This is a genomic window from Arthrobacter sp. 9MFCol3.1 (genome assembly GCF_000620385.1).
In the GTDB taxonomy this organism is placed as follows: Bacteria; Actinomycetota; Actinomycetes; order Actinomycetales; family Micrococcaceae; genus Arthrobacter.
The window spans coordinates 167,070-224,740 of record NZ_JIBJ01000007.1 but is presented as its reverse complement, the minus strand read 5'-3'; the positions used below and the strand labels follow the sequence as shown (position 1 = coordinate 224,740).

The window sequence follows — 57,671 nt, the reverse complement described above, 5'->3', positions numbered from 1 at the left end:
GCGGCCCCGGCCGCACGCCGAACGCGCGTCCGCCTTGGAGCACGGCGGCCACCCAACTATGCGGCCTGTCCCGACACCTACAGCACCGGACGGGTTATCCACTTAATAACAGCCCACTACCCACAAGTTATCCACAGCTGGGGATAACGTTCGGGGATTCGGAGCCGCAATCCCCGCTGCGGGGCCATGAGCCGGGTGAATTCCCGCAGATGCTCAGACCGTCAAGTTATTAACACTGTGAATAACCCTGTTGAAACACACCGCGGCAGGTCCGCGGCCCGTGGTGTCCGGCCCCCGACACGGGGCTGGCGAGCAGACTTGCGGGCGGGGACGCACCGCACACGCTGGCAGCGCTCGGGCGACCGGCTGCTGGGCCGCATGGAGAGCGCGGGTGTGCGGCGCTGCAGTCCGGTCCGGAACGCGACAGAGCTGGTCCGGTTCGGGAATCTTGGACGGAGGTCAGGCAGTCGCCCTGCGGCGGGTGCTGTGGGGCGTGTGCTGTGGGGCGGCGGCGGGCCGGATCCGGCCTGGTGCCGCCTGGGCAAGGCAACTGGCCCCAGCGCGCAAAGTTGTCCACTTACTCACAGGGCAACCCACAGAAGTTATCCACAGGTGTGGAGATCCGGTCCGCCGCATCGCCTCCATGCCGGAAAATCGCCAGCCCGGGCGGTCAGACCCGGCTCGCCACCGTGAACTACACGCTTGTAAGTTATTAACAATGTGGATAACCACTGTGGAAAACTTTCGGATCCTCGCCTGCGAATTCAGACGTGGCGGCCCGGACAGCGTGTGCACCGGGAGAGGTCCACAGAGGGAAGGACCGGCGGGGGAACGGCCGAGGAACACAGCGGGAGAAACAGCAGGGAACAGTGAAGGGCACCAGGCGGCCATTTGCGGCCTGGATCGTCTGCAGGACCGGACTAGACGCCGGCGCCGGCCATCCGTACGACGGACACGGCGATCACCAGGGCCAGGACCACGGCGAGGCCGATGGCCTGCAGCAGGGTCTGCCGGGGGCCGCGGGGGGTGTAGGCAATGACGGCGGCGCTCAGGGCGCCGGTGACGAGGCCGCCGAGGTGGGCCTGCCAGGCGATCTGCGGGACCATGAAGCCGATGACGCCGTTGATGGCAATCAGGACCAGGAGCTGGCGGACTTCGCCGCCGCGTTGACGCTGGACCACCAGCAGGGCGCCGAACAGGCCGAAGATGGCGCCGGAGGCGCCGACGAGGCCCACCGGCCCGTTCGCCGGATACACCGGGGTCAGCAGAAGGAAGCCGACGGAGCCGCCGACGGCCGAGAGCAGGTAGATGGCCAGGAAGCGGGCGTGGCCCAGCAGCGGCTCAAGAATCTGGCCGAAAATCCACAGCGTGTACATGTTCAGGACTATGTGGAGCAGGAATCCCTGCGAGTGCAGGAACGCCGAGGTGAGCATCCGCCACGGTTCAACGCCAGTCAGGGCGGGGGCGTAAGCCAGTTGCTGGTAGACCCCGTCGTTCGGGACTATCCACTGCAGCGCATAGACAAGGGCACACAGCGCGATGATCACGTACGTGACCACGGGTTTGCCGGCGGTCACGGCGCCGCCGTAGACGGTCCTGACGGCCGGCGTCGTGCGTTTGGTTTCGTTGACACAGTCAACGCACTGGAATCCGACGGCGGCCGCCCGCTGGCAGTCGGGGCACGCAGGGCGCCCGCACCGCTGGCAACGCACATAGGCGGGCCGGTCCGGATGCCTGGGGCATACCGGGACCTCTGCGGACGGCTCTGCCGCCGGAATTCCGTAGCTCATGGTGTGGGGTTAGAGCTTTTCGATGTCAATGCTGTTAATGGTGACATCCTCGACGGGGCGGTCGCCCATGCCGGTGCGGACGCCTTCGATCGCGTCGACGACCTTTTTGGATTCGTCATCGGCGACCTCACCGAAGATGCTGTGCTTGCCCTGCAGCCAGCCGGTGGGGATGGTGGTGATGAAGAACTGCGAACCGTTGGTGCCGCGGCCCATCTGGACACCGGCGTTGGCCATGGCCAGCTTGTACGGCTCGTTGAACGTCAGTTCCGGGTGGATCTCATCGTCGAACTTGTAGCCCGGTCCACCGGTGCCGCGGCCCAGGGGATCGCCGGCCTGGATCATGAAGTCCTTGATGATGCGGTGGAAGATGGTGCCGTTGTAGAGCGGCGTGCCGGTCTTGTCCTCGCCCGTTTCCGGGTGGGTCCAGGCCTTCTCACCGGTGGCCAGTCCGACGAAGTTGTCGACGGTCTTCGGCGCGTGGTTGCCAAAGAGGTTGACGACGATGTCGCCGAGGCTCGTGTGGATAGTGGCTTTTGCGGTTGCGTTGGCAGTCATAGCGCCCATTCTTCCATGACGGCTGCGCACGCATAGGGCCGCACAGTCAGTTCCGCGCTGGGTGAAATCCACTGGAAATCGGTCTGAAGAATAGCCGGTGCGTTCCTAGCCACGTAGGCTAACAGCAGAACCGTCACATTAATCGGGAGGTAGTTGTGAAGAAAACGGATCGTATTGCCCGTGACCTGGAGCAGTCAGTCAGCACCGGAGTAGACAGCGCCAAGGATTGGGCGGCCCCGCGGGTTGAGGCTGCCGTGAATTGGGCTGTTCCGCGGCTGCAGCACGGACTGGACACCGCCTCTCCCAAAATCCAGGAGGGGCTCAAGTCGGCAGCCCACAACCTGGCCGGCAGCGTTGCCACTGTCACTCCCCGTCTTCAGGATGGCCTGGCCCAGCTGGCGCCGAGGATCCACGATGCCGCGGACAGCGCGACTCCGCGCCTGCACGAAGCTGTGGATAAGGCAGCCCCGGTCATCGCCAACGCACGCGACCGGGTTGTTGTCGAGTACCTGCCCAGGCTTTCCGACCAGATCGGGCAGGCTTCCGTGGCCGTCCACCGCACGTTGGAAAACGCCCCGGCCCACGTCGACGCCGTCGCACAGAAGCTTGTAGATTCCGGTGTGGTCACCGGCGTCCAGGCGCAGGCCCAGGCAGTCAAGGGACACGCCAAGAAGGCAGGCAAGCAGGCAGGCAAGAACATCAAGGCGGCCGCCAACGAGGTCACCAAGACGGCTAATGCCAAGCTCGCCAAGCAGCAGAAGCCCAAGCACCGCGGCCTGCTGATCTTCGGCATCATCGCTGCCGCCGTTGCAGCCGGTGTGGCCGCCTGGCGGGCGTCCAGGCCGGTGGAGGATCCCTGGAAGGTACCGACGCCGGTAACGCCCGCCCCCACGGCCGCCCCGGCCGGCGAGTCGCTGAAGGACGCCGCCAACAAGGCCGGTTCCGCGACTGTCGCGGCAGCGGACTCCGCGGCTGAGGCATCCAAGGACGCTTCCGATTCCGCAGCCACCGCGGCGGATAAAGCCGCGGAAGCGGCCAAGGACGCCGCCGGCGACGCCGCTGAGGCCGCCGACAAGGTTGCCACCGACGCCAAAACGGCCGTACGCAACATCGCGGCCAGCCTGAACAACGGCGCAGACAAGCCCGGCAAGTAGAACCCGGCTGGCACAGGCCGGCTGAGTCGAGACCTTGCCCCGGGCAGTCCGGCTGCCGGCAGGTGCCCTGCACTCTCCAAGGGAGGGATTCCGCCACAGTGCGGGATCCCTCCCTTTGTTGGACGCGGCCTGCCCAGGGCGCGTCACGGTCCGTCTTCAAACCTCAGGCCAGGTGCTAAATTTGTGGTGATGTCACCCCATAGATCACCCCAGGATGCCTTGCTCCTTGCTCCGCCACCGGCTGTGTCTGTTGTGATCCCGGCGTACAACGAGGAAAGCGTCATCCGGCAGTGCCTGATCGCCGCGGTCTACCAGTCGGTGCCTGCCCACGAAATCATTGTGGTGGACAACCTGTCCAAGGACCGCACGGCGGAGATCGTGCGGCAGATGCAACTCGAGTATCCGGAGAGCCCCATCATCCTGCTCAGCCAGGACCGCGCCCAGGGGCTCATTCCCACGCGCAACTTCGGTCTGGACCACGCCACGGGCGATATCCTCGGCCGGATCGACGCCGATTCCGTGCTGGAACCGGACTGGGTGGAGCAGGTGCAGAAAGCCTTCGCCGACGAGTCTGTGCACGCTGCGACCGGTCCGGTGGTCTATTACGACATGCCCATGCGCCGGTTCGGGCTCAAGGCCGACGACAAAATGCGCCAGCTGATGCTCAGGCTCGCCAAGCACCAGTATCACTTCCTCTTCGGGTCCAACATGGCTCTGCGCCGCTCGGCTTGGGAGACCATCCGCGCAGAAACCTGCCGCGACGAGCGGGACGAGATGCACGAGGACATCGATCTTTCGCTGCACCTGGCCGACCACGAGCTCCGGATCCAGTACTGGCCGCAGATGATCTCGGGCATGTCGGCCCGGCGGCTGGAGGACTCGCCGCGCGATTACCGCTACTACGTGACGCGCTTTGACCGCACCTACAAGGCCCACAACGTCAAGAAGATGGCACTGAAGGCACCCATGGTGGTCTTCTTCTCGGTCTACTTCCCGGCGAAGCTCCTCCGCGCCATCCACACGGTCAACGTTCCCCAGCCAGCCCGCCGCGGCGGCCAATAGCGGCCAACCGGCGGCCACGAGGCCGCCGGGTGATGCGGCCGCTGGGAGCGGCCTAGTCGGTGCCGAGCTCCGCCAGCCGCTCTTCACCGGCTCCCTCGGCCGTCCTCCGGGCGGCGCGCGAGCCTCGTTGCCCCAGGACCACGACGGCGAGCCCCACCAGGATCATCGCCAGCCCCACGTAGGTCCCGGCCGGCAGCGTCTCGTCCAGGAAGGCTGCGGCCAGGAGCGCCGCTCCCGGGATTTCCAGCAGGATGATCATGGACACGAGCAGCGGGCTCATGGTTGCCAGCAGGTGGTTGAACGCGGAGTGTCCCACCAGTTGTGCGCACACGGTGATCGCGAGGATCCCCAGCCAGCCGGCTGCCTCGAATCCTCCCAGCGGCTCTCTGGCCACCAGCGCCATGACCGCCACAACCGCGGCGCACATGCCGTAGCACAGGGTCGTGTAGACGCCGGTGCTCATGCTCTGCCGCGCCTTGCCTCCGGCGAGCGTGTAGATGCCCGCCAGGGCGCCGCCGGCGACAGCCAGGAGATCGCCCACGAGGGCCTCGGGCGAGGAGCCCATATCGAACCCGGTAATTGTCACCACGCCGCCGAAGGCGAGCCCCAGCCCCACCAGGACCGGCCAGCGGAGCCGGACTCCCCGGAAGAGCTGGAAGATCGCGATCCAGCCGGATTGCAGGCATACCAGTGCCGTGGCCGCCGCGACCGATGTCAGCTGCAGGGAGGTAATGAAGCACGCGAAGTGCAGGGCCAGTGCCACCGCCGCGGCGAGTGACCAGCGGAACTCCGCTCCAGTCACCTTTCCGAACTGACGGGGATTGCGGACCACAACAGGACCGGCCATCACCACCGCTCCAATGGCGTTGCGCCAGAACGCGATGGCGAGGGCACTGACTGACGTGGCGCCCAGCGTGGCGGCAATGAGCGGTCCGGACGAGGCCACCCCCAGCACCCCTACGGCTGCAAGTAAGAAGTTCACGCTCCAACACTAGTGGGACGGACCGCAGGGGCCTTTACAGCCGCTGCGCCTTGACCGGTGCATACCGCAGTGCCACCCTTAAGTCGCGGTCTCACATCCCGGTTTCGCCATCATCGAAGAAGGAGACCATCATGGCGTCAATGATCCGCAAGAGCCTGGACGATCCCGAAGAGACACGCCCCGTTGCCGAGGGCATGGGTCAGGTGGATCTCGTCAACCTCGAGGCCGGCCCGGTTGGACGGGCCACCTTCCTTCCGGGCTGGAAATGGTCAGACCACGTCAAGCCGATCGCCAAGACTGACAGCTGCATGGCCAGCCATACCGGCTACACAATTTCCGGCCGCATCAAAGTTGTCATGGACGACGGCGAAGAACTCGAATTCGGGCCCGGCGACTTCGGCGTGATTCCGCCGGGCCACGACGCCTGGGTGCTCGGCGACGAGCCCTACGTGTTTATCGACTGGCAAGGGATGGCGGACTACGCCAAGCCGAAGGAGTGAGTGGAGAAGGCATGAAAAAAGCCCCGGACCGCGTTTCCGCGGTCCGGGGCTTTTCCTATGGTGGAGGCACGGGGACTCGAACCCCGAACCCCCTGCTTGCAAAGCAGGTGCGCTACCAATTGCGCCATGCCCCCATAAGAAGCAACCCGACAATCATACCCTAGGTCCGGAGAGCTGATTTCCAGCTTCCATCCCCGGGCTCCGGGCTAGTCAACCGTATCGGTTGAATTGCTCCAGATCACTTTCCGGGCTTCGGATTCCTGCACTTTCCTGTAGAGGAAGACGCCTGCGACCGTGGCTGCGATAACCAGCAACTTCTTCACATGCACCCCGTTCCGGTTCTGTCATGGACGAACCTTCACTTACCTCTGCCAGAACCAGTACCGGTTCCGTGGGCGTACCAGGACTTGAACCTGGGACCTCTTCGTTATCAGCGAAGCGCTCTAACCGCCTGAGCTATACGCCCCGATGCCTCATCGGGCCGAGATATGACTGTACAGCACATCCCGGCCCGATCTCAAATCGAGGCCCTTTTCCGCGGGATTCCGCGGAAAAGTTCGGGAATTAGTCGTCCGTGAGGGTCACGCCGATGCCGCCGACGAGTGTCGCGGCAATGTTGTACAGCACCGCCGAAAGCATCGAGAGCGCCGTCAGCAACACCACGTTGATCACGGCGATGATGGTGGCGAATGACGCCACCTGCCCCAGGGATGCAACCTTCTTCAATTCAAAGCCGCCGCCCTCGGAACCGGCGAGGGTCCCGAGCAGGCTGTCCACCTGGTCAAAGATCCCGGTCAGGTCCAAAACGGTCCAAAGCACGATCGCCGCCACGACGGTGACGATGCCCAGCGCCACGGAGAGCAGGAAGGCCATCTTCAGCACGGACCAGGGGTCCACCTTGCTGACCAGCAGCCTGGCACGGCGCACCTTGGCCTTGGGGGCGGGCTTGATCAGCCCGGGAGTGCCCTGCCCGCCGGACGGTGCGGGGCGCTGGCCCGGGGCGGCGGGGCGCTGGCCGGGGACCGTGGGGCGCTGGCCGGGTGCCGGGGGACGCTGTCCCGTTCCCGTGGCTGCGCCGGATACGCCGGGGCGCTGCTGCGGACGCGAGGGGGCGCCTACGCGCGGTGCGGCGGCGGGTTGCCGCACTCCGCTTGGCACGCCGCTGCTCGGCTTGGGATATGAGTCGGAATTACTCACTCGTTACCTCCGGTGTTGTCTTCGTCCAGCTCGGCATTGCCTGATGACTCATCTGACTCCGGGGCCGGTACTGATTCTGCCGTTGCGGACTCGTCCTGCTGTCCGCCATCTTCAGCCAACGTTACGTCATCCGGGGAGGAAGCCCGATTTTCAGCGCCTTCACCGGCATTTTCGCCGGCGTCCTCGCCTTCGATCGGTTCCTCGCCTTCGAGCCCGCGTTCGCTGTTGCGCGCCACCGCGATGATGCGGTCGTTCTTGTCCGGCTTGGCGAAAATCACGCCCATGGTGTCGCGGCCCTTGGCGGGGACACCCGTCACCGAGGAACGCACCACTTTGCCGCCCTCCATGACCACCAGCACTTCGTCTTCCTCGTTGACAATGAGGGCTCCGACGAGGTGGCCGCGTTCTTCCTGGTACTTGCCGACCTTGATGCCCAGGCCGCCGCGGCCCTGGAGCCGGTATTCCTCCACAGCGGTCCGCTTGGCAAAGCCGCCCTCAGTGACGATGAAGACGTACGAGCCGTCCTTGACGACGTCGGCCGCGAGCAGTTCGTCGTCTTCGCGGAACTTCATGCCGGTCACGCCCGAGGTGGCACGGCCCATCGGGCGCAGCGCATCGTCCGTCGCGGTAAAGCGGACAGACTGGCCCTTGCGGGACACCAGCATGAGGTCGTCGGTATCGGAGACCAGCTGGGCCGAGACGAGCTCGTCGCCGTCGCGCAGGTTGATGGCGATCACGCCGGCGGACCGGTTGGTGTCGTAGTCCTCCAACCGGGTCTTCTTGACCAGGCCGCGCTTGGTGGCGAGCACCAGGTACGGGGCGTGCTGGTAGTCGCGCAGGTCCAGCACCTGGGCGATGTGCTCATCCGGCTGGAAGGCCAGCAGGTTGGCCACGTGCTGACCCTTGGCGTCGCGCCCGGCCTCGGCGAGCTCGTACGCCTTGGCGCGGTAGACCCGTCCGAGGTTGGTGAAGAACAGCAGCCAGTGGTGCGTGGTGGTGACGAAGAAGTGCTCCACGACGTCGTCCCCGCGCAGCTGGGCGCCCTTGATGCCCTTGCCACCACGCTGCTGGGAGCGGTAGTTGTCGCTGCGGGTGCGCTTGACGTAGCCGCCGCGGGTAATGGTGACCACCATTTCCTCTTCGGGGATCAGGTCCTCCATGGACATGTCGCCGTCGAAGCCCATGAGCACCTTGGTGCGGCGGTCGTCGCCGTGCTTGGCCACGATTTCGCCCAGTTCCGTGCTGATGATCTCGCGCTGGCGCTCTTCGGAGGCCAGGATCGAGTTGTACTCGGCGATCAGGGCCTCCAGCTCGGCATGGCGGTCCTGGATCTTCTGGCGTTCCAGTGCCGCGAGCCGGCGCAGCTGCATGTCCAGGATGGCCCGGGCCTGCAGCTCATCGATGTCCAGCAGTTCCATCAACCCGTCGCGTGCGGCCTCGGTGGTGTTGGAGGCGCGGATGAGCGCGATCACCTCGTCGAGCGCGTCCAGCGCCTTGAGCAGGGCGCGGAGGATGTGTGCTTCCTCCTCGGCCTTGCGCAGGCGGTAGCGGGTGCGGCGGGCGATGACGTCCATCTGGTGGGTGACCCAGTGGCGGATGAACGCGTCAAGGCTGAGCGTACGCGGCACCCCGTCAACGATGGCTAGCATGTTGGCGGCGAAGTTGTCCTGCAGTTGGGTGTGCTTGTAGAGGTTGTTCAGCACCACCTTGGCCACGGCGTCACGCTTGAGCACAATCACCAGGCGCTGCCCGGTGCGGCCCGAGGTCTCATCGCGGAGGTCGGCGATTCCTGAGATCTTGCCGTCCCTGACCAGTTCGGCGATCTTGATGGCCAGGTTGTCCGGGTTGGCCTGGTACGGCAATTCGGTGACCACCAGGCACGTGCGGCCCTGGAGTTCCTCGACGCTGACCACGGCGCGCATCGTGATGGAACCGCGGCCGGTGCGGTACGCATCCTCGATGCCCTTGTGGCCGAGGATGGTCGCACCGGTCGGGAAGTCCGGTCCCTTGATGCGCAGGAGGAGTTCTTCGAGCAGTTCCTCACGGCTGGCCGTCGGGTTGGCGAGGTACCACTGCACACCGTCGGCGACTTCCCGGAGGTTGTGCGGCGGGATGTTGGTGGCCATGCCGACGGCGATGCCCGAGGAGCCGTTGACCAGCAGGTTGGGGAACCGGGCCGGCAGGATGGTCGGCTCCTGGTTCTTCCCGTCGTAGTTGTCCTGGAAGTCGACAGTTTCCTCGTCGATGTCCCGGACCATCTCCATGGCGAGCGGCGCCATCTTGGTTTCGGTGTACCGCGGGGCGGCCGCGCCGTCGTTGCCGGGCGAGCCGAAGTTTCCTTGGCCGAGCGCCAGCGGGTAGCGCATGGTCCAGTCCTGGATCAGGCGGACCAAGGCATCGTAGATCGCGGTGTCGCCGTGCGGGTGGTACTGGCCCATGACCTCGCCGACGACGCGGGCGCACTTGTTGAAGGACCGTTCCGGGCGGTAGCCGCCGTCGAACATCGCGTAGAGCACGCGGCGGTGGACGGGCTTGAGGCCGTCGCGGACGTCCGGCAGGGCCCGGCCCACGATCACGGCCATGGCGTAGTCGAGGTAGGAGCGCTGCATTTCGGTCTGCAGGTCCACCTGCTCGACGCGGTCGGTCAGTACGTCGCCGTCGAGGATGGCGCCTTCAAGGACGGGCTCGGAGCCGGCCGGCACCTCTGGTGTTTCGTCACTCATAGTCTATATTTTCCGTTTCAGGTATATATCAGTCCGGGCATATTCGGGGCGTGGTGCCCGCTAAATGTCCAGGAACCGAACGTCCTTGGCGTTCTGCTGAATGAAGTTTCGGCGCGATTCAACGTCCTCGCCCATCAGGACCGAGAAGATCTGGTCTGCCGCCAGGGCATCGTCCATCGTGACCTGCAGCAGCGTCCGGTGGTCCGGGTCCATGGTGGTGTCCCACAATTCCGTGTAGTCCATTTCACCGAGGCCCTTGTAGCGCTGGATGCCGTTGTCCTTGGGGATCCGGCGGCCGGCGGCCTGGCCCGAGAGCAGCTTCGCGTCGCGTTCGCGGTCGCTGTAGACGTAATCGTGCGGGGCGTTGGACCACTTGATCCGGTACAGCGGCGGCTGCGCGAGGTAGACATAGCCGTTTTCGATCAGCGGGCGCATGTAGCGGAACAGCAGCGTCATCAACAGCGTCGTGATGTGCTGGCCGTCGACGTCGGCATCGGCCATGAGCACGATCTTGTGGTAGCGCAGCTTGGCGATGTCGAAGTCCTCGCCAATGCCGGTGCCGAAGGCCGTGATCATGGACTGGACCTCGGCATTGCCGAGCGCCTTGTCCAGGCGGGCCCGTTCCACATTCAGGATCTTGCCGCGCAGCGGCAGGATGGCCTGGGTCTCCGGGTTGCGGCCGCGCTTGGCCGAACCGCCGGCGGAGTCACCCTCCACGATGTAGACCTCGCACAGTTCCGGGTTCTTCGAGGAGCAGTCGGAGAGCTTGCCGGGCATGCCGAACGATTCCAGCGGGCTCTTGCGGCGGGCGTTGTCCCGGGCCTTCCGCGCGGCCATGCGGGCCTGGGCGGCGGAGATGGCCTTGCGGATGACGTCCCGGGCGGGGCCGGGGTTGCGTTCGAGCCAGTCGCCCAGGCCGTCGGTGACAACGCGCTGGACAAAGCCCTTGACCTCGGAGTTGCCGAGCTTGGTCTTGGTCTGGCCCTCGAACTGCGGCTCCGAGAGTTTTACGGAAATGACAGCCGTCAGGCCCTCGCGGATATCGTCCCCGGTGAGGTTGTCTTCCTTTTCCTTGATGATGTTCTTCTCCCGCGCGTAGCGGTTGATGAGTGAAGTCATCGCGGCGCGGAAACCCTCTTCGTGGGTGCCGCCCTCGTGCGTGTTGATCGTGTTGGCGTAGGTGTGGACGCTCTCGGAGTACGCGTTGGTCCACTGCATCGCCATTTCAAGGGCAATGTGCCGTTCCGTGTCCTCGGTTTCGAAGGCGATGACGTCCTCGTGGACCACATCAACTTTCTTGCCGGAATTCAGGTGCTTGACGTAGTCCAGCAGGCCGTCGTCGTACTGGTAGACCACGGTGTGGAATTCCGCGGGGATTTCGCCTTCGGTGGGGACGGTGTCCAGGTCCAGGTCGTCGTCCCCGGACGGTTCCTCCGGAGCGCGGCGCTCGTCCGTCAACGTGATGCGCAGGCCCTTGTTGAGGAAGGCCATCTGCTGGAAACGGGCCCGCAGTGTTTCGAAGTCGAAATCGGTGCTCTCGAAGATGCTGGCGTCGGGGTAGAACGTCTGGGTGGTGCCGGTCTCGGTGGTTTCCTCGCCCTGGACCAGGCCGCCCTGCGGCTTGCCGCCGTCGGCGAAGGACATCCGCCAGACGTGTCCCTGGCGGCGGACCTCGGTGTCGACCCGGCTGGAGAGCGCGTTGACCACCGAAATGCCGACGCCGTGCAGTCCGCCGGAGACGGCATATCCGCCGCCGCCGAACTTGCCGCCGGCGTGCAGGATCGTCATGACGACTTCCACTGTGGGCTTGTGCTCGGTGGGGTGCATATCCACGGGGATGCCGCGGCCGTTGTCGACCACCTTGACGCCGCCGTCGGCCTGCAGCACGATTTCGATGTGCGTGCAGTAGCCGGCCAGGGCCTCGTCCACCGAGTTGTCCACCACCTCATAGACCAGGTGGTGCAGACCGCGGGGGCCGGTGGAGCCGATGTACATGCCGGGACGTTTCCGGACAGCTTCCAGGCCTTCAAGTACGGTGATGTCGCTGGCGCCGTACTCCCGCGATGTCGCGGTCCCCGATGGCGCCGCCGCCGCAGCTTCTTGTTCCACCGCTTCCGCTACGTCTTCCACTGCCGGGATCTCTGCATTGTCGTTAGCCACAGGCGCTTTCGACTCCTCTATGTTCGTTGAAGGCCGGCCCTTGCCCCTTCCGTGGAAAAGGCTCCTGCCAACAGGCACGTCACTGACGACGCCGGGTGTTTCCGCTGACTTGGGGATCCCGTCCGCCGCACGCTGAAATTGCGTCGGAAACGGACTCAGTCAACGCTTCACCGGCGCCCAGTTATCTAGACCGATTCTATCGTGTTATAGGGGCCAAACCCGCATTCCACGGCGCCAAACGGGCGGGAAAGTGCCGCTGGGAGGGCGCTGGCTCCCCCTGCAAGGCATTCGGGGTCCAGCCCTAGGGTTCCTATACGACTCCGGGGCGTTCAAGCGCCCTACACGCCGCTTGCGGATTTTTCAAGGGTTTTTGCAAGAAGTGCTTCAGATCCGGTGCCCGCCAGGGGTCCCGGGCTATCCGTACGTGTCGCGGGGACCGCGGCCATTGACCGTCCGGAGGCCCTTGCGCCAGCTCGGGGCGGCGGGTCCGAGCACCTGGATGCTGGTGACCACGCCGTCGCCAAGCTCGGTCCGGAATTTTTCCAGCAGGCTGCTGCTCAGCAGCCGCAGCTGGGTTGCCCAAGCCGTGGAATCGGTCCGCACATGCAAGGTGGTGTCGGTAAAACTCTCGGGGGTGCAGTGCGCCGAGATCTCCGGGCCCACCAGCACGGCCCACTGCGCCATGACGGAGCCGACGGCCACCGGCGAGCTCCAACCGCGTTCGGCCACGAGGCGTCCCACGACTTTTCCGAGGCCCAGCGGATCCCTGCCGGTGCCGTGGAATTGGGAGAACCCGCGGGTTCCCCGGGCGGCGCGGGCGGGTTTCTGGCTGCCGGCACCGGAGCGCGGCACCGCCCGCCGGATTTCGCCCCGGGCCGCGGCGGCGTCGCGCATCCGGTTCAATGCGGCCTGCGCGGCGTCGATGTCGTCGGGGTCACGGCCGGGCTGCAGGCCGCCGTCGGTATCCTTATTCATCGATTTTCCTGCTCATCGATTCCTCCCGGGATGACCTTCACCCGCCGTCCGGTCAGCTCCGCCGGGATATCGTCCTCGACGGCGGCAGTGACCAGCACTTGCTCGGCGCCGGATACTATTGCCGCCAGTTTACGCCGCCGCTGCACGTCGAGTTCGGCAAAGACGTCGTCCAGGATCAGGATCGGGGGCGACCCGCCCGTGCGGGCGTCGTCGAGCATGACGTAGTAGGAGGCCAGGCGCAGGGACAGGCACATGGACCAGGTTTCCCCGTGTGAGGCGTAGCCCTTGGCCGGCGCCGAGCCAAGCACGAGCTCAAGCTCATCGCGGTGCGGCCCGACCAGCGAGATGCCCCGTTCCAGTTCCCTGCGCCGGGCTGCGGCGAAGGCCTGGATATAGCGGTCGGTGAGCTGTTCGACGGAGAGCAGCCGCAGGTCCTCCGCCGGTGCGGCCGCGTCCGTACCGGCGCCGTCCGCCGGGCCGGACTCCGCTGGTCTTGAGGTGGCGCCGTCGTCGTCCAGGCTGTCCTGCAGCGTGGAACGGTACACCGCAGTGGCCTCCTTGGACCCGTCGGTCAGCTGCGCGTAGGCGTTTTTCAGGTGCGGTTGCAGCCGGTCCACGAGCTCCAGGCGCGCGTGCAGCAGCTCGGCCCCGGCCCGGGCCATGTGCTGGTCCCAGACATCGAGCGTTGCCTCGTGCCCGGTGCTGAATTTTCCGGCGCGGGCCGACTTGAGCAGCGCGTTGCGCTGCTTCAGGACCCGGTCGTAGTCGCTCCTGGTTGCAGCGTGGCGCGGCATGAGGCTGACCAAGAGCTCGTCCAGGAACCGGCGGCGGCTGGACGGATCACCCTTCACCAAGGCCAGGTCCTCCGGCGCGAAGAGCACCGTCTGGCAGATGCCGAGCAGGTCCCTGGCACGGACCGGATTGCTCCGGTTGATCCGTCCGCGGTTGGCCCGGCCAGCGTTGATTTCCAGTTCCAGCACTGTCGACTGCTCGCCGCGGACCAGCTTGGCCCGGATCATGGCCCGCTCGGCACCAAACCGCAGCAGCGGGGCGTCCGTGCTGACCCGGTGCGAGTTGAGCGTGGCCAGATACCCGATCGCTTCCATCAGGTTGGTCTTGCCGATGCCGTTGGAGCCCACCAGGACGGTGACTCCGGGCTCAAGGCTGAGATCGACCTGGGCGTAGCTGCGGAAATCTGTGAGCGAGAGTTTTTCTAGGTACACGCGGGATTCAGGACTTCACAGGAAGGATTAATTTTGCCGGGCAGGATTACTTGGCCGGCCGGGTCGCGTGGCCGCCGAACTGGTGGCGCAGCGCCGAGACCATCTTCATGGCCGGCGAGTTGTCCTCGCGGGAGGAGAACCTGGCGAACAGCGCAGCCGTGATCGCCGGGGCCGGCACCGCGTTGGCAATTGCCTCCTCGACGGTCCAGCGGCCTTCGCCCGAGTCCTCGACGTAGTCGGAGATCGATTCCAGTCCGGGATCCTCGTCGAGGGCCTTGACCATGAGGTCCAGGAGCCAGGAGCGGACAACCGTCCCCTTTTGCCAGGCCCGGAAAGTGCCGGGAAGATCGGCGACGATCTCCTTGGCGGCCAGGAGCTCGTACCCCTCGGCGTAGGCCTGCATCAGGCCATATTCGATCCCGTTGTGGACCATTTTGGCGTAGTGGCCGGCCCCGACGCCGCCGACGTGCACGAAGCTGTCGGCCCGGTCGCCCGCGGGACGGAGCGCGTCGAAGACGGGCAGGGCCCGTTCGATATCTGCGGCATCGCCGCCCGCCATGAGGCCGTAGCCGTTCTGGAGGCCCCAGACTCCGCCGGACACGCCGCAGTCCGCAAAGCGGATTCCCTTTTCGGCCAGTGCGGCGCCGTGCTTCTGGTCTTCGGTGAAGCGGGAGTTGCCGCCGTCGATCACGAGGTCACCGGCGTCGAGCTTGGTGCCCAGTTCGGTGATCACGGCGTCGGTAATCTCCCCCGAGGGGACCATGACCCAGATGAGGCGCGGCGCCGGGACAGCGGCGATGAGTTCGTCCAGGGTGGCGACGTCGGCAACGTCGGGGTTGCGGTCAAATCCGGTGACCTCAATCCCGCCGTTGCGCAGCCGTTCGCGCATGTTGAAGCCCATTTTTCCAAGGCCGATTAGTCCGATGTGCACTTAGATGAACTCTTTTCTGCGCTGGGGTGCTTCGTTGAGGACGGCCGTGACGGCCCGCAGGGGCTGTGTTCCGGCGGTCCGGAACACAGCGGTGGCGGGCTAGTTGGGCAGCCGGACGGGCATGACGAGGTAGCGGTAGTCGCCCTGGTCCTCGCCTTCGGCGTCCTGCTGGGCCGTAATCATGGCCGGCTTGGGTGCGGTGGTGAAGGAGAAGCGCACGAACTTGGTTTCGATGACGCTCAGGCCCTCGATCAGGTAGTGCGGGTTGAAGGCCACGGTGATGTCCTCACCGGACAACTGGGCTTCGAGTTCCTCGGAGGCCTGGGCGTCCTCGCCGGTGCCGGCGTCCAGGTGCAGCTGACCTTGGGTGAAAGCGAGCCGGACAGGCGTGTTGCGTTCGGCCACGAGCGAGACGCGGCGCACGGCTTCGACCAGTTCCTGGGTCTGCACTGTGGCGTGGATGGGGGTGGAGTCCGGGAAGAGCGAACGGATCTTCGGGTAATCGCCGTCCACCAGCAGCGAGGTGGTGGTCCTGCCGCCGCTCTCGAAGCCGATCAGCCGGCTGTCGTCGTCGGCGAGGGCGATGTTGATGTCGCCGCTGCTGCCCAGGGTTTTCGCCACTTCGTTGAGGGTCTTGGCCTTGACCAGGGCGCTCGTGGAGATCCCCGGAGTCGCAGGCTTCCATGGGACTTCCCTCATGGCCAGGCGGTAGCGGTCGGTGGCCAGGAGGGTGATGAGATCGTCCTCGATTTCCATCCGCACGCCGGTCAGGATCGGCAGGGTGTCGTCCTTGCTGGCCGCGATAATCACCTGGGATACGGCCTGGGCGAACGAATCGCCGGGCACGGTGCCGCTGATTGTCGGCAGGGCCGGCAGCGGCGGGTATTCGGCCTCGGGCATCGTGGCCAGGTGGAAGCTGCTGCGGCGGCAGGTGAGCGTGACTTTGTTGCCGTCGGTTTCGACCTCGACGGGGGCGGAGGGCAGGCTGCGGCAGATGTCCGCGAGCAGGCGGCCCGATACCAGGATCGTGCCCTCGGCGCTGATGTCAGCAGGGATTTCGAGCCTCGCGGAGGTCTCGTAATCGAAGCTCGAAAGGCTGACGGTACCGGCTTCAGCCTTCAGGAGCAGGCCTGAAAGTACGGGAACGGGCGGCCGCGGAGACAACGACCGGGCGGTCCATGTCACGGCTTCTGCCAGGACGTCCCGTTCGACTCTGAACTTCACGGAAGGGTGCCGCCTTTCATTGCTGCTGTTAGTGCTGAAAATCGCTGAAACTGCTCAAGCTGGGGCGGACCTCGGCAGGGACGCCGAACTCCGTCAACAAGGGAATCGTCCGCCCACCCCGGGCCCCATGGCCCGGTAGGGACCACAAAAGATGTCCGGGACGGACGCACTGCAGACAGCTTAGCCCCAAGGTGAGCGTTTCTCCCATCCCCGGCTTACATCAGTGTTGTTCGCGGGGCCGGTCTCCTGCGCCGGTCCGGAACGGGCCTGGGCGCTGCTCGGAGGTGGGAAGGAGATTGTTGTTTGAGGGAATTTCATTTTCTTGGGATTAGTAGTGTTAATAACTGCTGTGGAAACTGTGGATAACTCGATCCTGCCGCACGAATCCGCGGTTAAGCCCTGTTCATGGGCTGTGGGCGGAGCAGGTTTTAAACAGGGTGTGGATGGGGACAAGATTTTTGGCCGACTGGCCAATCCACAGGCGCCTTAAGGGTTTTAAGCCCATTAACCGCGGTTGTCCCCTTAAGTATCCACAGGGTTGTCCACAGGGCCCTGTTAATAAGGTAAGAGTGCGCCGGCCGACGGCTCAGGAATTACGCTGCTGCTGCTTGATCCGGTTGGTCAGCTCGGTCACCTGGTTGTAGATGACCCGGCGCTCGGCCATGAGTTCGCGGATCTTGCGGTCGGCGTGGATCACGGTGGTGTGGTCGCGGCCGCCCAGCTCCTGCCCGATCTTGGGCAGGGACATGTCCGTCAGCTCCCGGCACAGGTACATCGCGATCTGCCGGGCGGTCACCAGTGTGCGGGTGCGCGACTTGCTGCAGAGTTCTTCCATGCTGAGCTTGAAGTAGTCGGCCGTCTGCGTGAGGATCTGGGCCGAGGTGATCTCCTGGGCACCGTCGTCGGTGATGAGGTCCTTGAGCACCATCTCGGCCAGGGCCACATCCACCGGCTGCCGGTTGAGGCTGGCGAAGGCCGTGACGCGGATGAGGGCGCCCTCAAGTTCGCGGATGTTGCTGGAAATCTTGGAGGCGATGTATTCGAGCGCATCGTCGGGCGCGGAGAGGCCCTCGCTGAGGGCTTTCTTCCGGAGGATCGCGATGCGCGTCTCCAGCTCGGGCGGCTGGATGTCGGTCAGCAGGCCCCATTCGAAGCGCGACTTCATGCGGTCCTCGAAGCCGGCGAGCAGTTTCGGCGGCTGGTCCGAGGTGATGACCACCTGCTTGTTGTTGTTGTGCAGGGCATTGAAGGTGTGGAAGAACTCCTCCAGCGTCCGGTCCTTGCCGGCCAGGAACTGGATGTCGTCGATCAGCAGCACATCCACGTTGCGGTACGTGGTCTTGAAGCTGGTGCCTTCATCGTCACGGATGGAGTTGATGAAGTCGTTGGTGAATTCCTCGGAATTGACGTAGCGGACCCGGATCCCGCTGTAGAGCCGGCGCGCATAGTGGCCGATCGCGTGAAGCAGGTGGGTTTTGCCGAGTCCGGAGTCGCCGTAGATGAACAGCGGGTTGTAGGCCTTCGCCGGCGCCTCGGCCACAGCCACGGCGGCTGCGTGGGCGAACCGGTTGGAGGACCCGATCACGAAGGTGTCGAAGACATACTTCGGGTTCAGGCGGCCGAATTCGTGCGAGGTGCTGGGCAGCATCGGCTGCGGCTTCAACTCCACGGTCGGGTCGGCGGCCAGGGAAAGCTCGACGGCGGGTTCGGGCTCCGTGTGCAGCGGCACCAGATCCGTGTCGACGTCGATCGCGCAGCGGATTTCGTCGGAGAACACGCTGCGGAGGGCGTCGTCGAGGGCTTCCTTGACCTGGGTCTGCAGCACCTCGCGGGTGAGCTCGTTGGGGACGGCCACCAGGAGGGTGGAACCAATCAGCCCCTGCGCCTGGGCGAGGATGACGAAGCCGCGCTGCCGGGGAGAGACACGGTGGTCGTTCTCCAGGAGGCTCACTACCCGCCGCCAGGAACTTCCGACAGTGTTGGCTTGGTTGGCTTCGTCTACTGTCATCAATCAGTTCCTCAAACTTGCTGGCCTGCATTACGTGCATCCGCGCGGTCCGGAGCTGTCCACCGGCCGGCTCAATCCACAGGGTTATGCACAGTCCGTGGATAAGGGGTTACTGAGACACTGTAGGGGATGAAAACGCCAGAAGATAGCTGGGTTGAGTCCTGTGGATAATTACACCGTTGTGGTTCTCAAATGGGGCGCGTGACGCACTTCATCCACAGGCTGCGGGAGCTGTTAGCCACAGCTGGGGATAGCCTGCGGAGCGACCCCCGGTTTGACTCGGGAGGTCGGCAAGCCCTAACGTTGTGAAGTCCCATGTGTACGCTTTTCGCCTTATCTGAATCTCTCCTGACGCCCCGCGTTGCGTGAATTACAGAGGTAAGCGGCACATACCAAAACTTAGCGTCGGCCAGTTCTTCCCCTTGATCGGGTGGGCGCACCTTTGATCCACTGGAGTAACTAACGTGAGCAAGCGGACTTTTCAGCCGAATAACCGCCGTCGAGCCAAGAAGCACGGCTTCCGCCTTCGTATGCGTACCCGTGCCGGCCGTGCCATCCTGGCAGCCCGTCGTGGCAAGGGCCGCACCGAACTGTCGGCCTAAATAACTGACTCGTCGGTCCACATCCCTGTGCGAGTTGAACGGTGCTAGCCACCAGGAACCGTCTGCGGACATCAACCGATTTTTCAACAACTGTACGTTCCGGTGTCCGCAATGGACGCCGGAACGTAGTGTTATATACGGCAGCTATTGCTGCCGATGAACCAAGCCGGATCGGATTCATCGTTTCCAAGAGTGTCGGGAACGCTGTTGTCAGGAACCTCGTTAAGAGGAGACTGAGAGAAGCCGGTGCATTGTCGTTGCAGAAATACGGCAGCGGGTTCGCCATTGTGGTCCGGGCCCTGCCCGCCGCGGCGGGAGCCAGCTGGGACCAGCTGCTCGCCGACTATGACACCGCTTTGGAAACGACCATGAAACGGCTGGGCAACCGCCTTCCGAAGGCTGCTTCACCAGGTTCTAACGAGACGACACAGGAAGGGACCCCGCGTGCATAACTCAACTGCCGCCGTCGTCCCTCCCGCAAAATCCGCAGCGGCATGGTTGGGCCGGGCAGTCTGGAATTTGCCCCGCAATGTCCTCATTCTGTTGCTCCTGGCGTACCGCAAGGTGATCTCACCGCTGTACGGCCAGGTTTGCCGTTTCTTCCCCAGCTGCTCGGCCTATGCCCTTGAAGCGATCACCGTCCACGGCGCGGTGAAGGGAAGCTGGCTGGCTGCCAGGCGCCTGTTGCGCTGCCATCCCTGGAATGCCGGTGGTGTGGACCATGTCCCCGCCGGCAAATGCGAGTGGCCCGCAGACCGCACCCCCACAATTGTTGTGCTGAACAATCCGGACAAGTACCTGGCTGCTCAGACTGATGGAGAAGGCCGCTCTGCGGCCTAACGAATAGGGATATCGTATGGACTTCTTTGAAACAATCATGTTTCCGTTCAAGTGGCTTGTGTCCGCCATCATGGTGGTCTTCCACGATGGCCTGAGCGCCATCGGCATGCCCGCCGCCAGCGGCTGGACGTGGACCCTGTCGATCATCGGGCTGGTGCTGGTGATCCGTGCCGCCCTGATTCCCGTGTTCGTCAAGCAGATCAAGGCCCAGCGGGGCATGCAGCTGCTGCAGCCGGATCTGAAGAAGCTGCAGGACAAGTACAAGGGCAAGACCGACCAGCTCTCCCGCCAGGCCATGGCGCAGGAGCAGATGGCCCTGTACAAGAAGCACGGCACCAACCCCTTCTCGGCCTGTTTGCCCATGCTGATCCAGATGCCGTTCTTCTTTGCCCTCTTCCAGGTCCTCTCCGGCATTACGGCTGCGGCCACCAGCGGGAAGAGCATCGGGGCGATGAGCCACGAACAGGTCGTCCAGTTTGATGAGTCGACCATCTTTGGCGCCCCGCTTTCCGCGACGCTGCTCCATGGCACCCCCCCGGGCGGCAACGTCGTCGCGGTGTGGGTTCTCTCCATCGTGATGATTCTGGCCATGACGGCCTCGCAGTTCATCACGCAGAAGCAGATCATGGCCAAGAACATGTCCGAAGAGGCGCTGGCCAGCCCGTTCATGCGCCAGCAGAAAATGATGCTCTACATCCTGCCGGTCGTCTTCGGTGTGGGTGGCATCAACTTCCCCATTGGTGTCCTGATCTACTGGACCACCACCAACCTGTGGACCATGGGACAGCAGTTCTTCGTGATCCGCCGGATGCCCACGCCCGGATCCCCGGCCGCCAAGGCCCTGGCCGAACGCCGGGCCGCCAAGGGCCTGCCCGTCCTGCCCCTCTTGGGCGGCAAGAAGGTCGACGCCGAGGCAGCCGAAGCCTCCGCCGCGGCCGCCGTCGAAGCCAAGACCCAGCGCGTCCAGCCGCAACGTAAGAACAGGAAGAGGAAGTAATGTCCGCCGAGAGCACCGAGCACGCTATTTCCGCCGAGTTTGACGACGACCGGGACGACGCCCAGAACGCAGCCGAGGACTCCTCACAGGGCGCGGAGGCCGGCGCGGGCAAGAGTGTCTCCGCCAGCCGCCTCGAAGAAGAAGGCGACGTCGCTGCGGACTACCTCGAGGAACTTCTGGACATCGCGGACATCGATGGCGACATTGACATCGAGGTCCGCAACGGCCGCACCTATATCTCGATCGTCGCCGAAGAAGAAGCCGCTGGGCTGGACAGCCTGGTGGGTCCTGACGGCGAGGTCCTTGAGGCCCTCCAGGAGCTGACGCGGCTCGCGGTCCTCTCCGCTACGGAGAACCGGTCCCGCCTGGTGCTGGACATCAACGGCTACCGTGCCGAGCGCGCCGGAGACCTGCAGAAGATCGCGGAAGACGCCGTCGCCGCTGTGAAGGATTCCGGTGAGGCAGTTGCCCTGGCTCCGATGAGCGCCTACGAGCGCAAGATCGTGCACGACGCCGTCGCCGACTTGGGACTCGTGAGCGAGTCCGAAGGCGAAGGTGCCGACCGGCACATCGTTGTCTCCGCAGACTGAACCGTTGACTAGCTTGATGGTTGAAATTACCGCCCCGGAACTCAAGGCAGCAGAGTCCATCTTCGGTGACCGCTTGGAACTGGCGAAGCGCTACGTCGAGCACCTGGCGACGTCCGGGACCGAACGGGGCCTGATCGGGCCCCGCGAAGTGCCGCGGCTTTGGAGCCGGCACGTGCTTAACTGCGCCGTCATCGAGAGCCAGATTGCCCACGGAAGCCATGTGGCCGACGTCGGCAGCGGAGCAGGCCTGCCCGGACTGTGCCTGGCCATCGCCCGGCCGGACCTGGAACTGACCCTGATCGAACCGCTGGAGCGCCGTGTCATTTGGCTCCAGGAAGTGGTTGACGATCTTGGCCTCGAGAACGTCACGATCATGCGCACCCGGGCGGAACTCGCGGTGGGGCTCGTGAACGCCGACGTTGTGACGGCCCGTGCGGTATCTGCGCTGTCCAATCTCGCCGGACTGACCATTCCGCTCCTGGCCGGCAAGGGCGAAGTCGTCGCCATCAAGGGACGCAGTGCCGGCGAGGAAATCGAAAAGGCCGCCAAGGTTATCCGCAAACTGGGCGGCATTCAGACGTCCGTGGTGGTGGTGGGTGAAGACCTGCTGGAGGAACCCACCACCGTTGTGCGAATCGTAGTGAACAAGCCTCAAAAGATTACCTAGCACCGGCCCCGGTGCCCGGGGAGTCTGAGGGGAAGAGGTTACGCTAGTAACCGGCAGTAAGAGCCGAATGAGAGTGAGCGTGTCATAGTGAGCAGTAGCGAAGCCTCCACACAACGGATCCCGCCGTTTGTGTCCCTGGGGTCCGCACGGGCGTTTACGGCTCCTGCAGTAGCTTTTGACTACTCCGGAAATCACACGGCTTCGGTTGCTAAGACGACCGGGATGGCCGGTGTTTCACGTGAAACATCCCTCCCGCACACGGGAAACGTGCTGGATTCAATCGACGACTCCAGTCCCATCGCCCGCGAACTCGCGCACGAAAACAAGCGCCGCGAGCGGTTGCTCGGCCGGCAGCTCCCCAAACCGGAGAAAACCCGGGTCTTCACCGTTTCCAACCAGAAGGGCGGCGTCGGCAAGACGACGACGACCGTGAACATCGCCGCCGCGCTGGCGGCCGCCGGCCTGAACGTGCTCGTGATCGATATCGATCCGCAGGGCAACGCCTCGACCGCCCTGGGTATCGAACACCACGCCGATGTTGACAGTATCTACGATGTGCTGATCAACGATGTCCCGCTGAAGGACGTCGTGGCTCCGTGCCCCGACATCGACAACCTGTTTTGTGCGCCCGCCACCATTCACCTTGCCGGTGCCGAAATTGAACTCGTCAGCCTGGTGGCCCGCGAGCAGCGGCTGCGCCGCGCAATCGATGTGTACTCCAAGGAGCGCGCCAAGAATGGCGAGGAGCGGTTGGACTACATCTTCATCGACTGCCCGCCGAGCCTCGGGCTGCTGACGGTAAACGCTTTCTGCGCGGCCGGTGAGGTTCTCATCCCGATCCAGTGCGAGTACTACGCCCTCGAAGGCCTCAGCCAGCTCCTGAAGAACATCGAGATGATCCAGAAGCACCTGAACGCCGATCTGGTTGTCTCCACGATTCTGCTGACCATGTATGACGGCCGCACGAATCTCGCTGCCCAGGTGGCAGCGGAGGTCCGGGAACACTTCCCGAAGCAGGTGCTCGGCGCTGTAGTGCCGAGGTCGGTGCGTATTTCCGAGGCACCGAGCTACCAGCAAACTGTCATGACGTATGATCCTTCTTCCAGCGGTGCCCTGTCCTACCTGGAAGCCGCCGCGGAAATCGCGGAACGTTAGAATCTTTTCGAGAATTGCACTAACCAGAGCCAGGTGAATCCCGGCTCTTCCACTGGAGGGATTTATCCATGAGCGATAAGCGACGCGGCCTCGGCCGTGGACTTGGCGCACTCATTCCAAGTTCCGCCGCGGCTAACGCCTCCGGAAACGGTGCTGCCCCATCCCGGCCCGTGGACCTCTTCTTTCCTGAAGCCCGAAAAAAGACAGCCGACGCCGAAGCGCTCCCGGACACCAATGCCGCGCAGGCCAAGGAGCCGGAGTCCACACCCGTCAACAACGGCGGTCGGTCTGATCTGACTGGTGACACCTCGGAGGCCGCAGGAGCTGACGTCGACGCAGATGCCGGCAAGGTCGACGTGACTGCCCCCGCAGCGACCAAGAAAACTCCCGCCCGGAAGTCGGCTGCCTCGAAGGCGGCGCCCGCTGCTGCCAAAGCGGCCGGCGCCGGCGAGCAGCTGGCGTTTGACTCCACGCCCGAGCACAGCGACGAGGGAACTGTTGAACTCGTAGAGGTGCCCGGTGTCAGGTTTGCCGAAATCCCGGTCACGGACATCCACCCCAACCGCAAGCAGCCCCGATCAGTCTTCGATGAAGACGACATGGCGGAGCTGGTGCACTCCGTGCGGGAAATTGGCGTCCTCCAGCCAATTGTGGTCCGTACCTCAACCGAAGAGGGTGGCGAACCGTATGAGCTCGTCATGGGTGAACGACGGTGGCGTGCAGTACAGGCCGCCGGCCTGGAAACTATCCCCGCGATTGTCCGTGACACGACCGACGACGACCTCCTTCGCGACGCGTTGCTGGAGAACCTGCACCGCAGCCAGCTGAATCCGCTTGAAGAGGCGGCGGCCTACCAGCAACTGCTCGAAGACTTTGGGACTACGCACGAACAGCTGGCGGATCGGATCGGACGTTCGCGGCCCCAGGTGTCGAACACCCTGCGGCTGCTGAAGCTGCCCCCGCTGGTGCAGCGCCGGGTTGCGGCAAACGTCATCTCCGCGGGGCACGCCCGCGCGCTGCTGGCCCTTCCGGACGCCGCGGCCATGGAACGCCTGGCGCAGAAGATTGTTTCGGAGGGCATGTCGGTCCGGGCGACCGAAGAGGCTGTGACTCTGTATCAGAGCCCCGCCTCGCCGGCCAAGAACAACATCCCGCGGCCGGGAGCCCGCCACGAGCGCCTGGATTACTTGGCATCGTCGCTGTCCGACCGCCTCGATACGAATGTCAAGATCTCGCTTGGTGCCCGCAAGGGTCGCGTCAGCATCGAGTTCGCCAGCGTCGAGGACCTGAACCGCATCATGGACGTCTTGACGCCAGGTGCGCCCAGCTAGCGCGCGATTCGCTGAGTTCTCCGGGAGGGTCTGTTTCACGTGAAACAGACCCTCCCTTTTTGCTGCTCCCGGCCCCCTGGTGCCGCCGAGACCGGTTGCACCGAGGATTTCCGGGCGGCTCCCACCCGCCATCGTCCTGGCCATGGCTCCGGCGTACCGGGGCTTTGGGAGTGGGACGGAGGCATCGCTCGACTCCCTGGCGGAGTCTGGGCTGCCATTTCCTGGCCGGCTTCGGCGAGGCAGGGCGTATAAGCAGCCGGACGCCTTGGTGGGAGGCAGGGCGCTATCTCTGGATGAAGCGGGGACTCCTTCCCCGGGTGTCCGCCGCGTTTCCGGTCTCCGCCCTGCCCCCGCTGTTTCTCCGGGGCAGGGCGGAGGTCGAATGGATCGCTAAGCGGATCGCATGAACCGCTAACGGAACGAAGGAGCAGCTAGGCGGATCCCGCCCGGACTGAACGGCGACTCTAGTACCTCCACGACGATCGCGCTCATCAGCAAGAACGATCGGCTGCCCGCTCCCCGGTGTTCATGGACTGCCTTTGGCTTTCGATCGATGTTTCACGTGAAACGGGGCAGCCAAACTTTGACTTCGAGGCGCACAAACGCGAGGCCGAGCAAACGACCATATGGCGGAGACGAATTGAGGCAGAAGAATTCGGTCAACGGCTGGGGTCGGCCGGCAATCGTCATCCCGGAACCCATCTTGGCCGGCGGACGGACCGGTTGCCCGTGGGCTATTCGGGCGCATTCGTCCTTTCGTAACCCGAATCAGGAGGAACGGCCTAGTACGATGTGGCCGGTTCCTGGGATGGTGAGGGCTCGTCGCAGCAACAGACGAACGTTCGGGCGGCCGGAGCTTGAGGCGCGAGCAGGGCTGGTGGGACAGCCGCCACGTCCTGGGGCGCCTCTCAAAGCGCCCTACGCGCCGCTGTGCGTTGCGAGGGCGCGTAGTTGGTTCCGTGACCGCGAAGCGGGCTGCAGGGCGCTGAGGCCTTGGACGCCGTGAGGTGCGTCGAAGCGGCCACTGCCCATCCTCCGGGAAGGTCGAGCAGTCTCGCTGCCTAGCGGTCTTCGTTCACGGAGGAACCCTTCGTAAGTGGGAATTGGGGTGGGGTACCCGGCTATCGCGTCCACGTTGTCAGTTGCTGCCGCGGCTTTGCTGTGGGAAGCCGTCGACTGCGAGACGGTTCTTTGGCTAAGTTTTACGCTCAATGATTGGCTCTAGGCGATTGCTCCACAGCCGACCATTCCTGCCCCTGGCACTTAGGCCAGTGGATTGTTGGGTACGGGTGACGATATTCGACGCTGGTCTGGCGGCGGTTGGTGGGCTTTTTGGTCTCGACGTGCGCCTCTACGCGATCCCTGAAGCAAGGTTTAGATGTGGGTTTGGTAGGGGCATGCACGAGGCCCTAGACAGGAGCTACTACGCAGTGCGGACCTCGACGCGGACTTGGACACGGCCTTCGCGTGGGCATGGACGCAACCTTGATATGCACGGCGCACTGGCATGCGCCGCAGGAAAATCTTGGGTTGTGCCACTCGGCAGAGTGCCACTCATGGACATTTGATCGCCGACGCTGAACGAGACTTCCTAGCTTCACGGATCACCGCGTCCTTCGGCTCCCCCGCAGAGTTGCTGCTCGACGCATCCGTCAACTTGCACACACATCCCTGATTCCGCATCCAGTTCCCGCACACGCCGCGTCAGTTCGTCGGAACTCGGGCAATCGGAACCGGGCACTTGCCATTAATACGCCACCATCCAATTGGCCTCTCGTGTTGTACCCGACAGCTCGCACCCGCAATCCCGCCATCGCACTCAGATACAGATGGCGTCATGCCGGCATGCCTGGCACGTGACATGACGGCTCCCCCACACAGTTCGACGCTGCTGCCCTACCCGTCAGCCGGCCAGAACGTGCTTTAGGAGAGAGCAGCACTGAACTTGTTTGGCCGCGCGGCCATGGCGCTGGCTGGCGGAAGGTCAGTAGGAGTACTCCTGCAGGAACTGTGAGCCAGCCCTGCTCTCCCTCTGGGGAGGAGGAGTAGGGCCTGTGAGATGCAGGTGCCGGCGTCGTGTCCATTGAGAACCATGGGTCGATCACGCCTGCAGCGCACTAAGCCTGGTCTGGATTATCGGGTGGCCGTTGTGTGGACGCGCCCGCCCCATCGCCGGGTGAGTGCTCAAGCTACTGCATACCCGACTCCACAGTCTCCCCTGCCCGTCACGGCACACCGGTCCACGATGGTTCCGGCGGACGGATTCGTCAAGGCCCAGGGACGGGATCACACTAAGCGACCCGAGACCTGCGACTTCGAGCCGTGGGCGGCCGGCGGCGGGCGCGGGGACGCTGCAGGATTCGGTTCGCTGACCGCACCGAAGCCGCAAGACGATACCGGAACCGGAGGGAACCGATACGCAAAGAAGGCCCCTCGGCAGCCGGGTCAGTCTGGTTGGATTCTGGACTCGGGCATGCAAGTGTGTAGCGTGCCGGCTCGATCGGTTCCGCAGTCGGGCCGCTCCCTCTGCCCGGATCCCCCAGCCCCACCGGCATGGGTTCAGCCGGGGCAAGCCCGGTACCGTTGCACGGCCAACAACGCCGGACAACCATACGGCCGACGTCGGACTTGGGGTATGCACCGACCAACGGTCACGGCGGCGGTCGCGAGCTTATGCGCGTAGAGGATGTTTGAACCAGGAAGAACCACCGAGGACTTGCGGTCCCGAAGCTCTCACGGCCCAGAAATTCACAACGCCCTGCGAAGCTCACCGCGCGGGTGGCGCCCATCGAGGCAGCATGGCACGACGAGGCGACCCCATGGTCGGTACGGTGCCTGGAGACAAAAGGCTGAAACAGCTGCACTCCAATGGTCTGCACGATGCCTGGAGACAAGAAGGTGAAGCGGCTGCGCTCCCCTAGTGGTCTCAAAATCTGGTGTTCTCAAAATCCGACATTGCCCTGTTGGAAGCACGCTCCGATGTAGGGGCCAGACGACCCAATCTGACGCAGTCGGCCCCGACACTCGACGTGACATGGTTCGACCGACCTGGCTTTAGGGCATCGGCCAAGGGTAAGACGACCCCTTCCCCAGACTGCTGAACCGCAGGTCAAGGCAGACTCCAGGCGCGGTTGGCAGGGCCGTCCATGGCCCGGACTTTAGCCGGCGGCCCGTGGACGGAGCGGTGGATAGAGCGGTGGATATTGCTGTGGATAACTTTGTGGATTAGTGACGGGCTGTAGCCAGCTCGTGCGGACAGGTTCATGCTCCAACGGCGTTCGTGATACGTGCCCGGAAGCTCCCTTGCGGGTCAAGTTTCTGTTTCACGTGAAACATGGTCAGCTCAGGCAGCGACGCTGGCCGGAGCATTCGTGAAGTTGCCCCAAATCGCCGTTCTACGGTTAATTTTTCAAGGAGTTTGGCCTTTCCTTTGTGATTGGCGCCAGCATACTGACGGGTTGGCCAGGGCGGATTCACTGCACGGTGGAAAGCCAGTCGGGAATCCAATGCCAGAGGCTGCAGCCGCGCTTCGCAGCTCACGAAGAGAGGCATGTGAATAATCTCTCAGGGCCTGTGGATAACTGTGTGAATAACTTCTGTGGAGAAACTGGTGGATATCGAGAAGGCACCGGATTTTACAGTCCCCTGGGAGTGCCGGTAAGGCCTCACCGTCGGACGCCGTTGACTCGGTCTTGGGGCCCTGGACGGCAGTCATGACGGCGCGTGTGGTGTCCTTGGGACCAGCACGGGGTTATCAATATGGTGGCGATCTGTGGACACCTGCGTGAGAGTTTGAAGGACATCCCCGGCCGACAGCGGTGCTGCCTGCCGGGGGGCGGGGGTTGATGAGCCGCATGAGCCGGCGTCCCTTGCGTTGTCGCGGAGGAGTCCACCGCGCTGCGCTCCGGTTAGCAATGCAGGGAATTGGAGGTGGCAAAGAGGAAGAAGTGCATTCTCCTGCACCGTGATCCGGACCAAACAGGGAAACACAAGGGCCGGCTGAAGGTCAGCCCCCCTTCAGCGGAAGGGACGCGACCGGCTGCCGACGGCACGAGGTATGGGCAAACTCCATGCGGGTTGAGTGAAATTGAGATCGGACGGGCCCGGGCGCAGCAGGCAATGGTCGGCGCGCATTGGATGGGGCCGGGGACAGCTTGCAGTTGTGTCGACGGAGATGATCATGCTGGGAACCGAGGTGACGGGTGACCAGACGGCCAGCAGGGGCACGGCGGGTTGCCCCTGGCAGATGCCAGAGATCCCCGGACAAGCGGAGCGTCGACTCGGGCATGGTGAGGGCTGCGGACGGAGGCGCCGTGTGGCCGGATCTCAAACCCGCTACGCCCTGGAAGGAGCTTCGCGCCCTACGGCTGGAACTGTCCCAAGGCCTCTGTCTGATCGGTTGGGCGATGGACTGGGAGTCCTGTCCCCCGCGTCCGACGTCGCGTAGCGTGCAGGCTATGTGCCGGCCGTAACTGCGGCGGGACGAGTACCTCCGAAGGCATCCTGCCGCGGCGGTCATCAAATCAGACAACATAGGCCGTCGGCGTGGACATTCGCCTTAGACCTCCAGCTGGCATTCTGCCCCCAGCAGCAGGAATTTGACCCGCATCCCACTGCGCCCACCCAGGTTCATTGCCGGCCGTAGCAGGCCCTCAGTTTTTAAACTGACGCGTGCAGCCGGCCTAGAAGGTCTTTATGGACGGACGTCAGTCCCCCAGCGGGGTCTACGCAGGGAAATTCGACAGCCCCACTGCAGACTGGTCCGCGTTGGCGGACATGTTTCACGTGAAACATGTGGGCCTGGAGATGCTGCCACCGGTTCGGATGTCGTGGCGAACTGCGTGAAAGCCCGCTTGTAGCGCGAAATATGAGTCTCAGCCATCCGCCGGCGATTGTTTGGCAAGGACCTCTGCTGTTCGCGTTGGCGGAGGATTTTTCGGCTGTTCGGCCCGGAGCTGTCCAGGCTGCGGAGCAGAGAGACGCACGCTAGGAAGCTCCATTGCGCACCTCCTTCAACCCTCCAGGCCGACGGCAGCGCGGTTTCCAGACCCGTGACCACTGGATTATCTAAGAGTTCGCTGTCACTTGTTCGGGTATGTGATTTGCCTGCGTCGGTCCTGGTGGTGGTTTCACGTGAAACATGAGAGGGCGGAGTGGGGTGGTGGCTCTTCAGTAGTCGGGTGACGAACGCACTGTTTCACGTGAAACCGCCTCCGAGCCAGCAAACCAGTCGCTGTGACGGTGTTGATAGGCAGCATGATCGCCGCCTGGGGCGACGTGGATGAGTATGTGTCAGTCTCGCGCAACTGTGGATATCCGTCGCCTGGGCGTCCATTTCGCCGTGGACTCGGCTCTTTGAAATACCGCTGACTCACTCCCGAAGACCAGGCTTCTGACCTAAGCATGCCCCACGCCATCACTCCGCCGACCGAGCCGACGGCGCGTCGAGTGCCTTTGAGGTCCGGGACCGTCGCCGCAAGACCGATCCATGCGCGAGTTGGTGTTTCACGTGAAACACGTCGTGCTTACGAGGTGAGCATCGCGCTTCGGTCGAGTTCTAACGAACACCCAGTCGGGATCCGTCCACGCAACGGAAAGTCGGGCGCAACGCAGCTTTCGGGAAACCCCGTCAGTAAAAGCGCGCTTCACTGAGCCGGTTCACTACTGCGCAGTGCATGCCAGGCCTCATGTTTCACGTGAAACAAGTCTCAGACGACGTGACGACCCGGCCGGCTGCCCGACATGCGTCCAGGTATGTAGGGAACTGCGGCTGCTTCGACGCTGACCGGAGCCTCCCGGAACGGCGGGCTTCCAAGGAAGAGGTGAATTGCCCTCCGGGAGAAACTAGGACCGAAAGCCACCCGGCAGAAGTTGCAGTATCAGTACTGACAGATTCCTGATGGGTCGAGGCAGTCCCACTCCCCTGCTGCGGGCCGTGGATCACAGCAAAAAAGTGGCCCCCGCTAGAAGCGGGGGCCACTTTCGGTCAGCCTAGGACAGGACGTCCGCAAATTCCTTCTCGAAGAACTGCTTGGGCCGGGCACCGATGACGGTGCTCTTGACCTCGCCGCCCTGGAACAGGTAAACGGCCGGGATGGAGGTGATGCCGTACTCGGCAGCGATGGCCGGGTTGTCGTCAACGTTCACCTTGACCACGTCAACCTTTTCGCTGTACTCGACCGAAATCTCGTCAAGAATCGGACCGAGCTTGCGGCAGGGTCCGCACCATTCGGCCCAGAAATCGACAATGACGGGCTTCTCGGAGGCCAGTACATCAGTGCTGAAGCTGGCGTCCGTTACGTCTTTTGCGTTGCTCATAACCTTTGTCTCTCTTCCGTTGGTTGCTGCGCGCCGTTTAGGCGTGGAAATCTGCGAGGTAGTGCTCGACGTCCAGGGCCGCCACACAGCCGGAACCGGATGCGGTGATCGCCTGGCGGTAGGTCGGATCAATCACGTCGCCGGCAGCGAAGACGCCTGGGACGCTTGTCTTGGAGGTGCGGCCGTCCACAGCGATGGTTCCCTCTGCGGTCAGTTCGAGCTTGCCCTTGACCAGATCGGTGCGGGGATCGTTGCCGATTGCCACGAATACTCCGGTCACGGCCAGTTCGGTTTCCGTGCCGTCCACCAGGTTCTTCAACCGCAATGCGGTGACTTTTTCCTGTCCCAACACGTCTTCCACGCCGGTGTTCCACACGAAGTTGATTTTCTCGTGGGCCAGGGCGCGGTCAGCCATGATCTTGGAAGCACGAAGGGTGTCGCGGCGGTGAACCACCGTGACGGACTTGGCGAACTTGGTGAGGAAGAGGGCCTCTTCCATGGCGGAGTCGCCTCCACCAATGACCGCAATGTCCTGGTCCTTGAAGAAGAAACCGTCGCAGGTTGCACACCAGCTCACACCGTGGCCCGAAAGCCTCTTCTCGTTCGGCAGCCCAAGCTCACGGTAGGCGGAGCCGGTGGAAAGAATGATGGAGCGGGCCTTGAAGGTCTCCCCCGTGCCGATGGTGACGGTCTTGACGTCGCCGTCGAGGTCCAGGTCGGTGACGTCCTCGAACTGGATCTCCGTGCCGAAGCGGGCGGCCTGCTTCTCGAAGTTCTCCATCAGGTCCGGGCCCATGATGCCGTCGGGGAACCCCGGGTAGTTCTCCACGTCCGTGGTGTTCATCAGTTCGCCGCCGGCCGTAACCGAGCCTGCCAAGAGCAGCGGCTTCAGGTTCGCGCGCGCCGTGTACACCGCTGCGGTGTAGCCCGCCGGGCCGGAGCCGACGATGATGACATCACGTACTTCGGAGGCAGTGTTTTCTGCGTTGCTCACTGAACGGTGAACCTCTTCCTTTGTCGATGCGCCCGCCTCGATGGCCGGCCACATGGCACAACTATTGCCGGGCATTGAATATTCCGGCCGAAATGGGCGTCACGGAGCAACGCCACTACAAAGGGTACCGGGTTGCAGCGGCCGGAGCCGGAGACCGCCCCGGATTACAGTGCCGTCGGCGCAGGGCCGCCGCTGCAGGGCCTCATCCTTACAGCGAAGCCTGACACCGCAGCGCAGCGGCCGCTGTACAGCGCAGAGGAAGCCAGGGCAGGTCCGCTACTGGACCTTGATTTCGGCCAAGCGCAGGCCATACCCATAGCGGGTCTTGGGAGCGGCCAGCTTCGGAAGCTTCTTGATGGACACGATCACGTATTGCGCCGTGACGGGTTCAGACAGCGGCATGGTCAGGTCCGGTGACGTAAAGCTGTTGCTGCCAATCTGCTTTGCGCCGTCCAGGGTCGGGCTGTCATTGGTGAAGACGCTGATGTTGCCGCCAGAGGCCCCCAGCTGGCTCAGGGTGACGGAGGAGACCTTGGAAGGGTCCTTCAGCTTGACCACGAGCGGAACTTCGGAGGCGAGACCTCCCCAGTCATCCGTGGCAAACTCCATGTCGGACCAGAAGCTCGCGCCGTTCCCGTCAATGGTCTTTGCGAGGTCGGAGTCGTAATTCCCGGCGAAATCGAAGTTGCCGAGCCGCGTCACGTCTTCGATGACGGGCGGACCGGCAGCAGGCGCCTCGGTGGCGGTCGAGGACGGTTGCGCGGTGGACGGTTCCGGCGCGCTGGACGAGGCGGAGGTTGCGGCGTTGGTCTGCGGGCTGCTCTTGAAGAGGCTGCCAAGGTTGGTGACCGCGAAGATCAGGCCCACCACCAGCACGGCAGCCAGGAGCCCGCCCACCAGCCAGCGCATGGAGCGCGGCTCCCGGTTGGGCTCGTCTTCGTACTCGTACTCGTCCTCATCCTGGTCGACGGCGGCACGGGCGGAGGCGGGGAAGTTCCCCGGAGCCCGATCCGCGGAGTCGAAGCCGGCCCCGGCCACTCCGGCGGCCGCGGCTGCGCCGCCGCGCCGATCATCACCGGTGTGGTCGTCGTCGGACCACAACGAAACTTTAGGTGCCGCCGCCGTTGCCGGCTGCTGCGCGGCCGGCTCGGCCTGGCGGGGCGCGGCGCCGCTCTGGACGGGCTGCGGGGCCGTCGAATGCGCCGCGGTCTCCTGCGGCGCAGTTGTGGGGGCCTTGGGGGCCCTGGCGGCCGCCGCAGCCGCCCCGGCCGCTGCCGCGACGCCTGCCGCGGCCGCGGGAGCCGACGCGGGCCGCGACGGTACTCCGGCGGGCGGAACCGCCGGGGAAACCGGCGGCTGGCCGGCTGCGCCCTGGCCCTGGCCATAGTTGATGTACCCGGCGTCGACTTCCTCGTCGTCGTAAAGCCCGTCGTAGGTTTCGGGTTCGTGGGAGCGGGCCTGCCCGAAGATCTCGCTGCCGAGAGTGTCCGTGAAGAAGGGTTCGACGTACGGCGGGTTGGAAGACACCACAAGATCCAGGAGGTCCGCCGCAGAGGTGTGGTTGGTGATCAGGTACGTGGTGGCATCGCTGACGCCAAGATCCAGGATCTGCACGTTGCCGGGCCGTTCGCCCGTGGCCACTTCACGGGCGCTCTGGGCCACCTGGTCGGCGTTGCCCGGGCCTGCGACGAGGATGCTCACGGGACGGTTAAGTACCTGGTCCACACCGTCCAGCACCAGATCCTGGTCATGTGAGGTCAGTACGGTGGCAGTGACCTTGTAGCGGCCACCGAGTACTGATCCGACATCGATCGGGTGGGACACGGGCTCCTCCTAGACTGTCCGGGACCTGCCGACGTGGTCGCTCCGAGAGCGACCGTGTGCCCTCCGGTAAGCCGGTTGACCGCTGGTCCGCAAACTTCCCTTGTTAGTCTTCGATCCTAGCCGATGCTCTGTCCGGGCCGCGTGAGCACGGCAGTTAGAAACGGGGCTCGGCTCATTTTTTCTTTTTCCCGCCAAACGGGAAGTAGGGGTTGTGGCCGGCCGGGCCCTGGTAGGTGCGGCGGCCCGGCAGGGGAACATCGCCCTTGCCCAAGCCGCCCTGCGCGGTACTGGGGAGGTCATCGGCCGGCAGGTAGCCGCCCTCCGGGCCCGCCGGACGGCCGTACGGAAACGAATCCTCTTCGCGGATGTCGGGACCGGCGCGGAAGGACTCGGCGTCGAACTCGCCGGAGATTCGCGGAATCAGGCCCGTGTCCACCGAGACGGTGGCCCGCTCCGGTGCCCTTCGCACCTCCGCGGCGCCGCCTGCCTGCGGCTCAACGCCCGGCTCTGCGGCGACCCTGCGCCGGAGCCGCCCCAGCAGCGGCTGCAGGAGGTCCTGCAGCTCGGTGACCCGGAAGAGCTTCAGCAGCAGGAAGTAAGCGGCCAGCATGACGGGACCGACGACGACGATTGTCACCAGAGCGGCGATCCGGTCGCTCCAGGCGTAGCCGTCCGGGTTGTAGCTGCCCAGCAGCCACAACGCCACGGCTCCGGCGAGGGCGGACCCCAGGGCCGCGTACCCCATGCGGATGTAGGAGCTGGCTATGCGGGGCCCGTCGAGGTGGCCCAGGAGCCGGCGCAGGAAGGTCGCGCTGACGATCACGGAGAGGATATTGCCTGCCGTGTAAAGGATCGCGATGGCGAAGATGATCTGATCGAACGGCAGGAACTGGATCGCGAACGCGGCCGCCAGGTTCACCAGGGCCAGGACCAGCTGGATGAAGAACGGCGTCCGGGCGTCCTCATTGGCGTAGAACACCCGCGACATCATGAAGTTGGCGCTCATGAACGGGGTGCTGAGGGCCAGGATCGTGAGGGTTTGGGCCAGCATGACACCGTCCTGGCGCTGCCCGCCGGAGAAGAACATGCCCAGCGGTCCGGCCAGCGCGAAGAGCGCCAGCGCGCCGAAGACGGTTGCCACGGCCATGGTCCGCAGCCCGTGCGAGAGCGCGTTGCGCAGGGCGGCCCGGTCTCCGTCCTGGGACGCCCGGGTCATCCGGTTAAACAGCACGGTGGCCAGGGACAGGGCAATGATGGAGTGTGGCAGCAGGTACAGCTGGCTGGCCACCTCCAGCACCGCGTTGCCTGGGATGCTGGTCGCCGCGGGGTCCCCCGCTTGCTGAAGGCGGAGCCGTTCCGCGCCCGGGATTGTCGCGATGCGCATGACGTAAAGGAATGCGAACTGCCCGACGGCTGCGGTCGCCAGGGTCCAGACGCTCAGCTTCGCGGCATGGCCCAGCCCGACCCCGCGCCAGCCGAAGCGCGGCCGCAGCCCCAGCCGGAGCCTGAACACGGGAATGAGCAGCACGGCGGTCTGGGCGACGACGCCGATGGTGGAGAACCCGGCGACGAGGATGGTCTGGAACGGGCCCCAGTTGTCGATCGTGTGCGGGTTGGCGGCGTTGGCCCCCATGATGCCGATGAACATGCCCAGCCCGGCGATCGCCACGACGTTGTTGATGATCGGCGCCCACATCGCGGGCCCAAAGGCCCCGTGGGCGTTGAGGACCTGGGTCAGCAGGGCGTACAGGCCGTAGAAGAAGATCTGCGGAAGGCACCAGAACGCGAACGACACCGCGAGGGCCTTCTGCTGCGGCGAATAGCCCTGGGTGGTCAGTTGAATCACCGACGGCGCCAGCAGCGTGACCAGCAGGGTGAGCACCAGCAGCACCAGCACCGCCAGCGTCAGCAGCCGGCTGATGTAATCCGCTCCCTTGTCCGGCGCCTTGCTTGCCTTGATGATCTGCGGCACCAGAACGGCATTGAACACCCCGCCCGCCACGAGCAGGAAAATGAGGTTGGGAAGGTTGTTGGCGTTGATGAAAGTGTCGTTGACCGTCGAGCCCAGGCCCAGGGCGGCGGCCAGCATCCAGGTCTTGGCGAAGCCCAGGAAACGCGAAACCAGGGTTCCGGCAGCCATGATGGCGCTGGAACGGGCTTCTCCGGATTGGGCAGCTTTGGAATCGGCGGGGCCGGAGGGTACGGGGGCGGGTTTGGCTGATGACATCGTCTTCATCGTCTCACCCGCGCGGGGCATTAGTCGCTATCCAAGGACGTGACCGGCAGCACCGGGGGTCTTCAGCGGTCTTCCGGGAGGACTTCCTTGGCCAGATCCGCGATCCGGCGTTCATTGGGGAAGGACAGCTTGCGCGCCAGCTCCTGGATCGGAACCCACGCGACGTCCACGGCTTCTTTGTCCGGATCGTTTTCGATGGTGAGTTCACCGCCGGTGGCCCGCAACAAATAGTGGTGCACGGTCTTGTGGACGCGGTGCCCGCTCACGGTGAACCAGTAGTCGATGCTTCCCAGCGGTGCCAGGATCTTGCCTTCGATCCCGGTTTCCTCGGCGATCTCGCGGACCGCGGCTTCCTCGTTGCTTTCCTTGCCTTCCGGGTGGCCCTTCGGCAGGCACCACTCGAGACGTCCGCCGCGGTTCAGGCGCGCGATGATCGCTACCCGCAGGTCGGCGTCGGACATGTCCACCACGACGCCGCCGGCAGAGATTTCCTCCACGGTGGGCAGGGAGGCGTGGCCCGTGTGCTGGACAGGCGCGACATTGGCACCTATTGCCGACGGCAACGGTGCGTTTGTCCTCCTGCCGGGAGCGCTCGGTACGGGATGGGCCATGAGGTCCACTCTAACGACTCTTGCCCGCTGTTGATGACCTAAACATGGCCGGAAAGTGGACGGCCGGGAAAGTCGGCCCGCGCCGGTTCGTGCGCGATCGTGACGAACCCGCCGGATCCTTGAGGGTTCCGGTGTGGTGCTGGCGCGGTTTTCTGACAAGCTTAAGTAACTATGGCGCACGCACATCACAAGACTGACTCCCACACCGTTTCTTTCCAGGTGGATCCGGTGGTTCTGGAGCTCGGGCAGCGCTTCGTCGACGCCGGCCACGAGCTGTCCCTGGTGGGCGGGCCCGTCCGTGACCTTTTTCTTGGCCGGGTCTCGCCCGACCTGGACTTCACCACTGACGCCACTCCGGACCAGACGGTTGCCCTGATCAAGAGATGGGCGGACAACTACTGGGAGATCGGGCGCGCCTTCGGCACCATCGGGATGCGCAAGGACGACTTCCAGATCGAAATCACCACCTACAGGGCCGACGCCTACGATCCGGAGTCCCGCAAGCCGGTAGTGGCCTTCGGAACATCCCTGACGGATGACCTGTTGCGGCGGGACTTCACGATCAACGCCATGGCCCTGCGGCTGCCCATGCTGGAGCTCGTCGATCCCTTCGGCGGCGTCCGCGACCTGCACGCCTCGATCCTCAACACGCCGGGGCCGCCGGAAACGTCCTTCTCCGATGACCCCCTGCGCATGATGCGCGCCGCGAGGTTCGCGGCCCAACTGGGCGTGTCGCTGCACGCCGAGGTCCGCGAGGCCATGGTCCGGATGGCGGAACGGATCAGCATCATCTCGGCCGAACGCGTGCGTGATGAACTGATCAAGCTCATCTGCGCCGCGCAGCCCCGGGCCGGCGTGGACCTGCTGGTCGATACCGGACTCGCGGACCTGGTCCTGCCGGAAGTCTCGGCCCTGCGCCTGGAATCCGATGAACACCACCGCCACAAGGACGTCTACCAGCACTCGCTCCAGGTCCTGGAACAGGCAGCAGCGCTCGAGTCGAAGGCGGACGGCCCGGTTCCCGGCCCCGACTTTGTGCTGCGGTTCGCGGCCCTGATGCACGACGTCGGCAAGCCGGCCACGCGCCGCTTTGAACCGGGCGGCGCAGTGAGCTTCCGCCACCACGACATGGTGGGCGCCAAGCTGACCGCCAAGCGGATGAAGGCGCTGCGCTTCGACAACGACACCATCAAGGCCGTGGCCAGGCTCGTGGAGCTGCACATGCGCTTCTACGGCTACGGTGAGGCCGGCTGGAGCGATTCCGCGGTCCGCCGCTACATCACCGACGCCGGGCCCCTCCTGGAGCGCCTGCACCGGCTCACCCGCTCAGACGTCACCACCCGGAACCAGCGCAAGGCGGACCGGCTGTCCTTCGCCTACGACGACCTCGAGGACAGGATCGCGGCGCTGCGGGAGCAGGAATCCCTCGACGCCGTCCGCCCCGACCTGGACGGTGGCCAGATCATGGCGCTCCTTGGTCTCAAGCCCGGTCCCGTGGTGGGCCGCGCCTACAAATTCCTGCTGGAAGAACGCATGGAGCACGGCCCGCTCGATCCCGCCGTCGCCGAATCCCGCTTGCGGGACTGGTGGGCGGCACAGCCCGAGGCGGCGCCCGCCGGCGCCGAACTTTCCACCACTGAGGAGTCCTAAGTGATTGCACCATCCAACGGCCCCCGCCCCCAACTGTGGATCCTGCGGCACGGTGAAACAGAGTGGTCGAAGAGCGGGCAATACACCGGGCTCACAGACATGCCCCTCACGGTGGAAGGCGAGCAGCAGGCCGTAGAGGCGCGCAGGGTGCTCGAGACTGTCGACTTCGACCTCGTGCTGACCTCACCCCTGCGCCGCGCCCGGCGGACCGCCGAACTCGCCGGCTACCCCGACGCCCAGCTGGAGCCGCTCGCCGTGGAATGGGACTACGGCGACTACGAGGGCATCAGCTCGGACCTCATCCGCAAGGACAACCCCGAATACCTGATCTGGACGCACGGCGTGCCCAACGGTGAAGCACTCGACGACGTCGCCGCCCGGGCGGACAAGATTGTGGCCCGGGTGCTCGAATCGGGCCTGGACAATGTGCTGATCGTCGCGCACGGGCATTTCTCCCGCATCCTGACGGCCCGGTGGCTCGGACTGGACCCCCACGAGGGCCGGCATTTCGTGTTGGGGACTGCCAAAGTCTGCACGCTGGGATGGGATAAGAAGACGCCGGCAATCGTGCGCTGGGGACTCTAAAACCGGTTTTTGAAACAAAGTCGAAAAAAGTTTATGAATTCGGTAGGCAACTGCCGCATTCGTAGTGTATTTTTATTTCTGACCCCAGGGCGACTTGCCGGGGTCACGGCGCGCGTCGCCCGGCCCGTCAGCCGGAGCCACGGCAGAACAGAAAAGGAGGTTGGGAAAATGATGATTACTTTGACTAGCGGATGGATGTACTCCACCACCGCCAACCCGGCCTCGTTCGCTGTGCCGCGCCCAAATGTCGGACTGACTGTTTCCTGACCGCTTTCCCGTCCCAGGTAATGCACCCTGGGGCCGGCGGCAGCTGGCTTCCTCAGCGGAAAGCTTAGAGACGGCAGCCTGAACAGGCGGAACCACGCGGTTGCGCAGACTCCCCATAGTTCGGAACCCAGCTTCTTGTTGGGGTTTCGGCGCCATCGCGTCCAGGGGCCATTCTCCATCGAATAACTTCTTCCTATCCGGAATTCCGGCCTAATTAAAGCCCGGGATTTCTCGGCTAATTGTCGCGCCCGGAAACGGCTATTCGAATTCAATTCGGCTACGGCTCTATTTGCCGCGCCCAAAAAATGCGTCCGCACGTTTTAATCGGCCATTCCTGCCGCCGCTCGCTAGCCCAGGGCGCGCAATCCCCCACCAACGAAAGGTCCTCGTGACTACCGCAACCACCGCTCCAACCCACCGCACAGCCCCAGCCGCCACAAAGGCGCATCGGTCAAGTCCCCGAAGGGAGGTGAGAACCATGATGAGCAAGCTCTATACGGTCCTGTTCCGAATGCTGGCACGCAGGGAGTCAACCGGCTTCAACGGCCAACTCCTGGACCAACGGCGGGACGATGCCTTCCTCGTAATGCATCAGGCCGGCCTGATCCGCTGAATCCCTGATCTGCTGACTGCCGGATACTTCCGTTTCGGGCAGGACTGTCCGCAGCGAAGGAGGACCTGATGATTGACCTTGGAACCGATCCCCTGGGAGCCCGTGCGGCGACGCACGGGCTCCCCCTTTTAAGCCTCCCGTTACGACCCGCCGGTGGGGCGGCCGGCGATACGACGTGCCAGCGAAGGCAGCGGCGCGGCATGGGGCAATGGCCCCCGGTAAGCTCAAGGTCATGCAGGAGACAAAGCCGCCGGAGCGCAAACGGGTCCGATTGGTCATCCCGAGCCGCAGCGACCCTTTTCTCCGAAACTTCACGGAACTGGTAGGCGGTCCCTTGGGCCGCCGTTCGGCGCCCGGGATCGTTTCGCCGGGGTTCTTTACGGTGGAACGCGTTCTGGTGATCCTCACGGTCGTCGCCGCCCTGGCCGGGATTCTGCTCAAGAACTTCTGCCGCACCAACGGCTGGGAAACCCCCGGGCAGTTCTACGCCACGTGCTACTCAGACTTCCCGGAGCTGTTCCGCAACCGCGGCCTCGGTGATGGCGCCTTCCCCTTCATCACCCAGGGAAGTCTCTTCGAGTACCCCGTGCTGATGGGGTTCATCGCGGGTGCCACCGCACTTCTGGTGCCCGGCGCCGGCACCGGCGATCCCCGCGTCCTTGGCTACTTCGACGTCAACGCCACGCTGATCGCCGCCGTCTGGATCATCACGGTGCTGGCCACGGCACGGACGAACCGCCGGCGGTCCTGGGACGGGGCGATGGTTGCCCTCGCCCCCGGCATTGTCCTGGCGGGCGTCATCAACTGGGACATGTGGGCCGTGTGCATGCTGGCTCTTGGCATGTACTTCTTTTCGCGGAACAAGCTCGTCCTCGCCGGAGTCTTCATCGGCCTGGGCACGGCCACCAAGCTCTACCCGCTGTTGATCCTCGGCGCCGTCCTGCTGCTGGCGCTCCGGAGCGGACGCATCCGGGCGCTCTTTATCACGGCCGGTGCCGCAACCGCGGCCTGGCTGGCGGTCAACGTCCCGGTAGCCGCGACGAACCCGGACGGCTGGAAGTACTTCTACCAGTTCACGCAGGAGCGGCCGGCGGGCTACAGCTCGCCCTGGTTCGCCTACAACCTGGTGGCCGCCCGGCTCGGCTGGAATCCGCTTGAGGCCGAGGCCATCAATTCGCTGGCACTGGACCTGTTTCTCCTGGCCTGCATCCTGATTGCGGTCCTGGCACTGACAGCACCCCGCCGGCCGCGGATCGCGCAGCTGGCGTTCCTGATCGTGGCCGCATTCATCCTGACCAACAAGGTGTACTCGCCCCAGTTCGTGTTGTGGCTGATCCCCCTGATCGCCCTCGCCCGGCCCCGCTGGCGTGACTTCGTCATCTGGCAGGCCATCGAGGCGCTGCACTGGGGCGCCATCTGGATGTACCTCGGCCAGGCCACCAGCGGCGGCTCGACCCAGCACAACATCGACATGCCCTACTACGTCCTGGCCGTGGTTGCCCACATGTTCGCCACCGCGTACCTGATGGCGCGTGTCGCCTGGGACATCTGGGACCCGTCCTGCGACGTGATCCGCCGCCACCGCATCGATGATCCGCATGGCGGCCCCTTCGACGGTGCCCCGGACTGGCTGAGGATTAATCTCCGCCGGCCTGCGGCGTCCCAAGTGCCGTGGCGGAAGAGTGCCGTGACGGAAGGCCACAGCGCATGACTGACATCGCCGTCGTCGGGTCCGGCCCCAACGGGCTGGCCGCTGCGGTGACCATGGCGCGGGCCGGACTCAAAGTCCACGTGTTCGAGGCGGCCGGGACGCCCGGCGGCGGGCTGCGCACCGCCGAACTGATGGAACCGGGCCACTTCCACGACGTCTGTTCGGCCGTTCACCCCATGGTTCTGGCCTCACCCTTTTTCCGCCGGTTCGAGCTGTCCAGGCGCGTGCCCCTGGAGGTGCCCGAGCTCTCCTACGGATCCCCGCTCGACGGCGGCCGCGCGGCACTGGCCTACCGTTCCCTGGACCGCACTGTTGCGGAACTCGGGCGGGACGGCGCCGCCTACCGCCGGCTCATGGAGCCCCTCGTGCGGCGGGTGGAGGGCGTCGCGGACCTGACCCTGAACCAGCTGCTGCGGATTCCGGCAGATCCCGTGGCGGCCGCCGCGTTCGGCCGCCGCGCGCTCGAACAAGGCTCGCCGCTGTGGAATGCGAGGTTCAGCCAGGACCTGGCTCCCGCACTGCTGAGCGGCGTCGCCGCGCACGCCGTGGCGCCGCTGCCCTCGATCACCGCCGCCGGCGCCGGGCTGATGCTGGGCGCCCTGGGCCATGCCGGCGGCTGGCCGGTTCCGCGCGGCGGATCGGCCGCGATTGCCCGGGCACTGACCGCCGACATCGAAGCCCATGGCGGCGTGGTCGAGACCGGGAGGCGGATCACATCGCTCGCGGAGCTGCCGCCGGCCCGGGCCACGCTGCTGGATGTGGCGCCCCCCGCGCTGCTGCACCTGGCAGAGGGCATGCTCCCGGCACGCTACCGGAGCGCCCTGGCGTCCTTCCGCTTCGGGAATGCATCGTGCAAGGTCGACTTCATCCTCTCCGGACCGGTGCCGTGGGCGGCGGACGGCCTCGCCGACGCCGGGACGGTGCACGTGGGCGGCACCCGAGCGGAAACCGCTGAAGCGGAGCGCCAGGTTGCCTCCGGACGGCACCCGGACCGGCCCTACGTTCTGGTCTCCCAGCCCTCGCGTTTCGATGCCGGCCGCGCGCCGGCCGGCAGGCACATCCTCTGGACCTATTGCCACGTTCCGGCCGGTTCCACCGTGGACATGAGCGATGCGGTCATGGCGCAACTGGAGCGCTTCGCGCCCGGGTTCCGGGACTTGGTGGTGCAGTTCAAGGTGACCACGGCCGCTGGGCTGGCGGCGTACGACGAGAACTACGTCGGAGGGGACTTCGGCGCCGGCCGCATGGACCTTTGGGGCATGCTGCGCCGGCCGGTGCTGAGCCCGGTTCCCTGGCGGACGCCGCTGCCAGGGGTGTACTTGTGCTCGTCATCCACCCCGCCCGGCCCCGGCGTCACCGGGATGCCCGGCTTCCACGCCGCCCGGCATGCCCTCAAGGACATGTTCGGTCTCGGCGTCCCTGACCTCGGGTACCGGTCCCCCTAGCCCCGGCGCGGCGCCGCAGCGGCCCCCGTCGCCGCCATGGCGGACAGCCGTCCGTCGCGCATGCTCGCGACGGCGTCGGTGAGCGGGACGAAATCAGTGTCGTGGGTGACCATGACCGTTGCCACGCTGAACTCGTCGGTGACCCGCCGCAGCAGCCGGATGATCGCTTCGCTGCGCTGGTGGTCAAGGGCCGCGGTCGGCTCGTCCACGAGCAGCACGGAAGGGTCTCCCATGAGTGCCCGGGCAATGTTGACGCGCTGGCGCTGACCGCCGGAAAGCTGGTGGGGCCGCTTCGCCAGGGCGTGCCCGAGACCCACAAGATCCAGCAGAGCCGCTGCGCGTTCCCCGGCCGCCCGGGCCGTCCCGCCGCGCAGGCGCTGGGTGATCACGAGCTGCTCCACCGCGGTGAGGGATGGCAGGAGGTTCGGCTGCTGGAAGATGATGCCGATCTTGTCCCGCCGCAGTGTGGTGCGGCCCGAGTCGGGCAATCCTCCGGCGTCCTCGCCGTCGACCATCACCAGGCCGGCGGTGGGCCGGACGAGGGTGGCGGCGACAGCCAGCAGGGACGACTTACCGGACCCCGAGGGGCCGATCAGGGACACGAATTCGCCTGCGTGCACCTTGAGGCTCACGTCGTCCAGGGCCTTGAGGGTGCCGTCTCCGTCCGGGTACTCCAAGGTGACGTTGACGAGGTTCAGGGCGGTGTTGCTGAATGTGGGATTCACAAGATATGCCTTTCTGGGAATATATGGGCTGGCCGGGACTGTTCAGTTGCCGCCGAGGGCCATGAGCGGATCGACGCGGGCGACGCTGCGGACCGCGAGGGCTGCGCCGGCCAGGCCTAGGAGCACGATTCCGGCGATGGGCAGCAGCGTTGTCCAGGGCGTAAGGAGGAACGGCGCCGCCTGGGACGCGAGGACCCCGCCGGCCACGCCGGCCAGCCCGCCCACCGCTGCGCCGGCCAGCAGGACCAGGGCTGCCTGCGCCATGGCGTCCCGGAGGATGTAGCGGGCGGACCCGCCCAGTGCCTTCAGGACGGCGATGTCCCGGGTGCGCTGGACCGTCCAGACCGTCAGGAAGGCCACAATCACGAGGGCTGAGATGCCGTAGAGGAAAGCTTGCATGAGCAGCAGCGAGCCGTTCTCGCTCTTGTAGGAGCCCAGGGCCTGGAAGGATCTGTCGATCGTGGTGCTGACGGTTCCCGCGGCGGTGTTGGCGGCACCGAGATCGACGCCTGTTCCGGACGTGGAGTCAAACGTCACGGCCAGCACCGTCGCGGCGCCCGCGGATCCCGCGTCTTGGATATGTGCGAGCTTCTGCCAATCGGACAGCGTGGTCCACACGACTCCGGTGTGTGAATACCACTGCTCCGGCACGACGGCCGTCACAACGAGGTCGGTGCCGCCCACCGAGGCGTGGCTGCCGATGCTGAGCTCCAGGTCCTCCGCCAGTCCGGCTCCGACAACGATGGTTCCCTCGGCCAGAGGAGCCGGAGCCAGGCCGGCGCCGGGCTCGGTGCCGAACACCGCAACGCTGGCCGTGCGTGCCGGCATGCCGCCGGCGCCCAGTGCCTGGAAGCGGCTCTGGCTGATCCCTACGGCGTCGGCCCGGGCGACGCCCTCGCGCGCCGTCCATTGACTCTGTTGGGCGCGCGTGACTTCGGATTCTGTAAACGAGGCTTTAGGCGCGCTCCCGGCCGGGGCGCCGAAAACCAGCTGGTCGGCCGGGAGGGCGGCGAGGGCCGACGTCGACTGGTTCCCGAGTCCGGCCGTCAGTCCGGAAAGCATGACGAGCAGGAGGGTAATGAGGGCGACGACGGCGCCCATCAGGGCGAACCGTCCCTTGGCAAAGCGGATATCGCGGATGGCGAGATACATGGTGTCCCTTTTTGTGGCGTTTGTGGTGTCTGAGGCGTTGCTTCCAGCCTTCCCTCCGCCCGGCTCCGGGGCATCGGCCGCCCGGTTGGACCGTCGGCACCGTGCGGACGGACCTGCGATCAACCAAGAGGTTGATTCCGCCGGGGGCGGGCAGTTTTCCGCAGGAGCCCCGCCGCACCGGCACTACGCTGGAAGCATGGAGGGCGACGCCGGCAACACGGTCCACAACGGCACAGGACACAGGGGCGCACCGCTCACCGGCGCACCGGCGCCGGGCACGGAGCCCACCGGGGCGGCCGTCATTCTGCGCGTCCTTCGCGTGAGCCTGCACGTTGGCTTCGCGGTGCTGCTCCTGGTGGCGCTGGTCCGGCTCCTGGCCGGCGGAATCACGGGCCAGGAGTGGATCACCCTGCTGCTGGCCGTGCTGCTCGCCGCCTTCTACCTCGTGGGCACTGTCCTGGAGAAGCGGCACGCCGCCCACCGGACCCGGTTCGATCCGCGGCCCTATTCGGCCTGGTGGCTGGGCGTTGTCAGCCTCCTGTGGCTGCTGCTGATCTGGACCAGCGCCGACTTCGTCTGGCTGGCCTTCCCGCTGTTCTTCCTGCAGTTGCACGTGCTCCCGCGCCGGCTGGCACTGCCGGCGATCGCACTCAGCACCCTTTTCGTCATTGGGGCGCTCTGGTTCCACAACGGTGTTGGCGCACCCTCGGCGCAGGCTGCTGCGGAGCCGGCCAGCGCGGCCCCGCAGCTGCCCATGGTGCTAGGGCCCGCGTTCGGCGCGGCCTTCGCTGTGGTCACGGGGCTGGCCTACCGGGCGCTGTTCCTGGAGGCGGAAAACCAGCGGCTGGCAGCCGAAGAGCTCCGCCGGACCCGTGCCGAACTCGCCCGGACCCAGCACAACGCCGGCACCCTGGCCGAGCGCACCCGGCTGGCCCGCGAAATCCACGACACCCTCGCCCAGGGCCTGTCCAGCATCGTGCTGATGGGGCGCGCGGCCGAGAAGGCCCTGGACGACGGCGAACCCGCCGTGGCACGGGAAAGGCTCCGCGTGGTCCGGGACACGGCCGCCGCCAATCTGGCAGAGGCCCGCAACTTCGTCCGGGCCCTCCAATCCCCCGATCTCGAGGACGGCTCCCTCGTGGCCGGACTCCTCCGGCTGTGTGAAAAGACCGAGGCGGAGACCGCAGCGCGGGGCACCGGGCTGCGCTGTCGGCTCGACGTCGAAGGTGTGCCGGCGGAACTCCCCGCCGCCCACCAGACGGTCCTGCTCCGGGCCGCCCAGGCGAGCCTGGCCAACGTGCGGGCCCATGCGCAGGCGGGCACCGCCGTCGTCACCCTTTCCTTCCTTGGCCCGGACGTGGCCATGGACATCTACGACGACGGCACCGGATTCGACCCCTCGGCCTTGCCGGCCCGTCCGGACGGATCCGGCTACGGGCTGACGTCGCTGCGGGACCGCGTGGCCGCCCTCCACGGCCAGTTGGACATCGAGTCTGCCCCGGGCGAGGGAACCGTGGTGGCCATCCGGCTGCCACTGGGCCAAGCACCCGGTTCCAACGCCGCCCCGGCGCCGGCCAGCGGGGACCGAAAATGAACAACATCCGGGTGTTCCTGGTGGACGACCACCCCGTGGTCCGGGCCGGGCTGCGGGCGATGCTGGGTGATCTGGAAGGCATCACCGTGGTTGCCGAGGCAGCCGACGGCGGCGCCGCCCTGGCCGGGCTGGCCAGGCTCCACACCCTGGGCGAGCCCGCGGACGTGGTGCTCATGGACCTGCAGATGGGCGCGGGCATGGACGGCGTCACCGCCACCGGCCGGATCAAGGCAGGAGAGGCCGGCGAGCCGGCGCCGCCGGTGCTCATCCTCACCACCTATGATTCCGACGCGGACATCCTGGCCGCCGTCGAGGCCGGGGCCAGCGGCTACATGCTTAAAGATGCCCCGCCGGAGCAGATCCGCCAGGCGGTGCTCTCCGCCGCGGCCGGCGGCACCGCGCTGGCCCCCGAGGTCGCGGCCCGGCTGATGGGCCGGATCAGGAATCCGGAGCCTGCCCTGTCCGCCCGCGAGATCCAGCTGCTCGGATTGCTGGCCACCGGGATGGGAAACCGGGCGATCGCGAAGCAGCTGTTCATTTCCGAGGCCACGGTCAAGACGCACCTGGTGCACATCTACGGCAAGCTTGGCGTGGACAACCGCACTGCCGCGATCGCCGTGGCGGCCCAGCGCAGGATCATCCGGCGGCCCTAGGCGTGACCGGCGCCGGAGTCCGTTCCGGCGTTATGTGACAACGGAGTTGTCAGTGGTCCGGGGCATAATGGGCGCCATGGGGAACTCATCAAGACTTGCACTGGCCCTCGTGGGCCTGGTTCTTGGCGGCTCGCTGGTCGCCTGCAGCGACGGACGTGCCGGCGCCGAAAGCGCTGCCAAACAGCTCGCCTCCGCGGTGTCCGCGCTCGACGTTGGATCCGTCGCCTTTGAGGGCAAAGACTCCGGCGCCGCCAACGACCAGCTCAAGGAAATATTCAAAGGGCTCGACCCGGCCCGGCCCGCAGTGGAAAGCGGCCAACTGACGCTGGAGTCCGACAAGGCCACGGTCCCGCTCAACTACAGCTGGAAGATCGGCTCCGAAGAGTGGAAGTACACCACCTTCGCCGAGTTCAAGAAGTCCGGCGACAAGTGGCTGACGGTCTGGAACCCGGCCACGTTGGTCCCCGAACTGGCCGAAGGCGAGCTCGTCAGCTCGGCAACCCATTCCCCGTCGCGTGCCGACATCCTGGGCGCCGGAGGGGTCCCGCTGGTCACGTACCGGCCCGTGGTCAATGTTGGCATCGACAAGCCCACACTCGGCGGCGCAGACCCCGCCGACTCCGCCACCAAGCTTGCCCAACTCGTGGGGGTCGACCCTGCGGCGTACGGCCAGCAGGTCGCGGCGGCCGGACCCGAGGCGTTCGTTGCCGCCATCACTTTGCGCGAAGAAGGCCGGACCATCACCGACGCCCAGATCGGCGAGATTCCCGGCGCCCGTGCCATCCAGGACTCCCTTCCGCTGGCACCAAACCGCACCTTCGCCCGCGCCCTGCTGGGTACGGCCGCGGAGGCGAATGCGGAACAGATCGAGAAATCGAATGGGGCACTCAAGGCCGGGGACACCACGGGCACCGGTGGTCTCCAACAGCAATACGACGCGCAGCTTCGCGGCAGCGACGGCATCCAGGTCCTCGCCGGGAAGGCAGGCCTCACCGACGCCGAAAAGCAGGCTTTGCCCAATGAGGGACGTCGCGTACTTTTCCAGACTGAAATACAAGAAGGCACCCCGCTGAAAACCACCTTGGACCCGAAGCTGCAGCAGCTCGCGGAAGACGTCCTCGGAAAGGTCGGCCCGGCGTCGGCCATTGTGGCGCTCCGGCCCTCCAGTGGCGCCGTCCTGGCGGCCGCCTCCGGGCCGGGCAGCAACGGCTACGACACCGCGATGCTGGGACAGTATGCCCCCGGTTCGATCTTCAAGATGGTCGATTCCCTGGCCATGTTCCGCAACGGCATGACGCCCGACTCCAAGGTGGACTGCCCGGCCACCCTGACGGTGGACGGCCGCACCTTCAAGAACGCCGAGGGATACCCTGAGTCCTCCCTGGGCTCCGTGACGCTGCGCGACGCCTTTGCGCACTCCTGCAACACAGCATTCATCAACGCCCGCGACACCGTCAGCCAGGCACAGCTCGAATCCGCCGCGACCTCGCTGGGCGTGGCAGTTGAAGCACCCGCGCTCGGCGCGGCCGCATTCCTCGGCTCCGTCCCCGGGGATGCCGAAGGAACCGAACATGCCGCCTCCATGATCGGCCAGGGCAAAGTGCTCCTGTCCCCCCTGGCCGCCGCCGTCATGGCCGGCTCGGTGGCCAAGGGAGCCCCGGTGGCTGCCCAGCTGGTGTTGAATCCGAACGAGGGCGTCAGTTCCCCGGACGCCGAGGGCGCCGCCCCCACGGGCACGGGTACAACCGGCGCGTCGCCCGCTACCCCGCCCTCCGGTGACGCAACGGCGGACACGGCGACGCCGTCCGCCCCAGCACCGGCCGCGGCCGCCGAAAAGCCGGTTACTGCAGCGGAAGCCGCGGCGCTGGCTGACATGATGCGGGCGGTCGTCACCAGCGGGCACGCCGGGTTCCTGGCCTCCGTCCCGGGCGAGCCGGTCGGCGCGAAGACCGGAACGGCCGAGTTCGGCAACGACACCCCGCCCAAGACGCACGCCTGGATCGTGGCCGTGCACGGTGACCTCGCCGTCGCCGTGTTCGTCGAGGACGGCGGACTCGGGGCCACCACCTCCGGGCCGCTGCTCAAGGAGTTCCTCACCCGGGCCGGCTGAGCGGACGCTTTCCCGGCCGTGGGAAGATTGAACGCGTGGCTCATATTGACGTATCCGGCATCGACTACTTCCTCTCCGACGGCACCCAGCTGCTCAACGGGGTGACCTTCAAGGTCCCGGACGGCACCAAGACCGCGCTGATCGGGCCCAACGGGACCGGCAAGACCACGCTGTTCCGGATCATTTCCGGGGACCTCGTCCCGGACGAAGGCGTGATCGGCCGCTCCGGCAACATGGGGATCATGCGCCAGTTCGTGGGCCAGGTCCGGGACGATTCCACGGTCCGTGACCTGCTGGTCTCCGCCGCCCCGCCCGCCCTTGCCGCCGCCGCGCGTACCGTCGACGAGGCAGAGCTCGCCATGCTGGAGCACGACGACGAGCCCACCCAGATGGCCTATGCCCAGGCGATTGTGGACTGGGGGGACGCCGGCGGCTACGACGTCGAAACCGTCTGGGACGAGGTCTGCATGGCCGCCCTCGGCCTGCCGTTCGACCGGGCACAGCACCGTCCGGCGTCGAGCCTCTCCGGCGGCGAGCAGAAGCGTCTGGTCCTCGAGGCCCTTTTCGCCGGCCCCGACGAACTGCTGCTCCTCGACGAGCCGGACAACTACCTCGATGTTCCGGGCAAGCGCTGGCTCGAGGCCAAACTGAACGACTCGAAGAAGACCGTGTTCTTCATCAGCCACGACCGCGAACTGCTCAACAACGCAGCGGGCCGCATCGTCACGCTGGAACCGGGCATCAACGGCGCCGGCGCCTGGATCCACGGCGGCGGCTTCGGCTCCTACGTGGACGCCCGGGCCGACCGGAACGCGCGCTTCGAGGAGCTGCGCAAGCGCTGGGACGAGGAGCACGTCAAGCTCAAGGAACTCGTCAACATGTACAAGAACAAGGCCGCGTTCCGTTCCGACATGGCCAACCGTTATCACGCGGCGCAGACCCGGCTCGCGAAGTTCCTCGAGGCCGGCCCGCCCGAGGCCCTGCCGATCGAGCAGAACGTGCAGATGCGGCTCAAGGGCGGGCGCACCGCCAAGCGCGCCGTCGTGGCCGAGAAGCTGGAACTGACCGGCCTGATGAAGCCGTTCTCCACGGAAATCTGGTTCGGCGACCGGGTGGGCGTCCTTGGTTCCAACGGATCGGGCAAGAGCCACTTCCTGCGGCTGCTCGCGACCGGCGGCACGGATCCCGAGCGGGAGCACCTGCCGGTGTCCGACGTCGAGATCGCGGAGGTGCCGCACGAGGGCACCGTGAAACTCGGCGCCCGGATCCGGCCCGGTTTCTTTGCCCAGACGCACGTCCGGCCCGACCTGCTGGGTAAGACCCTGCTTGAAATCCTGCACCGGGGCGACGAGCACCGCTCGGGGATGGGCCGCGAAGCCGCCGCCGGGGCGCTGGACGGCTATGGGCTGGCGGGGCAGTCCGAGCAGAAGTACGAATCCCTCTCCGGCGGCCAGCAGGCGCGGTTCCAGATCCTGCTGCTGCAGCTCTCCGGCGCCACGCTGCTGCTGCTCGACGAGCCCACGGACAACCTGGACCTGCACTCGGCCGAGGCCCTGGAACGCGCGATCGACCACTTCGAGGGCACCGTCCTGGCGGTCACCCACGACCGCTGGTTCGCCCGCACCTTCGACCGGTTCCTGGTCTTCGGCTCCGACGGCAGGGTCTACGAGTCCGCCGAACCGGTCTGGGACGAAAAGCGCGTTGAGCGCGCCCGCTAAGCAACGCGGGGTCAGATACGGCCCATTTCCGGGGCGGTTATGGGCGCTAAGTGACCCCGCGTTGCTGTTTGGGCTGCGCAATAAATGATTAAATGATCACAAGCCGCTAGCATTTGAGCATGAGCACTGATGAGCGGCACCGCCTGATCGGCGGAATGCTGCGCGAGCGGGAACATGTGACGGTGGACGAGCTGATGGCCGCCTGCGGCGCCTCGGGTGCCACCATCCGCCGTGACCTCGACACACTGGCCCTGCACGGCGTGTTGCGGAGGGTCCACGGCGGCGCCAAGAGCCTGGTTTTCGGCGGTGAAAACCCGCACTACGGGCAACGCGAACTTGAGGACCACACCGCCAAGGTGCGGATCGCCGCAGGGGTGGCGGCCATGCTCGCGGACCGCGGACACGTCTGGCTGGACAGCGGCACCACCGCCACGGAGATCGCGCGCCTGTTGCGCCAGCGGGAGATGACGATCATGCCGATGTCGTTGCGGGCCGTCACCGCGCTGTCCCCGGACGACGGTCCGGCCGGCCGCCGCCCCGAGCTCCTGCTGCCCGGCGGCAGCCTCGTTCCCGGCGAACTGTCGTTCCGCGGGCCCATGACGGAATCCAACATCCGCTCGCTGCGCTTCGATACCGCCGTCGTCACGCCGTGCGCCCTGAACCTCAAGGACGGGCTGTTGGCCCACGACCTCGACGACGCCGCGGTCAAGCGCGCCGGCCTGGAATCCGCCGCCCGGGTGATCGTCGCCTGTGCCGGTGCCAAATGGAACGCCAGCGCCGTAGCCCTCGTCGCATCCCTGGACGCCGTGGATGCCATCGTGACCGACCGGCAGCTCAGCGCTGAAGAACTTGACCAACTCGCGCAACACTCGGTGGAAGCAGTGATCGTATGACCAGTACCGCAACCGTCCCGCAGCTGAAGGCTGCCACCGGGGCGACTTTCCTTGTCTTCGGGATCAACGGATTAGTCTTCGCCAGCTGGGCAGCCCGCATCCCCGCCGTGACCGAGATCCTGCACATCACCGCGGGCCAGATGGGAACCCTGCTGCTGTGCCTGGCGGTCGGTTCGCTGATCGCCCTGCCGACGGCCGGGTTTGTCGTGGGCCGGATTGGCACCGCCAACACCGTCCGCAGCGCCGGACTGGTGGCTGCGGTGGCCGGTGTCGGCGTCGCGCTGTCACTGATGGCGGCCTCCGTCCCGGGGACTGCCATTGCCCTGTTCTTCTTCGGGATCGGCGTCGGGTTGTGGGATGTTTCGCAGAACATTGAAGGTGCCGACGTCGAACACCGGCTCGGGCGCACCATCATGCCGCAGTTCCACGCGGCCTTCAGCGGCGGCGCGTTCGTCGGCGCCCTGATCGGCGCCGGATTGTCCACCCTGGGGGTCGGGCTCCCGGAGCACCTGCTGGTCATTGCCGCCGTCGTCGCCGTCCTGACCACGGTGGCCCCCCGGTATTTCCTGCCCCATCTGCCTGCCGAGACACCCGCCGCGGGGGACGCGGACCGCGGCAAGGCCGGTTCGGCCTGGCGGGACGGGCGCACGCTGCTGATCGGCGTCGTCGTTCTCGGCGCCACCCTGACCGAAGGCGCCGGCAACGACTGGATTGCCAAGGCCGCGGTTGACGGCCTGGGCGCCGAACAATCGACCGGGGCGCTGCTGTTCGCCGCCTTCGTGCTGGCCATGACCGCCATGCGCTTCTTTGGTGGCCGTGCGATCGACGTCTACGGACGCGTGGCCGTGCTGCGCGCCAGCATGGCCGCGGCCACCGCTGGGCTCTGCCTCTTCGTGTTCGCCGGCACCATCTGGCTGGCCGCCGCCGGCGCCGTGCTCTGGGGCGTGGGGGCCGCCCTCGCGTTCCCGATCGGGATGTCCGCCGCGGCGGACGACCCCCGGAAGGCGGCCGCCCGGGTGTCCGTGGTGTCCACTCTGGGCTACATCGCCTTCCTCGCCGGGCCGCCCCTGTTGGGCTACCTGGGCGACGTCACCGGCATCAGGACCGCCCTGCTGGCGATCGGGATTCCGATTGTGGTGGCGCTGGTGCTCGCCGGAGCCGCGAAGCCCCTGCCCGCGAAGCCCCTGCCCGCGAAGTAGGTGCCGGCGGGGCAGCTTCCAGTTGCCCCGCCGCGCCCGCCGGACCCGGCCCCCCGCTGGCCGCATCCGGCAGTATGGTGGTCCAATGCGAACCATGCTGAGGAAGGCCCCCGGCCGCCTGTCGAAATTCGACCGCAAACTGGTGCGCGCCGTCTCCAATCTGCCGGGCGGAGGCCATGACGAGTTCTTCCGCCGCCTGTCCGCCGCCGCGAACAAGGGCAAACTGTGGTTCGGCGTCGCCGGAGCCATGGCCCTGGTGCCCGGAAAGACACGCCGGGCAGCGGTGCACGGACTCATCGCGCAGGGTGCGGCCTCGGCGGTCACGAACCTCGTGTTCAAGACCCTCCTGCCCCGGACCCGCCCCCTGCCCGAACACCTTCCGGTCTTCCGCTTCGTGAACCCGCAGCCGACGAGTTCGTCGATGCCGTCAGGCCACTCGGCCTCCGCGGTGGCCTTCGCGCTCGGAGTCGGCATGGTCCGACCGGCGCTCGGGGCGGCGCTGGCCCCTGTCGCGGCGGGGGTGGCCTACTCCCGGGTCCACACCGGGGCCCACTGGCCCTCGGATGTACTGTTCGGTTCCGCGATCGGCGCCGGCGCGGCCATGGTGACGCGGAAGTGGTGGCCCGTCCGGCCGCCGTTCCCGGAAACCCGCCGCAGCGCTGCCCGGGCCGCGGAGCTCCCGGACGGCCAGGGGCTCGGCATCGCCGTCAACACCCTCGGCGGGTCCTATGCTGACGAGACTGTCGACGCCCTGCAAGATGTATTCCCCAAAGCGTATATAAAGGAAATCGGGCCCGATGAGTCCGTCGATGCGGGCATCGCCCACGTCGCGACCCGGCCAGGCATTGCGGCCCTGGGCGTCTGGGGCGGCGACGGGACAGTGGGCGCGGCGGCGGCCGCCGCCGTCGAACGTTCCCTCCCGCTGCTGGTGCTCCCCGGCGGAACGCTGAACCATTTCGCCCGCGACGCCGGGACCCCCACCCTGGCGGATGCCGTGCAGGCGGCGTCGCGCGGCGAGGCCGCCGTGGCCGACGTCGGCCACGTGAGTGTCGAACGCGGGCTCCCCGACAGCCCGGAGCAGCTCGAGCTGATCATGCTCAACACGGCCAGCATCGGCCTCTACCCGAACCTGGTCCGCCGGCGCGAACAGCTCCAGCCGGCGCTGGGTAAACCCCTGGCCGGAGTGGTGGCCATGGTCCGGACCTTCGCGGCCGGGACCCCCACCACGCTGATCGTCAACGGCGTGCGGCACCGGCTGTGGATCCTGTACATCGGCCGCGGCCGCTATTACCCGCGCGACCACGCGCCGTTGGTGCGCCCGGTGCTGGCGGACGGTGTCCTGGACCTGCGGATGATTACTGCCGATGAGCCGTTCGCCCGGCTGCGGCTGATCTGGGCCGTGCTAACGGGCACCGTGGCCACGTCCGGGATCACCCATCTGAGCGAAACGGACCGGATCACGGTGGAACCCGGGAACGGGCCCATGGTACTCGCCGTCGACGGAGAGGTCATGCCCGGGGTGCGGCGCGTCGAATTCACGGTCCGCCCCGGCGCGCTGACCTACTACTCGCCCCTCGAGTGAACCCTGTCATCCGCGCGGACTACCCTGATTCGCCCCTGAATCATCCCTGAGACCGGCGAAATACGCCGCCGGCCTCGGTAGCGTGGTGTGCAGACGGGCCCGTGACTGCGGTGCCCCGGACCATCCCCCGCTACGCAAAGGAACGCTTCCATGATCGAAGCACGAGGCCTGACCAAGGTTTACGGCGACAAGACCGCCGTCGCCGGCGTCAACTTCACCGTCGAAGCCGGCAGGGTCACCGGCTTCCTGGGCCCGAACGGGGCCGGAAAATCCACCACCATGCGCATGATCATGGGGCTGGACCGTCCGACGTCGGGCTCAGTGACGGTCAACGGGTCCCCGCTGACCGGACACGCCGCCCCGCTGCGCGACGTCGGCGCGCTGCTCGATGCCAAGGCCGTCCACACGAGCCGCTCCGCCTACAACCACCTCCTGGCCATGGCGGCGACCCACAGCATCCCGAAGAAACGGGTCCACGAAGTCATTGAGATGACCGGACTGGCCGAGGTGGCCAGGAAGAAGGTCGGCGGCTTCTCGCTCGGCATGGGCCAGCGGCTGGGCATCGCCGCCGCCCTCCTGGGCGACCCGCAGACCGTCATCCTGGACGAGCCCGTCAACGGCCTTGACCCGGAGGGCGTGGTGTGGGTCCGCAACCTGGTGAAGTACCTGGCCTCCGAAGGCCGCACGGTCTTCCTTTCCAGCCACCTCATGAGCGAGATGGCCGTCACGGCGGACCACCTGATCGTGATCGGCCGCGGCAGGATCATTGCGGATGCCCCGATCCAGGAGATCATCACCGGCAAGGGCCAGGGACGGACACGGGTCCGCACCGACCAGCCGGACCGGCTCATGCAGCTGCTGGCCGGGACCGGCGTCTCGGTGGAGGTCCAGGAGCGCGAACTCCTCGAAGTCACAGGCCTGGACCCGCGGCAGATCGCCACTGCGGCGCTGGAGAATCACGTCATGATCTACGAACTCACCCCGCTGCAGGCCAGCCTCGAGGAGGCCTACATGGAACTGACCAAGGATGAGGTCGAATACCACTCGCTGATCACCACGGGCGCCATTCCCGTCGAAGCCGGAGGCAACTAAGCCATGAGCTCCACAACCGTTGAATCCACTCCCTCCCGACGCGGCGCCGACGCACAGCGGTCCGGAAACGGCAGCAGTTCCGGCCCCGGCCCCAGCTTCCTGCGGGTCCTCAACTCCGAATTCATCAAGTTCCGCACCCTGCTTTCCACGCTGATCCTGCTTGGCTCCACAGTGGTGGTCATGGTGGGATTCGGGGCGCTTTCGGCCTGGGGGACGGGCCAGTTCTCCGAGGCCGCAGCCCAGGACCCGCAGGCGGCCGCGACGATCGCGGCGCAGGGCGGGGACCTCGCCGTCGGCGTCCCCACCTCCGGCATCGCCTTTGCCCAGCTGATCCTGGGCTCCCTCGGCGTGCTGCTGATGAGCTCCGAATTCACCACCGGCATGGCGCGGTCCACGTTCGCGGCAGTGCCAAAACGCATCCCCGCGTTCGCGGCCAAGCTCGTGGTGGTGGTGGTGACGTCCTTCGTTGTCACGGCCGCGTCCACCCTGGCCGCCGGGTTCGTCTCCGTGCCCATCCTGGACAACTACGGCCTCGCCCTGGACCTGGGCAGTTCGCAGTCGCTGAAGATGCTCATGGTCAACAGCATCTACGTGGCAGCAGTCGCGGCGATCGGTATGTCCCTGGGCACCCTGATCCGCAACTCGGCGGGCGGCATCATGAGCCTGGTGGGCCTGTTCTTCGTGGCGCCCATCGCCTTCCAGCTCATCCCGGGCGACTTCTTCGTGGAGGCCCGCAAGTACCTGCCCGGCAACACCGTGGAGCCGCTGACCGCGGTGGAGCACCTCCCGGACACGCTTGAAGCCTGGCAGGCCGGCCTGGTGCTGGGCGCCTGGGTTGTGATCCCGGTGCTCCTGGCCGCCATTCTGCTCAAGAGGCGGGACGTCTAGGCCGGCGCCACAGGCACCAGAGTCTAGGCTCAGAGCATGATCGATGCGGTACCTGTCAGGGACGCGCCGGCCGGACCGGCCGACGCGTCCCTCGCTGAACTCACGGCCCGCCGCCGCGGCCGGCTCCGGCGCTACCTGCTGGCCAACCCGCGGGTCATGGACGTCCTGGTGGTGCTCTGCTACCTGGTCCTGGTGACGCCGACGGCGGTCGAATCGATCATCCACGGCGACTGGCCGGTGGCCGTGTTGCTCGCCGCCGCCGCGCCAGTCCTGCTCTTCCGGCGGGCGTATCCGGTCCCGGTGGCGGCCGTTGTGGGGGCCCTGGAACTGGCGGTCACCCTCCTGCATCCCTGGGGATCCAATGTCTCCGCCGGGCTCTGGTTTTCGCTGTACGCCGTCGCCGTCGTCCGCACCCGGCGGTTCGCCATGGCCGCCCTGGCCCTGACCACGGCCCCGCTTCTGCTCCTGTACCTCCTGCTGGCCGTCGGCCCGCTGGACGGGCGGCTCCCGGACATGGCGGTCCGCACACCGGAGAATTTCCAGCTGCTCACGGGCATCGCGGCGGGCATCGGCATCGCGCTCTCGAATGTGATCGCCACGGGGATCGGGATCTCGGTGCGGCAACGGCGCGAGCACGAGCACGAGATTGCGGCCTGGGCCGCCCGGGCCCAGCAGCTGGGCTCGGTCACGGAACGGAACCGGATCGCGCGCGAAATGCACGACGTCGTCGCGCACTCGCTCACGGTCATGATCAGCCTGTCGGACGGCGCCGCCGTCGTGGTCAAGAAGGATCCCGAGCGCGCCGCCGGCGTCCTGGCCGAACTCTCCCGGACCGGACGCGCCGCGCTGGCCGACATGCGGCGCGTCCTTGGCGTGCTGCGCGAGGACGCCGCCACGGGACATGCCCCGCGCAAGCCGCTGGTGGCCGGCGGCAGCCTGGCCAAACTGCTCGAGGGCTTCCGCACCGCGGGACTGCCGCTGCATTACACGCACACCGGACCGTCCCTGCCGGCCGATGCGGCCTTCCAGCTGACCGTGTACAGAATTGTGCAGGAATCGCTGACCAACGTGCTGCGCTACGGCCGCGCGCTCAGCCGGGTGGACGTCAGCATTGTCCGGAACGGCTCCCGCGTCACCATTGAAGT

The 57,671-nt window shown here is 66.0% G+C and carries 45 protein-coding genes and 2 tRNA genes (1 of these 47 only partly in view); 26 read left to right on the top strand and 21 right to left on the bottom strand.

Annotation, left to right across the window (positions count from 1 at the left end):
- Nucleotides 1–920: 920 nt before the first annotated feature.
- Together C560_RS0109525 and C560_RS0109520 are read right to left on the bottom strand one after the other, a co-directional pair.
- A complete protein-coding gene (locus C560_RS0109525; RefSeq protein WP_026538032.1) occupies nt 921–1,790 on the bottom strand; it encodes a rhomboid family intramembrane serine protease in 870 nt (289 codons plus the stop codon).
- Between the two features lie 9 nt (nt 1,791–1,799).
- Nucleotides 1,800–2,345 (bottom strand): peptidylprolyl isomerase, encoded by a 546-nt coding sequence (locus tag C560_RS0109520; protein WP_026538031.1) that lies wholly within the window; start codon nt 2,343–2,345, stop codon nt 1,800–1,802.
- 155 nt (nt 2,346–2,500) lie between these two features.
- On the opposite strand from C560_RS0109520, the gene C560_RS0109515 reads away from it, so the two are divergent.
- Together C560_RS0109515 and C560_RS0109510 are read left to right on the top strand one after the other, a co-directional pair.
- Nucleotides 2,501–3,499: a hypothetical protein gene (locus tag C560_RS0109515; protein ID WP_026538030.1), complete on the top strand. Its 999-nt coding sequence runs from the start codon at nt 2,501–2,503 to the stop codon at nt 3,497–3,499.
- 189 nt (nt 3,500–3,688) lie between these two features.
- Nucleotides 3,689–4,561 carry a glycosyltransferase gene (locus C560_RS0109510; RefSeq protein WP_026538029.1) on the top strand — a complete coding sequence of 291 codons (873 nt, stop codon included), beginning with the start codon at nt 3,689–3,691 and terminating at the stop codon, nt 4,559–4,561.
- Nucleotides 4,562–4,613: 52 nt separating this feature from the next.
- On the opposite strand, the gene C560_RS0109505 is transcribed toward C560_RS0109510, so the two are convergent.
- Complete coding sequence (locus C560_RS0109505) at nt 4,614–5,543, bottom strand: DMT family transporter (protein ID WP_026538028.1); 930 nt, start codon at nt 5,541–5,543, stop codon at nt 4,614–4,616.
- Between the two features lie 131 nt (nt 5,544–5,674).
- On the opposite strand from C560_RS0109505, the gene C560_RS0109500 reads away from it, so the two are divergent.
- Nucleotides 5,675–6,043: a cupin domain-containing protein gene (locus C560_RS0109500; RefSeq protein WP_026538027.1), complete on the top strand. Its 369-nt coding sequence runs from the start codon at nt 5,675–5,677 to the stop codon at nt 6,041–6,043.
- 58 nt (nt 6,044–6,101) lie between these two features.
- On the opposite strand, the gene C560_RS0109495 is transcribed toward C560_RS0109500, so the two are convergent.
- From C560_RS0109495 to dnaA, 11 genes are all read right to left on the bottom strand, one after another.
- A tRNA-Ala gene (locus C560_RS0109495) sits at nt 6,102–6,177 on the bottom strand.
- A 72-nt stretch (nt 6,178–6,249) separates the two neighbouring features.
- Nucleotides 6,250–6,366, bottom strand: a complete 117-nt coding sequence (locus tag C560_RS23805; protein ID WP_018775663.1) for a DLW-39 family protein — start codon at nt 6,364–6,366, stop codon at nt 6,250–6,252.
- A 69-nt stretch (nt 6,367–6,435) separates the two neighbouring features.
- Nucleotides 6,436–6,509 (bottom strand) — tRNA-Ile (locus C560_RS0109485).
- A 98-nt stretch (nt 6,510–6,607) separates the two neighbouring features.
- The gene (locus C560_RS0109480; RefSeq protein WP_026538026.1) at nt 6,608–7,240 is read right to left on the bottom strand and encodes a DUF3566 domain-containing protein; all 633 of its coding nucleotides are present in this window, start codon (nt 7,238–7,240) and stop codon (nt 6,608–6,610) included.
- Complete coding sequence (gene gyrA / locus C560_RS0109475) at nt 7,237–9,963, bottom strand: DNA gyrase subunit A (protein ID WP_026538025.1); 2,727 nt, start codon at nt 9,961–9,963, stop codon at nt 7,237–7,239. The genes C560_RS0109480 and gyrA overlap by 4 nt, the downstream gene beginning before the upstream one ends.
- 60 nt (nt 9,964–10,023) lie before the next feature.
- A complete protein-coding gene (gene gyrB / locus C560_RS0109470) occupies nt 10,024–12,123 on the bottom strand; it encodes a DNA topoisomerase (ATP-hydrolyzing) subunit B (protein ID WP_026538024.1) in 2,100 nt (699 codons plus the stop codon).
- A 414-nt stretch (nt 12,124–12,537) separates the two neighbouring features.
- Entirely contained in the window at nt 12,538–13,098 is a 561-nt protein-coding gene (locus tag C560_RS0109465) for a DUF721 domain-containing protein (RefSeq protein ID WP_018775667.1), read from the bottom strand.
- On the bottom strand, nt 13,095–14,321 hold the full coding sequence (recF, locus tag C560_RS0109460; protein ID WP_026538023.1) for a DNA replication/repair protein RecF: 1,227 nt from the start codon (nt 14,319–14,321) through the stop codon (nt 13,095–13,097). The genes C560_RS0109465 and recF overlap by 4 nt, the downstream gene beginning before the upstream one ends.
- A gap of 46 nt (nt 14,322–14,367) precedes the next feature.
- Nucleotides 14,368–15,252 (bottom strand): phosphogluconate dehydrogenase (NAD(+)-dependent, decarboxylating), encoded by an 885-nt coding sequence (gnd, locus tag C560_RS0109455; RefSeq protein WP_026266810.1) that lies wholly within the window; start codon nt 15,250–15,252, stop codon nt 14,368–14,370.
- Between the two features lie 99 nt (nt 15,253–15,351).
- Nucleotides 15,352–16,476 (bottom strand): DNA polymerase III subunit beta, encoded by a 1,125-nt coding sequence (dnaN, locus tag C560_RS0109450; RefSeq protein ID WP_018775670.1) that lies wholly within the window; start codon nt 16,474–16,476, stop codon nt 15,352–15,354.
- A gap of 586 nt (nt 16,477–17,062) precedes the next feature.
- On the bottom strand, nt 17,063–18,484 hold the full coding sequence (gene dnaA, locus C560_RS0109445) for a chromosomal replication initiator protein DnaA (protein WP_018775671.1): 1,422 nt from the start codon (nt 18,482–18,484) through the stop codon (nt 17,063–17,065).
- Nucleotides 18,485–18,948: 464 nt separating this feature from the next.
- On the opposite strand from dnaA, the gene rpmH reads away from it, so the two are divergent.
- The 8 genes from rpmH (at nt 18,949) to C560_RS0109410 (ending at nt 24,666) form a co-directional block, all read left to right on the top strand.
- Nucleotides 18,949–19,086 carry a 50S ribosomal protein L34 gene (gene rpmH / locus C560_RS22985; protein WP_003800212.1) on the top strand — a complete coding sequence of 46 codons (138 nt, stop codon included), beginning with the start codon at nt 18,949–18,951 and terminating at the stop codon, nt 19,084–19,086.
- Between the two features lie 41 nt (nt 19,087–19,127).
- The gene (rnpA, locus tag C560_RS0109440) at nt 19,128–19,538 is read left to right on the top strand and encodes a ribonuclease P protein component (RefSeq protein WP_026266811.1); all 411 of its coding nucleotides are present in this window, start codon (nt 19,128–19,130) and stop codon (nt 19,536–19,538) included.
- A complete protein-coding gene (gene yidD, locus C560_RS0109435) occupies nt 19,531–19,926 on the top strand; it encodes a membrane protein insertion efficiency factor YidD (protein WP_026266812.1) in 396 nt (131 codons plus the stop codon). Before rnpA ends, yidD begins: the two co-directional genes overlap by 8 nt.
- 16 nt (nt 19,927–19,942) lie before the next feature.
- Nucleotides 19,943–20,923 carry a membrane protein insertase YidC gene (gene yidC / locus C560_RS0109430; protein WP_026538022.1) on the top strand — a complete coding sequence of 327 codons (981 nt, stop codon included), beginning with the start codon at nt 19,943–19,945 and terminating at the stop codon, nt 20,921–20,923.
- Nucleotides 20,923–21,513: a Jag family protein gene (locus tag C560_RS0109425; RefSeq protein WP_026538021.1), complete on the top strand. Its 591-nt coding sequence runs from the start codon at nt 20,923–20,925 to the stop codon at nt 21,511–21,513. Before yidC ends, C560_RS0109425 begins: the two co-directional genes overlap by 1 nt.
- 16 nt (nt 21,514–21,529) lie before the next feature.
- Nucleotides 21,530–22,180: a 16S rRNA (guanine(527)-N(7))-methyltransferase RsmG gene (gene rsmG, locus C560_RS0109420; protein WP_018775676.1), complete on the top strand. Its 651-nt coding sequence runs from the start codon at nt 21,530–21,532 to the stop codon at nt 22,178–22,180.
- 87 nt (nt 22,181–22,267) lie between these two features.
- Nucleotides 22,268–23,335 (top strand): ParA family protein, encoded by a 1,068-nt coding sequence (locus C560_RS0109415; protein WP_081801657.1) that lies wholly within the window; start codon nt 22,268–22,270, stop codon nt 23,333–23,335.
- A gap of 68 nt (nt 23,336–23,403) precedes the next feature.
- Nucleotides 23,404–24,666 (top strand): ParB/RepB/Spo0J family partition protein, encoded by a 1,263-nt coding sequence (locus C560_RS0109410; protein ID WP_026538019.1) that lies wholly within the window; start codon nt 23,404–23,406, stop codon nt 24,664–24,666.
- A 5,991-nt stretch (nt 24,667–30,657) separates the two neighbouring features.
- Here the strand turns inward: C560_RS0109410 and trxA are convergent.
- The 5 genes from trxA to C560_RS0109385 form a co-directional block, all read right to left on the bottom strand.
- Nucleotides 30,658–30,984 carry a thioredoxin gene (gene trxA, locus C560_RS0109405; protein WP_018775302.1) on the bottom strand — a complete coding sequence of 109 codons (327 nt, stop codon included), beginning with the start codon at nt 30,982–30,984 and terminating at the stop codon, nt 30,658–30,660.
- A gap of 37 nt (nt 30,985–31,021) precedes the next feature.
- Entirely contained in the window at nt 31,022–31,978 is a 957-nt protein-coding gene (gene trxB / locus C560_RS0109400; RefSeq protein ID WP_026538018.1) for a thioredoxin-disulfide reductase, read from the bottom strand.
- A 276-nt stretch (nt 31,979–32,254) separates the two neighbouring features.
- On the bottom strand, nt 32,255–33,802 hold the full coding sequence (locus C560_RS0109395) for an ABC transporter substrate-binding protein (RefSeq protein ID WP_026538017.1): 1,548 nt from the start codon (nt 33,800–33,802) through the stop codon (nt 32,255–32,257).
- 172 nt (nt 33,803–33,974) lie between these two features.
- Nucleotides 33,975–36,038 carry a murein biosynthesis integral membrane protein MurJ gene (gene murJ / locus C560_RS0109390; protein ID WP_043422885.1) on the bottom strand — a complete coding sequence of 688 codons (2,064 nt, stop codon included), beginning with the start codon at nt 36,036–36,038 and terminating at the stop codon, nt 33,975–33,977.
- Nucleotides 36,039–36,100: 62 nt separating this feature from the next.
- A complete protein-coding gene (locus C560_RS0109385; RefSeq protein WP_231386393.1) occupies nt 36,101–36,649 on the bottom strand; it encodes an NUDIX hydrolase in 549 nt (182 codons plus the stop codon).
- Between the two features lie 171 nt (nt 36,650–36,820).
- On the opposite strand from C560_RS0109385, the gene C560_RS0109380 reads away from it, so the two are divergent.
- From C560_RS0109380 to C560_RS0109360, 5 genes are all read left to right on the top strand, one after another.
- Nucleotides 36,821–38,299, top strand: coding sequence for a CCA tRNA nucleotidyltransferase (locus tag C560_RS0109380; RefSeq protein WP_018775307.1), 1,479 nt, complete (start codon nt 36,821–36,823; stop codon nt 38,297–38,299).
- Nucleotides 38,300–38,884 carry a histidine phosphatase family protein gene (locus C560_RS0109375; RefSeq protein ID WP_018775308.1) on the top strand — a complete coding sequence of 195 codons (585 nt, stop codon included), beginning with the start codon at nt 38,300–38,302 and terminating at the stop codon, nt 38,882–38,884.
- A 745-nt stretch (nt 38,885–39,629) separates the two neighbouring features.
- Nucleotides 39,630–39,764 (top strand): hypothetical protein, encoded by a 135-nt coding sequence (locus C560_RS23960; protein ID WP_269320023.1) that lies wholly within the window; start codon nt 39,630–39,632, stop codon nt 39,762–39,764.
- A 232-nt stretch (nt 39,765–39,996) separates the two neighbouring features.
- On the top strand, nt 39,997–41,475 hold the full coding sequence (locus tag C560_RS0109365) for a glycosyltransferase family 87 protein (RefSeq protein ID WP_051533085.1): 1,479 nt from the start codon (nt 39,997–39,999) through the stop codon (nt 41,473–41,475).
- Nucleotides 41,472–42,920: a phytoene desaturase family protein gene (locus C560_RS0109360; RefSeq protein ID WP_026538014.1), complete on the top strand. Its 1,449-nt coding sequence runs from the start codon at nt 41,472–41,474 to the stop codon at nt 42,918–42,920. Before C560_RS0109365 ends, C560_RS0109360 begins: the two co-directional genes overlap by 4 nt.
- On the opposite strand, the gene C560_RS0109355 is transcribed toward C560_RS0109360, so the two are convergent.
- Together C560_RS0109355 and C560_RS0109350 are read right to left on the bottom strand one after the other, a co-directional pair.
- Entirely contained in the window at nt 42,917–43,645 is a 729-nt protein-coding gene (locus C560_RS0109355) for an ABC transporter ATP-binding protein (RefSeq protein WP_026538013.1), read from the bottom strand. The genes C560_RS0109360 and C560_RS0109355 overlap by 4 nt on opposite strands.
- A 42-nt stretch (nt 43,646–43,687) precedes the next feature.
- Nucleotides 43,688–44,797, bottom strand: a complete 1,110-nt coding sequence (locus C560_RS0109350; protein ID WP_026538012.1) for an FtsX-like permease family protein — start codon at nt 44,795–44,797, stop codon at nt 43,688–43,690.
- 196 nt (nt 44,798–44,993) lie between these two features.
- On the opposite strand from C560_RS0109350, the gene C560_RS0109345 reads away from it, so the two are divergent.
- The 10 genes from C560_RS0109345 to C560_RS21475 form a co-directional block, all read left to right on the top strand.
- Entirely contained in the window at nt 44,994–46,391 is a 1,398-nt protein-coding gene (locus tag C560_RS0109345; protein WP_026538011.1) for a sensor histidine kinase, read from the top strand.
- Nucleotides 46,388–47,044, top strand: a complete 657-nt coding sequence (locus tag C560_RS0109340) for a response regulator (RefSeq protein ID WP_018775315.1) — start codon at nt 46,388–46,390, stop codon at nt 47,042–47,044. The genes C560_RS0109345 and C560_RS0109340 overlap by 4 nt, the downstream gene beginning before the upstream one ends.
- Before the next feature lie 76 nt (nt 47,045–47,120).
- Nucleotides 47,121–49,154 (top strand): penicillin-binding transpeptidase domain-containing protein, encoded by a 2,034-nt coding sequence (locus tag C560_RS0109335; protein ID WP_026538010.1) that lies wholly within the window; start codon nt 47,121–47,123, stop codon nt 49,152–49,154.
- Nucleotides 49,155–49,189: 35 nt separating this feature from the next.
- Nucleotides 49,190–50,872, top strand: coding sequence for an ABC-F family ATP-binding cassette domain-containing protein (locus tag C560_RS0109330; protein ID WP_018775317.1), 1,683 nt, complete (start codon nt 49,190–49,192; stop codon nt 50,870–50,872).
- A 119-nt stretch (nt 50,873–50,991) separates the two neighbouring features.
- Entirely contained in the window at nt 50,992–51,765 is a 774-nt protein-coding gene (locus C560_RS0109325) for a DeoR/GlpR family DNA-binding transcription regulator (RefSeq protein ID WP_026538009.1), read from the top strand.
- The gene (locus C560_RS0109320) at nt 51,762–52,964 is read left to right on the top strand and encodes an MFS transporter (protein ID WP_026538008.1); all 1,203 of its coding nucleotides are present in this window, start codon (nt 51,762–51,764) and stop codon (nt 52,962–52,964) included. The genes C560_RS0109325 and C560_RS0109320 overlap by 4 nt, the downstream gene beginning before the upstream one ends.
- Before the next feature lie 85 nt (nt 52,965–53,049).
- The gene (locus C560_RS0109315) at nt 53,050–54,546 is read left to right on the top strand and encodes a bifunctional phosphatase PAP2/diacylglycerol kinase family protein (RefSeq protein ID WP_026538007.1); all 1,497 of its coding nucleotides are present in this window, start codon (nt 53,050–53,052) and stop codon (nt 54,544–54,546) included.
- A gap of 150 nt (nt 54,547–54,696) precedes the next feature.
- Nucleotides 54,697–55,638, top strand: a complete 942-nt coding sequence (locus C560_RS0109310; protein WP_026538006.1) for an ABC transporter ATP-binding protein — start codon at nt 54,697–54,699, stop codon at nt 55,636–55,638.
- 3 nt (nt 55,639–55,641) lie between these two features.
- On the top strand, nt 55,642–56,526 hold the full coding sequence (locus C560_RS0109305) for an ABC transporter permease (RefSeq protein WP_026538005.1): 885 nt from the start codon (nt 55,642–55,644) through the stop codon (nt 56,524–56,526).
- Nucleotides 56,527–56,562: 36 nt separating this feature from the next.
- Nucleotides 56,563–57,671: the 5' portion of a sensor histidine kinase gene (locus C560_RS21475; protein ID WP_051533067.1), read on the top strand. Its footprint extends 271 nt past the window's final position; only the first 1,109 of its 1,380 coding nucleotides appear in the window; its start codon is at nt 56,563–56,565; its stop codon lies beyond the right edge, outside the window.

Bases quoted from the DNA above. Each gene is read 5' to 3' on its own strand.
- C560_RS0109525 (WP_026538032.1), bottom strand. From the start codon at position 1,790: ATGAGCTACGGAATTCCGGCGGCAGAGCCGTCCGCAGAGGTCCCGGTA.
- C560_RS0109520 (WP_026538031.1), bottom strand. From the start codon at position 2,345: ATGACTGCCAACGCAACCGCAAAAGCCACTATCCACACGAGCCTCGGC.
- C560_RS0109510 (WP_026538029.1), top strand. From the start codon at position 3,689: ATGTCACCCCATAGATCACCCCAGGATGCCTTGCTCCTTGCTCCGCCA.
- C560_RS0109500 (WP_026538027.1), top strand. From the start codon at position 5,675: ATGGCGTCAATGATCCGCAAGAGCCTGGACGATCCCGAAGAGACACGC.
- gyrA (WP_026538025.1), bottom strand. From the start codon at position 9,963: ATGAGTGACGAAACACCAGAGGTGCCGGCCGGCTCCGAGCCCGTCCTT.
- C560_RS0109465 (WP_018775667.1), bottom strand. From the start codon at position 13,098: ATGAATAAGGATACCGACGGCGGCCTGCAGCCCGGCCGTGACCCCGAC.
- dnaA (WP_018775671.1), bottom strand. From the start codon at position 18,484: ATGACAGTAGACGAAGCCAACCAAGCCAACACTGTCGGAAGTTCCTGG.
- yidC (WP_026538022.1), top strand. From the start codon at position 19,943: ATGGACTTCTTTGAAACAATCATGTTTCCGTTCAAGTGGCTTGTGTCC.
- C560_RS0109425 (WP_026538021.1), top strand. From the start codon at position 20,923: ATGTCCGCCGAGAGCACCGAGCACGCTATTTCCGCCGAGTTTGACGAC.
- rsmG (WP_018775676.1), top strand. From the start codon at position 21,530: ATGGTTGAAATTACCGCCCCGGAACTCAAGGCAGCAGAGTCCATCTTC.
- C560_RS0109410 (WP_026538019.1), top strand. From the start codon at position 23,404: ATGAGCGATAAGCGACGCGGCCTCGGCCGTGGACTTGGCGCACTCATT.
- trxA (WP_018775302.1), bottom strand. From the start codon at position 30,984: ATGAGCAACGCAAAAGACGTAACGGACGCCAGCTTCAGCACTGATGTA.
- murJ (WP_043422885.1), bottom strand. From the start codon at position 36,038: ATGAAGACGATGTCATCAGCCAAACCCGCCCCCGTACCCTCCGGCCCC.
- C560_RS0109385 (WP_231386393.1), bottom strand. From the start codon at position 36,649: ATGGCCCATCCCGTACCGAGCGCTCCCGGCAGGAGGACAAACGCACCG.
- C560_RS0109380 (WP_018775307.1), top strand. From the start codon at position 36,821: ATGGCGCACGCACATCACAAGACTGACTCCCACACCGTTTCTTTCCAG.
- C560_RS23960 (WP_269320023.1), top strand. From the start codon at position 39,630: ATGATGAGCAAGCTCTATACGGTCCTGTTCCGAATGCTGGCACGCAGG.
- C560_RS0109365 (WP_051533085.1), top strand. From the start codon at position 39,997: ATGCAGGAGACAAAGCCGCCGGAGCGCAAACGGGTCCGATTGGTCATC.
- C560_RS0109360 (WP_026538014.1), top strand. From the start codon at position 41,472: ATGACTGACATCGCCGTCGTCGGGTCCGGCCCCAACGGGCTGGCCGCT.
- C560_RS0109350 (WP_026538012.1), bottom strand. From the start codon at position 44,797: ATGTATCTCGCCATCCGCGATATCCGCTTTGCCAAGGGACGGTTCGCC.
- C560_RS0109345 (WP_026538011.1), top strand. From the start codon at position 44,994: ATGGAGGGCGACGCCGGCAACACGGTCCACAACGGCACAGGACACAGG.
- C560_RS0109340 (WP_018775315.1), top strand. From the start codon at position 46,388: ATGAACAACATCCGGGTGTTCCTGGTGGACGACCACCCCGTGGTCCGG.
- C560_RS0109335 (WP_026538010.1), top strand. From the start codon at position 47,121: ATGGGGAACTCATCAAGACTTGCACTGGCCCTCGTGGGCCTGGTTCTT.
- C560_RS0109325 (WP_026538009.1), top strand. From the start codon at position 50,992: ATGAGCACTGATGAGCGGCACCGCCTGATCGGCGGAATGCTGCGCGAG.
- C560_RS0109320 (WP_026538008.1), top strand. From the start codon at position 51,762: ATGACCAGTACCGCAACCGTCCCGCAGCTGAAGGCTGCCACCGGGGCG.
- C560_RS0109315 (WP_026538007.1), top strand. From the start codon at position 53,050: ATGCGAACCATGCTGAGGAAGGCCCCCGGCCGCCTGTCGAAATTCGAC.
- C560_RS0109310 (WP_026538006.1), top strand. From the start codon at position 54,697: ATGATCGAAGCACGAGGCCTGACCAAGGTTTACGGCGACAAGACCGCC.
- C560_RS0109305 (WP_026538005.1), top strand. From the start codon at position 55,642: ATGAGCTCCACAACCGTTGAATCCACTCCCTCCCGACGCGGCGCCGAC.